Source organism: Shewanella zhuhaiensis (assembly GCF_022484835.1).
Lineage (GTDB): Bacteria > Pseudomonadota > Gammaproteobacteria > Enterobacterales > Shewanellaceae > Shewanella > Shewanella khirikhana.
On sequence record NZ_JAKUDL010000006.1, the window covers coordinates 57,672 to 115,342 of the forward strand.

Here is a 57,671-nt window from a genome sequence, read left to right on the forward strand (position 1 = left end):
CCGAAGCCGTGACTCAGGAATCCATGCCGGATGAACTGCCCATGGACACTACCTGGGATGAAGTCTTCACCGCCGCTCCGGTTGCCGGCCCCGGCATCAGTCGCGACGACGACATGCCATTTCAGGGCGAAACCAGCGAAGGCCTGTACGAACACCTCGAATGGCAGAAAAATCTCACCCCTTTTTCGGATACCGATTTGGCCATTGCCACCGCTATCATTGATGCCATTGACGAAAAGGGCTATCTGACCCAAAGCCTGGATGAAATCCTCGAGGCCGTGGGCGATGAAGAGGTTGAGCTGGACGAAGTCGAGGCTGTGCTCAAGCGCATTCAACACTTCGATCCCATTGGTGTTGCAGCAAGGGATTTGGCCGAGTGCCTGCTGATCCAGCTGGGGCAGTTTGCCGCTGATACGCCGCATCTGGATAACGCCAAGCTGCTTATCCGTGAGCATCTGGACCTGATTGCCAACCGCGACTTCCGCACCCTGATGCGGAAAACCCGCCTCAAGGAAGAAGAACTCAGAGACGCCATAGTGCTGATCCAGAGTCTGAATCCCCGTCCGGGCGAGAACGTCACCAGCACCAAGGAAGAGTACGTGATCCCTGACGTGTCGGTGAGCAAAAAGAATGGTCGCTGGGTGGTGGAGCTGAACCCGGATTGCATGCCTAAACTGAGTGTGAATCAGCAGTATGCAGCGCTGGCGCGCACCAGCCGCAATCAGTCAGACAGCCAGTTTATCCGAGGCCATCTGCAAGAGGCCAAGTGGTTTATCAAGAGTCTGGAGAGCCGCAACGACACCCTGCTCAAGGTGGCCAACTGCATAGTGCAATTCCAGCAGGGCTTTTTTGAGTACGGTGAAGAGGCCATGAAACCCATGGTGCTCAACGATATCGCCGAGGCGGTGGAAATGCACGAATCCACCATCTCCAGGGTCACCACTCAAAAGTACATGCATACCCCGCGGGGTATCTTTGAACTGAAATACTTTTTCTCCAGCCATGTCGGAACCGAAGATGGCGGAGAGTGCTCTTCTACTGCAATCCGCGCCTTTATCAAAAAGCTGGTTGCAGCGGAAAACCAGAAGAAGCCGTTAAGCGACAGCAAGATGGCAGAACTTCTGGCGGAACAAGGAATCAACGTTGCCCGACGCACCATCGCCAAATACCGAGAGGCGATGCTGATACCACCGTCGAATCAGCGTAAGAGTTTGTAACCCAACCGAGGTCATTGGAGGAAAGTGTCTATGCAAATCAACCTGACAGGGCATCACATCGAAATCACCGACTCACTGCGCGACTACGTAGAGAGTAAATTCTCCAAGCTTGAACGCCATTTCGAACAGATCAATAATGTGCACGTTGTTCTCAATGTTCAGAAATTGCAGCAAATCGCAGAAGCCAAGCTTCACCTCAACGGAGGCGAAGTATTCGCCACCTCAGAACATGAAGACATGTACGCCGCCATTGACGCCCTGATTGATAAACTGGACCGTCAGGTAATTAAACACAAAGAGAAACTGACCAAACATTAACGATGGAACTAAGTACCATCCTGGCGCCGGAGTGCACTAGCTGTGCCACTCCGGGCAGCAAGAAAAAGGTACTGGAACTGATTAGCGATCTCGCCGCAGCCCAGTACCCTTCCCTCTCTTCCCAAGAGATCTTTGAAAGCCTGCTGGCCCGTGAAAAAATGGGTAGCACCGGCATTGGTAATGGCATTGCCATTCCCCATGGTCGCCTGGGTAGTATCGACAAACCTCTCGCCGTACTCATCAAATGCGAAGAAGCCATTGGCTACGATGCCATCGACAAACAGCCGGTGGACATACTGTTCGCGCTGTTGGTGCCATCTGACCAATGCCAACAGCATCTGAGTACCCTGGCAGCCATGGCCGAAAAGCTCAACGACAAGCAAGTGTTGAAGCAACTGCGTAAAAGCCATGATGAAAAGGAACTCTACCAGGTAATCACAGGATGAAACTCGTCATCGTTTCCGGCCGCTCCGGCTCAGGGAAATCCGTTGCCCTGCGGGTACTGGAAGACCTCGGCTATTACTGCGTCGATAACTTGCCGCTGACCCTGATGGGCCCCTTACTGGAGCAGCTCAAAGGCAGCAGCGACAAGGTCGCCATCAGTATCGACATTCGCAATATGCCTGAGCAGGAAAAAGCGCTGGAACAGGAGCTTGCCAAACTGCCGCCAGGGGTTGAGCTCACCAGTTTCTTCCTCAACTCCAGCGATAAGGTGCTGCTGAAACGCTACAGCGAAACCCGTCGTCTGCATCCATTGTCACGCAGCAAAGTGTCACTTCAGGAAGCCATCAAACTCGAAGGCAAACTGCTTGAGCCTGTGTCGCAATTGGTGGACCACTACATAGACACCTCCAATCTGAACGTCTATGAGCTGGCCGATGCCGTCCGGCAAATTCTGCTGGGGCGCACCGACAAAGAGCTGGTGATCATCTTTGAATCCTTTGGCTTCAAGCATGGCATGCCCACCGAGGCCGACTTTATGTTCGACGCCCGTTTCTTGCCAAATCCGCACTGGGAGCCAGCCCTTCGGCCGATGACCGGATTGGATGAGCCAGTGAAGCAGTTTTTGGAGCGTCAGGTACTGGTCAACAAGTACATCTGGCAAATCGAAAACCTGCTGGAAACCTGGCTGCCGCATCTGGAGCGTAACAACCGCAGTTACCTGACCATCGCCATAGGTTGTACCGGTGGTCAGCACCGCTCGGTATACATTGCCGACCAGCTGGCCAAACGTTTTGCCAACTCGCACCATAAGGTCGAAGCACGCCACAGGGAACTCGATGCCAAGGCTTGAGCGCGATATCACCATAGTCAATAAACTCGGATTACATGCCCGTGCCGCCACCAAGCTGGCGGTACTGGCGTCTGAGTTCAAGGCCAGCGTCACCCTGGTACAGGGTGAAAAACAAGCCTCGGCCGCCAGCGTACTGGGGCTGCTGATGCTGGAATCCGGCATGGGCAAAACCATCCATATCATTGCCGAAGGCGATGAGGCCGAGCAGGCCATGGACGCCATCTGCAACCTTATCAACGCCTGCTTTGACGAAGAGTGCTAAAAGCCCTCACACGACAGCAGGCTATAGCGCCACTCCTCCCCTCAACTAAAGCCATCGCAGCATATTGCACTGCGCATTAGCGCCAATCTTCGTCTATCCCTCTATATTTGCTACCATATTGCCAATTCATCTCTTTGGGGAAAGGCGATGCCATTGGAACTTCTGGATAACGAACAGACCGAACTCAGACTGAGCCAGCTCAACGAGGCGCTCGGTAGCGGCATGTTTGTGCACGTGCGGCAAATGCTGCTCAATATGGCCGCCTCAGATATTGCGCTGGTGCTCGAATCCTCGCCGCCGCGCACCCGCCAGGTACTGTGGCAACTGATTGACCCCGAACTCGCCGGTGAAGTGCTTGAAGAGCTGGGCGAAGAGATGAAAGACAAGTTCATCCGCCAGATGAGTCCTGAGCGTCTGGCCCGGGCCGCCGCCGGTTTGGACACCGACGATCTGGCCTACATACTGCGATCGCTGCCGGACAGCCTCTATCGGCAAGTGCTGCAGTCCATGTCCAGCCAGGACCGGCTGCGTGCCGAGCAGGCGCTGTCTTACCCCGAAGAGACCGCCGGCGGCATCATGAACACAGATACTGTCACCATTCGTCCCGACGTGAATGTGGATGTGATACTGCGTTATCTGCGCCTGCGCGGCTCCCTGCCCGAGGCCACCGACATGCTGTATGTGGTCGACAAGCAGGACGTGCTGATGGGCGGGGTAACCCTGGCTTCACTTCTCACCTGCGACCCGGCCACCCCTATCCGCGAGCTGATAAATGAGAGCATCGATGGCATTCCGGTCAGCATGTCGGATACCGAGGCGGCTGCGCTGTTTGAGCGCCACGACTGGGTGTCAGCCCCTGTGGTTGATTCCGATGGCAAGCTGCTGGGGCGGATCACCATCGATGACGTGGTCGATGTGATCCGAGAAGACGCCGAACACTCGATGATGGGCATGGCAGGGATGGATGATGACGAAGACACTTTCGGCCCTGTGCTGAAAAGCAGCGCCCGCCGTTCGCTGTGGTTGACGGTGAATCTGTTCGCTGCCCTGCTGGCCGCCTCAGTAAGCAATATGTTTGAGTCTACTCTGGAGCAATTTGCCACCATCGCGATTCTGATGACCATAGTGCCCAGCATGGGCGGTGTGGCGGGTAATCAAACCCTGGCGCTGGTGATCCGCGGCATAGCCCTTGGCCACATTGGTCAGAGCAACTCGCGTTGGCTGATTGGCAAGGAGCTCGCCATCGGTTTTTTAAATGGCCTGCTGTGGGCAGTGCTGGTGAGCCTGGCGGTGTGGCTGTGGAAGGATGACATCCGCCTCGGCGCCCTGATTGGCGGCGCCATGTTGATCAATATGACCATTGCGGGCCTGGCCGGTGCCAGTATTCCACTGCTGCTGAAAAAGCTTAAGATTGACCCGGCGCTCGCCGGTGGCATGGTGTTGACCACGGTAACGGATGTGATTGGCCTGTTTGCCTTTTTAGGCTTGGCAACGGCCTTTTTGATGCGTTGAGCCTTGATTCAGGGAGCGGGCAGCCACTCAATGTCCGGCTGGTTTTCGCCGGACAACACCGACACACACTCTTTTTTGGTAACCACCAAAAACTCCCGTGGCGACAAATGGCTGCTGGCCATAAAGCCGCTGCGTTTACTCTCCTGCGCCAGCCAGCCGCCCTCAGACAACTGAAACAGCCAGCCATTGGATAGACTGAATTCGGCCCAGAACTCCAGCAAATCGCCTTCGTCCAACAGCCGTATGCCCATCACCTTATCGAAGCTCACCACACAGCGTTTGCCCTCGATAACCAGCGACAGTTTCAGCATTCCCATACCGTAATCCAAAGAGGAGAGGTGCACCTCTTCTCCCAGACGATCTACAGCCAAGGCAACACCACGGGGATGACTCATGCTTGCCAGACTCCTGACGAAAAGATACTTCTCATTAAAAAGACTTATCTCTCATCTTGCAAGCCCGCCGTCACAACGCCCTGGGCGGCGCAAAGCCATAACTGGCCAGAATCGCCTGTCCCTTGGGGCTTACAATAAAGTCGGCCAGACCCTGGGCCTTGTTATCGATAACCAACAGGCCGTAGTCGGCGCCAACCGCCAGCGCTTCCGGCAGTGCCAGTACCTGCAATTCTTCAAATTCCTTCTGGGCCAGGCGTCCATTGGTGCAATAGGTCAAAAACACGTCCGCCTGTTTCTCACGCATTACATGGGCGTAGTTGTTAACCCCCTTTGGTGGCTTGGGGCTGTCCGGGCCGCCGGTTAACTGGCGCGCCTTGGCTTTGAGTTTCTCGGCCGCGCCTACGACTTGCGCCTCGGCCAAATCGAAGGCGGCAAAAGCATAGTCTCCGGAGGGATCGGCCTTGGGCGTAGAGGTGCCCACCACCACATCGGCAGACAGCAAGGTATCGAGCAGGGTTTCTGTCGTTACCTTAAGCCCGGGCTGAGCGAGGGCACAGAGCTGATTGCGGGCAAAGGGGGTCACTTCCAGTCCAAAACCTGCCGCCTTGAGGGTTTGCGGGTGCTTCATATTGGCCGAGGCAAACAAGGCGACCGACTCGCCCTGCTCAATCTGCTGGCGCAGCAGCCCCGATGGACCGTACTTGGCAGCAACCTCTGCGCCGCCCCGCTGCGTGAAGGCGGCTACCACCTCGTTCATCGCAGTCTTCAGGCTGCCGGCGGCTCTGAGTTGCAACGGAGGCTTATCGGGCATTTGAGCTGAAATTGCCTGTGGCTGGGCTTCGGCCTGCACCTGAGCGGCCATTAACAGCGCCAGTGCAATCAGTGATTTTTTCATTGAATTCATCCATGTAACTTATTTTAAGGCCACAGAAAAACCCAAAGCCGAAACCAACTCAAGTGTGGGGATCACAGATACGCATTTATAGGTCAAAGGCATGAAGCGCCAAGACCCAGGCACAAAAAAGGAGGCCTTAGCCTCCTTTTTAATTGCATGACCGGCAAATCAGCCCAGCGGAGTCAGCACAATCTCAACACGGCGGTTCTGCGCGCGGCCTTCGGCAGTGGCGTTGGACGCGATAGGGCGTGCTTCGCCCATGCCCTGGGTCGATACGCGATTGGCTTTCAGGCCTTTGGCCAGCAGGTAGTTACCCACTTCGGAGGCACGCACCTGAGACAAACGCAGGTTGTAGCTTTCGGCGCCGCTGGAATCGGTGTAACCCAGCACATTCAGACGGGTTTTATCGTATTCCTTGGCCACCAGCGCCACTGAATCCAGCACCTGCATAGCACGTGGGCTCAGGTCGGTTTTATCCACCGCGAAGGTCACTTCGTTGGGCATGTTCAGGATGATGGTATCACCGCTGCGGGTTACGCTAACGCCGGTCGATTGCAGTTGCTGACGCAGTTTGGCTTCCTGCACATCCATGTAGTAGCCGATACCGCCACCCACGGCTGCGCCAGAGGCGGCACCAATCAGGGCGCCCTTACCGCGATCGCTCTTGCTGGACGAGGCGACACCCACGGCCGCACCGGCGACAGCACCGATAATGGCACCTGTGGTGGCGTTGGCAGTTTGCTGTTCGTTGGTGTAGGGGTTCACGGTGGCACAACCGCTGGTCAGGGTCGCCATCGCGATTACGGCACTCAGGCCAATCACATTGAACTTGTTCATCTATCTACCTCATCGTTATGTTGCGGCCAGTATATAGATGCCAAGATGACAAACAACTGAACGACTGCCGTTTGCTCAAGGGATGTGCGTACAGGCTTCTCAACCGCCTAAAGTTTGCGCGCCCCCAATTGGTGCACCTTGCCCAGCGGCGGAGCAAAATAGCTCGCCACCATCAACCGAAAACAATATAAATCACTGTATTTAAACAACATTAAAAGTTGACACCTTATTTGCATACTCATAAATAGGTATGAAAATAAGGAGCTCAACATGAAGTATTTGACCAAGCTCGTTAATCACCTAAAAGGTGAATGGCACGACATCAGCGCTGTGGGCGTCAGCCAATGGGAGCTGGGCCGGGAGACCCGCTACCGGAGGACAGGGCTATGATGATGCAAGCCATGTCACAACAGGCACGTCAGGAAGCCATCAATGCCGTGCTGGAGGGGGGCAGGATGCCCTCGGAAGTCGCCAGGGAACTCGGGGTCGCCGGTAAAACCCTGCTGCGCTGGATAAAAGAAGAGCGCCAGCCAATGGCAAAACGCGCCAGCCGTCTGGAGCAGGAAGCGCGCAGCATGGAAGTCCGGCTGGCCGAGCTCAGGCAGGAAATTTCCGCCATGAAGGACCAGCCGCTGCGCTGAGATTTTCGCCCCCGCAACCTCACTTGTGCACAGCTTTTCTCGCCAAGCGGCAATGCTGTTCTAGACTAAAAGGAAGTACACAAGACGCGGGGGCAATTGATGAAATCCGTTCAGACTCATTGGGATGGTGAGGCATGGAGCCCATGTGACCTGACCGGCTTCAACCTGGACACGACCCTGGTGCTGATTTTTGGCGACTTGCCGAATGCCATAGCACCGGTGCAGGCGCTCAGGGAGCAATTGCCACAAGCGCAGTTTGCCGGTTGTACCACCGCAGGGGAAATCAGCAGCCATGGCGCCACCGATGATGTGCTGGTTGCAACCATCATCGCCTTTGAACATTCGCAGATAAAGCTGGCATCGACTCAGGTTGCCCGCCGGGAAGATTCGCGGGTGGCAGGCAAGCGCCTTGCCGATGCCCTCAACGATGACGACCTGCAATACATCATGGTCATCAGCGATGGCTTGACTGTCAATGGCAGTGAACTTGCCCGTGAACTGGTAGCAGTGCACCCCGGCGTGCCTGTGACCGGCGGTCTTGCCGGTGACGGCGCCCGCTTCAACGAAACCTTCACTCTGGCCAACGATAAACTGGCCACCCATCAGGTGGTGGCCATTGGCTTTTATGGCGATGCCTTGTCGGTGAGCTACGGCTCCCGTGGCGGCTGGATCCCCTTTGGCCCCATCCGTGAGGTAACTGATGCCGAAGCCAACGTGCTTAAAGAGCTGGACCACGAAAGCGCTCTGACCGTGTATCGCCGCTATCTGGGTGAACAGGCAAACGAACTGCCTGCGGCGGGACTGCGCTACCCACTCGAAATCATGGAAGAAGGCAAAAACACCACAGTGGTTCGCACCTTGCTTTCCATCAACGAGCAGGACGGCAGTGTGGTGTTTGCCGGAGACATTCCCAAGGGCGCCAGCGCACGGCTGATGCGTGCCAATGCCGAATCACTGATTGACGGTGCCAACCAGGCGGCTACCGCCTGCCAGCAGGGCTGCAAGCAGGGCTGCGAAGTCGCCATTCTGGTCAGCTGCGTCGGCCGGCGCCTGCTGCTGCGTCAGCTCGCCGATGAAGAAATCGATGAAGTTACAGCCGTCCTTGGCGACGATGTTATGGTCTGCGGCTACTACTCATACGGCGAAATCGCCCCCTTTGAAATGGGCGACTGCGCCGAGCTGCACAATCAAACCATGACGGTCACCAGCCTGTCGGAGCGAAAAGGCGATGCACCGACTGCTTAAACGCCAGCTCAGACGCTATTTCCCCGATGGCTTACCCGAGTCAGAGGCGCTGGCGGCTTTTGTCAAATCGGTCAATGACTCCTACAAGAACTTCAGTCGCGATGAAGCGATTCTCGGGCACTCGCTGGACATCAGTTCCCAAGAGCTGAACGAGCGCAACGATACCCTCAACAGCCTGCTCGATGCGCTGCCGGACACCTGTATCTGGGTCGATGAATTTGAGGTGATCCGCGATATTCGCCTGGGGCAGCAGCTCGACGGCCTCTTCAGCGCCACCGACAAATTCAAATCCCTCGACGACATTGCCCTGTTAAAAGGCCAGCACAGATTCAGAAGCCATTTACTGAGTTGCCGCAAGAACAACCGCCCTGAACTGCACGAATGCCAGCTGACCCTCGGCGATGAGCAAATCTTTATCGAGACTCGTTTTTCCCCGCTGAAGAACAAGCAGGTGTTGGTGGTGTTTCGCGATATCACGGTGCGCAAAGTGGTTGAACGTCTGAAGAACTCAGCGCTGGAGGAATCCCAGCGTTCAGGCAAACAATTGCAGGAGCTGATTAACGGTGCACCAATTGGCATCATGCTGATAGACAACACCTTTAACGTCATCATGGTCAACAGCTACGCCTCGGCCCACCTGGGCATGGCAAGCAGCGAGTTGCTGGGGCAGCGCTGCGACACCTTTATTGAACCCGCCTTTCGTGAGCAGTATCTCAGCGCCATAGGTCAGTGCTTCAGCTGCGATGACAGCGCCTGCGACAGCCGCTTCGATGTAAGTATGTGCTCACCCCGGCATTCGCCCTTTGAGGCAGAGCTGGCCTTCAGCACCTTCAACCATGGCGGCCGACTGGTACTCACCCAGGCTTTCACTGACATTTCGGCCCGCAAGCAGATGGAAAAAGAACTCAGACGGCTGGCACAAACCGACCCCCTGACCGGGGTCGCCAACCGACGCTTTTTTATCACAAGAGGACAAGCCGCCTTCGATGGTTGCAGGCAAAGCGGTCAGTCACTCAGTCTGCTCGCCATGGATTTGGACCACTTTAAGTCCATCAATGATACCTACGGCCACGCCACCGGCGATGAAGTGCTCAAGTGCTTCTGCCGCACCCTGGAGGCAGTCGTGAGTCAGGATGCCTTGATTGGCCGCTTTGGCGGGGAGGAGTTCACCTTGCTGCTGCCGGGTACCGATAAGGCCGGGGCCGAAGCAATTGCATCGAATATTCTCTCCGGGGTGGCGCAGCAGCAGGTAGAAACGGCTCAGGGCAATCTTGGCTTTACCACCAGCATAGGTGTGGCGAGTCTTGACGAGGCCGACAGTCACCTCGAGGCGCTGCTCAATCTGGCCGATGCCCGCCTCTACCGCGCCAAGCACGGCGGCCGCAATCGTTACTGCAGCGGAGATTGACTCAAAAAGCAGCAAGCGTCGGCAAAGCCCTACTCGGGTGAACTATTTTTCATTAACATGGCTCTATAAATACACATAAAACAGCCTTGGCCTCTCCCATGTTGACCCTGGAACGGGTAAATTTTGATTTCGGCGCCTCTTTGCTTTTTCGGGACCTATCCATTGCCTTTCCCGGTTCGCGCCACCTGCTGCTTGGTCCCAACGGCAGCGGTAAAACCAGCCTTATGGCTATCATTGCCGGTTTATACCGGCCTCTCAGCGGCCAGATTTTGTGGCACAACATCCCCATGACAGACCCCACCCGCCGGGTGTCTTTGTGCAGCGCGCTCATGGTGCTGCCCGACTTTATCAGCGCCGGCAAACTGCTTAAATTCTGGGAACAGCAATGGCAGCCGCAGCAAGCCGATATGGCCCAGCGGATCCGCGAACTGACCCTGATGCTGGACTTCCTGCCGCAACTGGGTTGCCGGGTAGGCCACCTCTCCAGTGGCAACCTGCAAAAGCTCAAACTCATCATGGCACTGTCGAGGCCGAGCGACATCCTGCTGCTCGATGAAGCCCACTCCGCCATGGACAACCGCGCCCGCGACGCCTTCTGGCGTCTGGCGGATAACTATTCAGGCCTGATTATCGCCACCAGCCACGAAGGGGATGGCTTTGTCGCGCGTGGCTACGAGCCGCTGGCGCTGGATAAAGTCAAGGCTGGCAAATGACCTACTGGCAACTGCGCATGGCGCTGCTGCGCCATCCCATCTCCGCCGCGTTGGCGGCACTGAATCAAAGTGGCCTGTTCGTACTGACCATCATGGGCACGGCCCTGCCGGCGGTGTTTTTTCTGATTCTGCTGAATTTCGGTATCTTGCTTGACCACAATGTGGACGCCAGCGAGCGCCTGCCAATATTACTGCACCTAATTCTGCTGCAAATTCTGTGGATGGGGCTGATGCGGGACGCCATTTTGGGGATGAAGGCCAAGTTGCTGCTGCGCTCAGTGCCCGGACATCACGCCCACCAGCGGGTCAGCATGTTGCTGGCCTCCATGGTGAACCCCTTGCTGTGGCCGCCGCTGGTCATTTTGCTTGGCAGCGCCCCCAGCGCCTGGCCTGCACTGGCACCCCAGTGGTTGCTGCCGCTGCTATTGCTCGCGCTGCAATGGTGCTGCCTGTTTGCACCTGCCGGCGCCCTGCTGTATCTGCAATTGATTTTTGGCCTGAGCCTGCTGGACCTTACGCAACAGCAGGCCGATTGGCTGCTGTCGTTACCCGGGATGGTCAGCCTGCTGCTGTTGTTGCTGGTGTGTCAGCGCTTGCCTACCCGCTCGCTGACGCTGGCACTGCGGCGCCTGTTTGCCCGCCTGCCTGTGCCTGTATTTGCCTATCTGGCTCAGGCGATGATCACCGAGGCGCTGCACGGCTTGGTGCTGAGGCTCACGCTGGCGCTGCTGACCATTGCCGCCGGGCATTTGGTGCAATCCCAGGTGGCGGACTTTGCCGGCGCGGTGCAAACCGTGACTGTCTCCTTGCTCGGTGCCATAGCAGCCTCCTGGCAGTTTCCGTTGAATCGCTTTCTAAGCGACAAAGGCGTATTCCTGGCATCGCTGCCAAAACAATTTCAAACCAAGATGTTACTGCTCGGACAGCCACTGGCTCTGGGGCTATTGATGTTCCAGTTCTGGCAATATCATGGCGAACACTGCTGGCTGCAATTGGGACTGTTTTGCCTGCAGCTTGGCTTTATCCAATATGTCACCCTCAGGGCCGAACGTCAGTACGCCCTGGCGACCCTGCTGGCTATGTTTACCGCCATTGGTGGATTTCTCCTGCTAGCCAATTGATTGGCTTATTGTTTTAATAAGCAATCAGTGTTTCCCCACGATGAACTAGACTAAAAAGGAAACCTTGTCCTCGCACAAAGTCCTGTGGTTGTGATGTTGGTTCAATGGTCCATAATTTTCGGAAGCGGCCCCAAGAGGCTGCAACCAGCGGAAAAGGGACATGGCTCAAATAGACACCCGAACAATTTCAGTACCCGCCAGCATGCTGGAAGGCTGGCAGGAAATCGTGGATCTGGTGGCCGACATCACCGAGTGTCCGGCCGCGCTCATCATGCGTATCCACGCAAAAGAAATGGAAGTCTTTTCAACCAGTCGCAGCAGCGGCAATCCCTATGCCCCCCATGCCCGCGACGACCTGGGGCACGGCCTCTATTGTGAGACTGTGATCAAAGAGCGTCGACCACTGGTGGTCCCCAACGCTCTTAACGATCCCGAATGGGACCACAACCCCGATATCAAGCTGGGGATGATTTGCTATTGCGGTCTGCCCATCTTTTGGCCGGACGACACCCCCTTCGGCACCATCTGTATTCTCGACAGCAAAGAGCGCCACTTCAGCGACCGCACATACTCGCTGCTCGGGCGCTTTCAATCGGCCATCGAAGGTCACTTGCAGGTGCTGTATCACAAGGCCGAAGTACAGGCGCTGAATCAGGAACTGGAAGCCAAGGTGCGGGAGCGCACCCAAAGCCTGGCCGAACTCAGTGCCCGGCTGCTAAAAGAAATTGAGCAGCGCACCGCCGCCGAAGGTCATCTGGAGTTTCACCGCAGCTACGATGCACTGACGCACCTGCCCAACCGTGCCACCCTAACCCAGCGGCTGCAGGAAATGCTGCCGGTGATTAAGGACGACGAACAGCTCACCCTGATTTATTTCGGCCTGAAAAACTTCAAGTCGGTGAACGACAGCTACGGCTATCTGGCGGGGGATCAAATTCTGGTCAGCCTCGCCCAGCGGCTGAGTATGAAGTTACCCGATGACTGGATTTTATCGCGCATTGCCGGCGCCGAATTTGTGCTCGCGGCCAGGCACGACAGAAACCCGGACCTCGCCGAGCAGGTGATTGAACGCATTCTGCACGACTGTTCAATCCCGTTCAGCGTCAACGACAACAGCATCACAGTGAAAACCAACCTTGGTGTGGCACTGGCACCAATGGATGCCACGGATTCGGTAAGTTTGCTGCAACGGGCCAGCGCAGCCATGAGTATCAGCAAAAAGGAAGGCGCCGGGGTCTCTTACTTTGGTAAAGAGACCCAAAAGGCCGCCAATGAGCGGCTGCTGCTGGAGTCCCACCTGCTCGATGCGCTGCGCCTTGACGAGCTGCACGTCTATTTTCAGCCGCTGATGTGCCTGCGTCAGGGCGGCAAAATCATCGGCGCCGAGGCGCTGCTTCGCTGGCACAGCCCTGAGCTTGGCAATGTCGGACCTGACCGCTTTATTCCACTGGCCGAAAGCAACGGTCAGATCATTGAGATTGGTAATTATGTGCTGCATCAGGCGCTTAAGCAGGCGGCTCGCTGGCATTTGCTGACCGAGCAGCCATTCAAGGTCGCGATAAACATTTCACCGTTGCAGTTCCGCGAGCGCCATTTTGTGGAGCACATCGACGACCTGCTAAAACTGTATCAGCTGCCGCCGCAGAGTCTGGAGCTGGAAATCACCGAAGGCATACTGCTGCAGGATGAACATCACGCCAAAACCAGCCTCACCAGGCTGCGCCAGCTTGGGGTCAGCATCTCATTGGATGACTTTGGCACCGGCTACTCCTCCCTCAGTTATCTGCAAAAATACGCCTTCGACACCCTGAAAATCGATCGCAGCTTTGTCAGCCATCTGGAGTTCAACGAACAAAACCGCGAACTGACCCGTGCCATTATCGCCATGGCGCACAAACTGAATTTGGCGGTGATAGCAGAAGGGGTGGAAAACGCCTTTCAGGAAGCCTTTATCCGAGACGAAGGCTGTGATTATGCTCAGGGGTTTCTGTACGGCAAGGCGGTGGCCAGCGAGCATTTTGAAGCCATGTTACTGGAACAAAACGACCGCTATATAGGGAGTTAAAGCGCCTGGAATTAGTGCTCAGGAATTAGTGCTCTGGAATTAGCTATCCGGGAGTTTATGTTCACGCAAACCCGTGTTTAAATTCAGGCCGTTACTTAAAGGCCAAACCTTTCCAGGCGCGGGTCATATGGCGACGCCCCATGGGGCCAGGGTAGGCTTCTACCCCGAACCCGGCGGCTTTCAAGTCGCGCTTGAACTGACCGTTAGAGCAGTAAGACACCAACAATCCCTGCTCAGCCAGATAGCGATACAAGCGCTGGAAATGCTCTCCCGCCCACAGCTCAGGTTGTTTCCTGGGGGCGAAGGCATCGAAGTACACCAGATCGAAACTACCCTCGGCAAAGCTTTGCTGCTCAAGCTTGCCGTGGATCTTGGTGAGCTCCAGTCCGGCCACCTCGGTGGTGGCATCCCAGGGCGCCCGGTGCAGCGCCGCCAAACAAGCCTTCAGTTCATCGCGGCTGCCATAGTCACCGCGCTTTGCCAGACACTCGGCGTAATTCAGCTGCGCCACAATCTCGTTGCCAATAGGAAAAGGCTCCAGGGTAGTGAGGCTGACGTTAAGCCCGGCGGCTTTGGCCTTTTGCGCGGTTAACAGCACGTTCAGACCTGTGCCAAAACCCACTTCAAGGATCCGGATGCGGCCGCTCTCGGGCAGTCGTGAATGAAGCGACAGTAAACCGGCATCAATATACACATAGACAGATTCGGTCAGCGCCCCTTTGAACACATGGTAACTCTCATCCAGCTCGCTGTTGACCAGCGTGTGGGAGCCATCGGCGGTAAATTCTATCTGAACGCTCATCTGTCTTTCCTGAACTGCTTCGGACGTAAAACGCCGGGCATTTTACGCCACAGACCTGCCCTGCCCCAAATGCCCTTTCAGCTGGAAACACAGCTCAACATATTGAATGGCTTCGGCGCGGCCAACCTGAAAATCTTTGGCATGGGCGACCTTATTGCGTAGCCGACGCAGCTCAGTAAACAGCTTGCCTTTGGCGGTATCCAGATGACCGCCCATCACCAGCAGCTCCCCCATGTGTTTGTAGGGCGTCTCACTGTTAAGCTCAAGGGTAGGATTTTGCTTGCGAAGCAGCGCCTCGGCTTCATCCTCCACCTCGCCCCAGGCGCCCAAAATGGCAGAATTGGGCAGATTCTCAACCGAGGCAATCAGCTGGGCTTTTTTATCAGACACCAGTTCAGGGAACGCCTGACGCGCCTCACGGCTGGCGGCTTTCAGCTCTTCGCCAAACTCCATCTCAAAGTCTTTGTATTTGAGTTTTTTGGCCTGCGGCAGCAGCTGTGCCAGGGGGCGTCGAAGCAGCAAACTCAGGCCAACGATAACGGCGGGCCAAATCAGAATATCCAGCAGTGACAGGGTAAATTGCATCCAGTTCAAGGGGTGCTCCGTGCAGAGGAAAAACCAAATCGGCCTACATGATGCCAGCGCTTGCCCCGACCTGCAAAGCCCTGTGTTTTAAAGGGGCTAAATCCACACCTGGCGCGAGAAATGGCGCTTGAGTCTTGCATCACTTGCGCCCTCAAGCTTCCAGCGTTTCAGACCATTGAAGCGGCAAAACTCGCCGAAGGCCTCGGCCAGTGGCTCTAAAAATGCCTTGAAGTTGCCATCAACACCAACAGCAGCCGGTTCCAGAGTCAGGTATTTAAGCCGCAGCAGTCCCTTTTCACGGTCTGCTTTCACATCCACCCGGCCGATAAAGGTGTCCTGCCACAAAATGCCCAGACAATAGTAACCAAAGCGGCGCTTGGGCTCAGGCAGATACACCTCAATCTGGTAATCAAAATCGAACCATTGCTTCAGCCGTGCCCGCTGGATCAGCAGGTTATCGAACGGATTGAGCAGCCACACTTTGTCCGGCAATTTAGGCAGTTGCAGATTGGGCCGAAAATACCTGCGCTCGGGCCCCTGTTTGAACCACGAAAGTTCTCTTGCCTCCACCATGGCATCCAGTGCCGTGGTCACGCTCGCCTTAAGGCCACTTCTGAGGTAGGTCATCTCCTTCAGGCTGCCATGGCCCTGGGCATCAAGGTAGCGGCCAATCAGGTAACGGGCATATTCATCCTCGGTCGGCGGCCGTTGATCGACACCGGCAGGCAGCACCCGCTCACTGAGGTCATACACCTTTTGAAAACCATCACGGCGCACCACCATCAGCTCGCCTTCCATAAAGAGCTGCTCCAGCGCCTTTTTGGCGGGCTTCCAGTCCCACCAGGGGCCGGATGTATGGCCTTTATGTTCAAAATCAGAGGCTTTTAATGGTCCTTCCGCGCCGATACGCTCGCGCACCATACGCATCTCATCACCGTCTTTATCGAACCAGTGGCGGCCACCATTTTTCAGTGCCAGCTTCCGCGGCAGGCTGAAGCGATAGTCAGCCATGGGCAAAAGCGCCGCAGCGTGGGACCAATATTCAAAAATCTGTTTGTCTGCCAGCGCCTGCTCCAGAGCATCCGGCGCAAAATGGGGCATGCGACTGTGCAGTACATGTTGATGGGCGCGGGCCGCCACCTGTATCGAGTCAATCTGCACATAACCAAGTTGGCTGACACAGGCGGTCACATCCGCAGGCGGCGACAGCAACCCCTGGGCGGCAATATTAATGGCTCGCCATTCTTGCTGGGAAAAAGGAGATGCGGCTGGCGCAGCAGCCGGTTTGGTCGTTGCCTGCCGCCGGGCCAAAGGCTGCGCTGCGTTGGAAGACTGGGTCACTGTTGTTCCTGCAACAAATGCAAAAAACCATGATGCCGGTCGACAGGGCCTCACACAAGTGTCAGCTGCGCCCCAGGATCTGCTTTAACTTGGCTTTCACCGAGCGCCAGTGGGTCATAGGCACGCTGGGCGCCTGTTCCAATACCCGGTCAAGGTCAATCTCTTCCAGGCTTGCTTCGCCGCCGTGTGCCAGTAGCACCCGCGCGGGCGCCAGACACTTGAGCTTCATCAACGAGCTTTTGTAACGGTTGGGATAAAACAGCGGAAACGGCGGAATATAGCGGCCTTTCACCTTTACCAGCAGATCGGCCACGTAAATGCAGCCCTCCTCTTCGTGCAGCAGCGCCAGATCCCGGTCGGTATGCCCGGGACAATGAAACACCCGCCATTCGGGGAACCCCGGCAATCGGCTATCGTCGCCCAGCAGCACATCCGCCCTTAGCTTGCGGCTGTACCAAAACCACTTGAGCGGCCGCCCCATGCGTTTGGCGACCCAGGCGGCCAACGCCATATCGGTCAGGTGCATTGCGATACCATCGAGGCCGCGATACCAGTGTCCAGGCACATCGGCAGCGACGATTTTAGCACCGGTTTTACCCTTGAGCCGCGCGGCACCACCGGCATGGTCAGGGTGCATATGGGTGACGACCACCAGCTTAAGATCGGTCAGTGCCCGCTTGAGTTCTTCTCGGATAAAGCGGCAGACTTCGGTCACATCGGCGCGGCAACAACCATCCAGCAGCACCAGTCCCTGGGGGTGCTCGGCAAGATAAATGGTTTGGATATGACCCTGTAAGCGGTGAAGGCGGTACATAATCGTTCCCTGAAGCATGGTGTTCTGATTATGGCCAAACTCATCTGACCACTCAAGTTCTCTGATTGCCTCTTTAGTCGAAGCCCTTATCGCCCTCTGATAAGCAGCAGTTGGCAGAACCCCACAATTAAAAAGCCCCGCCGAGCGGGGCTTTTCGGGAGGCTGAACAGGTTCAGCGATTATCAGTGCATATGATGCAGCATGCCGGCACCTGCCATAGCAACCGCGGCCACCTTGGCGCATTTATCAGAACCTGCACAGCCGCTTGCGGCGGTGTGGGTGGCAGCCGCACGACTGTAGACGGTCACGCCGTCTTTGATGGTCTGTTCCACCTTGATATCGGCAATGGTTTCAGGCTTCACTTTCAGCGGGTTGGCTGACAGCACCACCAAATCGGCATTTTTACCCAACTCCAGCGAGCCCTTGGAGTTTTCTTCCTTGTATTGGGTAGCAGCCCAAAGCGTCAGCGCCTTAAGCCCTTCAAGCGGAGTCACCCGCTGATCCGGACCAATTGGCCGACCAGTACGGCTGATACGGTTCACTGTGGCATAGTACACCCGCATAGAGTCAGGCAGGGCTACCGGAGCATCGTGGTGCGAGGTGAAAATCATCCCCAGCTCACGCGCCCAACCGGTTGGTGAAATGTGCGAGGCACGCTCTTTACCCAGCACAGAGTCACTGTGCCAATCGCCCCAATAGAAGGTATGCATGGGGAAAAAGGATGGGAAAATGCCGAGTCGATTAAAGGACTCAACCTGATCCTTACGGGCGGTTTGGGCGTGGATAGCGACGAAGCCGCGATCGGTCTTGCCATGCTTTTTCTCACTGGCTTCCACTGCCTTAATCAGCTGGTCGATGGCTGCATCACCATTCACGTGGGTCAGCAGCTGCCAGCCATTGGCCTGGGCCAGTTCCACATATTTGGCAGCATCTTCATCACTCATGCTGGCATAACCCTTATAGCCGGGCTGCTGGCCTTCAGGCGGTACCAGATAGGGCTCGGTCAACCAGGCGGTTTTACCCTGAGGCGAGCCGTCCAGATTGAGCTTGGCACCGGCCACACGGAAACCATTCATATACACATCAGACAGATACGGCGGCGCAATCACGCTTTGCGCTACCTGAATATCTGGATACACAGCCACATCGAGCTTGAGCTTGCCGTCTTTGGCCACCTTGTACATGGTTTCCACTGCCGAAGGTGAAGCACGGCCTTCCTGGGCTGTGGTATAGCCATAGCTGGCGTACAGGTCCATACCCGCCTTGAAAATGACTTCATTTTCTTCTGGGTTGAGTTTGGCAAACATAGGCATCAGGGCGCCAAAGAAGGCAATCTCTTCCAATACACCATTGGGGGTTTTGCCATCGGCTTCACGACGGATTTTGCCGCCAGAAGGGTCTTTACTCTCGGGGGAAAAGCCAGCCAGTTCCAGCGCCTTGCTATTGAAAGTAGCCAGGTGTCCTGACTGATGGATAATCAGCACAGGCACATCTTTGGCAACCGCGTCCAGCTCCTGGCGGGTTGGATGACGTTTTTCCTTCAATTGCGAATCATCATAACCAAAGCCCAGAATAACGCCGTGCTGCTGATTTTCTGCTTTGGCATACCAGTCTTTGAGGGTTTGCTGCAATGAGGCTATATCAGTCACCTCACCATCGGGAGGGGCCAGCAGATTGGCAGACAGTGCTTGAATACCTGTGTTGAACACATGCCCATGGCCGTCCATAAAACCGGGGATCAGGGTTTTGCCGCCGAGGTCAACCACTTCAGTATCGGGAGATTGCAGCCGCATCACGTCATCTTTGGTGCCAAGGGCGAGGATTTTGCCGTTTTTCACCGCCAGTGCTTCAACTTCCGGCTGGGCATCATTCACGGTAACTATGTCACCACCGAAATAAATCAAGTCCGCCATGGGCTTGGTCGGACTGGTGGCCTGTGCCCCAAAGGCCGCAGCGGCCATGCTGAGTGCAATTACAGAGTGTTTCATTGTGGCTCCTTCGATTGCCCGGGAATCCGTCCCGCAGATAAATCTGAAGATACCAGCTCATAGGCAATAAATAACCTGACGACATTGGCAAATCCTTACTTTGCAAACAAAAGTTGCATTTGCCGCGGAGGATGTCACCAAATTGTATACAAACCTTGTTTCCTGCGACCTAAGCCGCTAAAGTATCGAGCAAATATTCTGAGTTTAAACTCAGGGTAATAACTATAAAGGCATCGGCCATACGCAATTCAGGGATGAAGCGCCATTCGGGCAAACCGGCCTCATCCCTGCCCCTTGGGGCATATTCAGGGAATACAGGATGCAACGCGGCACACTGATCAGATGGAACGCAGATCGGGGTTTTGGTTTTATCAAACCGGAACGGGCCGATGCAGAAGACATTTTTATTCATATCTCCTCTCTGAAACACATGATACGGCCGCCACAGGTAGGCGATATCATTCTGTTTCAAATAGAAATTCCAGCAGATGGCAAACCCAGGGCCGGTATCGCTCGCATCGAAGGCGTACCCATCAAAGCGCCCGCCACCAAGCAAAAACCTGCATCGACCTCAGGCCTGTCGGTTGGCAAGCTGCTTAAAGGGGCTGTATTGCTGGGGCTGATTGCCTTTGCCTTTCCCAAGATTGCCCCCATGGTCCATGCGCTGATCTCGCCAACAAACAAGCTGCAACCAGACAGCCAGCATGCGCTGCCGGACACAGATTTGGCGCCGCTGCGGCCAGTAGCCGAGGCCCCGAGTTTTCGCTGTGAAGGCAAAACCCATTGCCGTGAAATGCGCTCCTGTGAGGAAGCCACTTTCTATATCAACAACTGCCCCAACACCAAGATGGACGGTGACGGAGATGGCATCCCCTGTGAAAGACAGCTCTGTGGCCACTTCTAAAATGGGACACGAGCAGCTTTAAATCCTAACAACAAAAAAGGCGCCTCCGATGAGCGCCTTTTTTGTTGCTGTCATGCTGACTAGAAACACATACCTTTTCGAAGATACTGATAGCCCACACCATTGGCCAATGTCATGGTACTGCCGTTGAACGACACCACTTCCCAGTCACCCACCAGCTTATTTTTCGACTGAATACTCACCCCGTCGAGATGATATTCACTGAACATTTCCTGCCCCTGGCGGAACGCCGAACTTACTGTGTAGGACATCTGCTTGTAATCACGAAAGTTCCAGACGCCGGGGTCTTCATCATGATAGATATGTTCGCCATCGTTACTGAGGCCATAGGCGCACCAAACACCCAGAAGACCATCAGGGCTCACTCGCCCAGCGGCCCCCGGCGGCAATGACTGACTGGCAAGTGCCTGCTTCATTTTCAGCGACTTACGCCTGTTTCCCGGGTCAAGTTTTTGCTCGGCTTCCCCCGGCAGGCAAATATCATCCTGAAAACGAATTTTGCCATCGCCGTCCACGCAGCGATAAACCTGTGCCATGGCCTGTGACGGCCCAAGGCTTCCCCCCAGCAACAGCAGCAAAATGCCCATAATCGGCACACGCACCCTGAACTCCTTTTCGCTACTCATGTGATGTTCAACAGCATCTTAATTCAACAGAAAGTTATATCACCCGGCAACGGCTTTGGGTATGGCTTTATTGCTGCCCCAGGGCACGCCGCCAGCCCCACACCAATAGGTGCAGCGCCAGCAACAAACTCCAGGCCAGACAGAAAAACAGCAGCGCAATAGAACCGACACTGGCTGGAGTATCAGCAAACAGCCAATACCAAGCAGGCCAGCCCAGCAGACACAAGGCTGCGAGCATCAGCATGCAACGGCGGCAGCGGCCGATTTTTTGCCTGAAGACGGATGACGCGCATTGATTACAGGCCATGGCTCCCTCGGTATTGAATGCCAAGCTAAACAGCGCTCAGTGCGTTATCAGCGGGTCAGAAACATCACCAGTATGCCGGCTACAAAACCCGCACCCGCACCCTGCAGTAACCAGCGCCAACGATGTTCAGGCTGGTCGGTTTCCGGCTCGGTAAGCCGCACTAACTCAGGTTCGGGCTGCACCAAGCTGGCAGCATTCAGGTTTAAGGTTGCAGCCAGGGCGAGCAGTGTCTCCTGCGATGCCTGCCCATAGCGCTCGACTCTTTGAATGGTTCGCAGGCTCACACCGCAGGCATCGGCCAGATGTTGCTGGGTCCAGCCGCGGCTCCCCCGTTCGGTGCGGATTTTTTTCGCATCCACCTGCATGCTTATATCCCCCACCATTTGAGCACAAGCTGCATACCCACAAAACCAAACACGGCGCCGCAGACAAAATGCACCAGCAGGCGTTTTTTGGAAAAACGCTGCGAGGCCTGAAGCCGCTGCTTTTGGGTGGCATCGTGGGTGTCATCCACTATCAGCGTACAGTGCAGCTCGCCGGTCAGCATATTGGCCAGATGAAACTCCACGTCCAGCTTTTGTCCATCGAGGCTGAAACTGTGCACCGAGCGGCGCCGCCAATTCAGCCTGCGACTGACTTCCTCACCGTCCACCAGCACAGTTTCCACCCCAGACTTGGCACTGGCACGTGCCAAAATCCGGTGTTCGCGGTACTGAAATTCAAACTCATATCCCTTGCTGAAACTGGTTTCCCTGGCTTTAACATCCATGACTTCTCTCCGTTGTGGTTGATGTCGTCATTAGGCCAAATTCCCGGCCAGCGGTCGCCGACACTGGGCCGCCATGCCCTCTGACTGTCATATGACACTGGCTGTCATATCAACACAACGTGTTGTTTTTAAGTGATTAAAGCATAACAGCGTTGCCAGGCGCTGTCAGTCTGGCACTTGGGTATTTCGCAGGCGGCGCGAATGGAGCCCCGGCAACTATGTTACAGTAGCGCCATCTTTAACCTCGATTAGCCGACGATGAACGAGTCAATGCCGCTGCTCTACAGCTTTCGCCGCTGCCCCTATGCCATGCGCGCCCGTATGGCATTAATTCTGTGCCGGGTGCCAGTGCGGGTACAGGAAATCAGCCTCAAGGCCAAACCCGCCGGACTGCTGGCGGCCAATCCCAAAGGCACTGTGCCTGTACTGGTTAAGCCTGGGAACGAGGTGATAAGCGAAAGTCTGGATATCGTGCGCTGGGCCATTGAGATGAGCCAGAATAGTGCAATAAGAGCACAGCTCACCCATCAGCAGGAACAAGCACTTACGCTGATTACGGCCAACGATATCAACTTCAAGCCCTGGCTGGATAAGTACAAGTATTTCGACCGTTATCCCGAAGCCAGCCAGCAAGACTACCGTGACAGATGCTGCGAATTTTTGGATCTACTGGAGCAGCGCCTGTCCAGCGGCCCCTTTTTGCTTGGCGCAGCGCCAACGCTGGCCGACATTGCCATCTTTCCCTTTATCCGCCAGTTTGCGGCGGTCGACAGCCGCTGGTTTGCCAGCGCCCCCTATCCAGCGCTGCGACTCTGGCTCGATAACTGGCTGGCGCACCCGGCGTTTACCGCTTGTATGTACAAGTACCCCGAACTCGGCGAGCCTGTGATACTGAAACTTGCCGACTGAATCTGAGTTCAAATACAAAAAAGCCCGCTCAGTTGAGCGGGCTTTTATTTGGGTTTCCCCCTGGAGTAAAAAGAGCCCTTGCGGGCCCCGGGTTTGACTGACAATCGCCAGAGGCAAGCCTTGATCGACGTTCTGTCGGAGAAAGGCGACCGGGGGAGTGAACATAGTTGTTGAGTCGCTATGAACTGGACGCCTTCCCACGCCGGTCAATTGGCCCCGAAGGGCCTGGCACTACATCCGGTGACTTGTCAGCTCACCCTAAACTGAGGTGATTAAGGCGCTACCTGGATTTGCTTTTCGGCAGTCAGGGTCACAATCACACGGCGCTCCAGCTGACGTTCGTTGATGCTGTCGCCATGGGCCTGAGTTTCACCTTCGGCGCGCTGATCCATGGACTGCACGTCAACACCGTGGCTGGCCAGATAATCGGTCACTGTGGCAACACGCTTCTCAGACAGCATCTGGTTGTAGCTGGCATCGCCCTGGTTGTCGGCCTGACCGATAAGCACAATGGCATCTTTGTCGTTTTGCTTTGACAGGTCCACGATTTGGTCCAGCTTGGCCTGACCTTCACCGGTAAGGGCGGCTGAATCGAAGCCAAACAGTACCGCCACACTGGCGCTTTCAACTTTGGTTTCGTACTTGGGCTCAACCGGCTCTGGCTGAGGCGCTGGTTCCACCACTGGAGCCACCACGGCAACCGGGGTTGGCTTGGCGCCAAAGCGGTAGGTCAGCTGCACGCCAACGGTTTCGGCGTCCATATGGGCGGTTTCCCATGCCGTTTCATCGATATCGGTGAAACGGCGGTACTTGGCGGTCACGTCCATATTGTCGGTGATGCGATAACCGATACCGGCGCCCACATAGGGAGAGGTGTCAGTGGCACTCACGTACTTGCCCACGCCCATCTGGTGCTCGAGGTGGTACTGATAGGCTCCCGCCTCACCGGTCAAAAACCATTTCTCAGACAGTGGCAGGGTACCCACAATGCCGAGGGTGGCACCGCTCACGTCGATGTTCTGACCCTGAGCCGCTGCGCCGCGCATATCGGTGGCATCCAGGGTGCCCAGGTCTTGCCAGCCAGCTTCGACGGCAAAATATTTGTTCAGTTGATAACCTGCAACAGCATTCCAGGCGGTGTCGTCACCGTCTTTCAGGTGGCTGTCGGTGCTGACATTGTTGAAGTCAGTCTGGCCGGCGCCGGCGCCGAAGTAGAAGCCGCTCTCAGGTGCGGCGGCGTTGGCATAAGAGGTAGCAGCAATCAGGGCCAGTGCAATCATTGACTTTTTCATCGTTCACTCCTTGGTGTTGAAATACTTTGTTTTCGAAAGTGAGGCCATTGTAGGCAAGGCTGCGGCGATGAACGATAAGGCTAAGCTTATAGGGATTATTAGATTTGATTATGAATTGTGTACACGCAGAAGCGCGCCAATAAAAAAAGGGGCGAATGCCCCTTTTTTAAGGTGTGTCTGTGAACTGTAAAAACAGATTCAGCCTGTGACTGGCACTGATCAGACTGCGCCAGTTACGGTAGTCGACATTAATGCACGTGGTTGAGCACGCTCACCAGTTTGTCACTGATATCTTCCTGCAGCGCCAGCTTTTCGCCCGCAGTGCCAGTGCCTGCGCCTGCATCTGCTTTGGCTGCCCTTGGCTGCTTACCTACGGGCTGCAACCGCCCTTCCAGCATGGTGCCCCAGATACGGATATCTTTCAGCTCGGCGGGCGCCACGTCGAACGGGCTCTTTTCCATAATCGTCAGGTTGGCATCTTTACCCACTTCCAGCGAACCGACTCTGTGCTCCTGCTGAATGGCATAGGCCGCATCCAGGGTGATGGCCTTCAGGGCTGTCTCCAGTGGCACCTTGTGCTCTGGCCCAACAACATCGCCCTCGTAGGTCACACGGTTAACCGCCGCCCACACCAGCTGCATTGGCTTGGCCGGTGCCATTGGCATATCTGAGTGGAACGACAGCGAGCCGCCCCATTTAAGTACATCGCCATGGGGAACCATGTTGGGCATTTCGGACTCACGCATGCCCATGGTGCCGTAGCGGCCAGCCAGCGCAGTAACATAGTAAGGGTTGGACGACACTATGCCGCCAAGCTCAATCCAGCGTTTTACCTGCTCGGGGCGGGCAAAGCCGAAGTGCGACAACATGGCGCGGTGATCTTTGCGTGGATTGCGCTTCATCGCCTGTTCCAGCGACGCCAGCACCATATCAAACCCGGCATCGCCGTTATTGTGAATGGTAAGCTGATAACCTGCGTCCCAATAGGCATCGAATGCCTTGGCAAAGCGGGCCGGATCCATGATCCACTCGCCGTGGTGGCCATCGGAGTATCCGTCTTTCATCTGCATCAGCTGGCTGAAAATGGCGCCATCACTGAACAGTTTGACCTGCTTGGGCAAGTAGCGGGTACGGCCTTCGCCCCAGGACATCACACGTTCAGTTTCGGCCAGCATTTTGGCTGGGTCATCGCCAAAGCTGTTGGCCATGGCTTTCCCATCAACCACAAAGTAATGGTTAAAAGGCGTTGACTCGCCGCTGTAAACCGAATTCACCAACTGTTGCAATGGTTTGCTGACCACGCCGCCTGGCTCGGAGGCCGTGGTAATGCCGTTTTGGTGGTAATAGTTAACGCTGAACTCCAGCCCTTCCTTGAAGATCTCCGGGGTGGCCATCAGCGGTGCCAACTTATCAAGCGCACTGAAAAAGCCCTGCTCATATATGTGGCCGCGGTCAAGATCTATGGCCTTCTTGGCGCTGGCGCTTTGGCTATCCACAAAAGCGGTGTCGATACCTGCCAGTTTCAGGGCGGCGGAGTTCAGGAACACCTCATGGCAGGAACGGTGCCAGACCACCACCGGGAAGTCGGGCGCCAGCTTGTCGAGATAGCTGCGCGACAAATCCATTCCATGCATGTAATGGTGGTAGCCCCAGGTTACAAATGCCTTGCGCTTACCGTTATTGGTCTGGCGATATTCTTCAATCGCCTGGCTCAGACGCTTGGCATATTCCTTGGGTTCACGTACCGCAGGTGAAAAGCCGTCAATGGCATCCCAGTCTTCGATGGATATAACCTTGCTGTTCATGGTCAGCGCCGCCAGCACAGGGTGCACGTGCTCTTCTACAAAGCCCGGCATCACCACCATGCCGTTGAAGGACTTATCCAGCCTTGCATTACTGCCAGCCACCTTGCCCACATCGGCCTTGCTGCCAATGGCCAGAATACGGCCGTCCTGGACGGCAATGGCCTCGGCGCGGGGAGCCTTGGGGTTCATGGTGATAAATTCTTTGGCGGTATAAACAACCACCGGGGAGTCGGCCAGAACCAGTTTGGACAAGTCCTGCATGGAATTGGTTTCTGCATTGGCGGCAAAGCCCAGTGAAAGCAGTGCCGCAGACAGCGACAGGCTCAGTGACGATTTGATCATTGTCCTTCCTCCTTGGATGGCGTTGGTCCGGCGATCGCAGCCGGTGAATTATCCATCAAATCCTAACAAAACAATCGCGAAATCCGGATGTAACCAAGAGTAAACTATTGACTTACAATGGCTAAAATCCTACCTGGGTCGCATTTGTTATTGGCTTATGGCATACCTTCGTTGACCATGCATAACCACAGCAAATCAATCGACAGGCAGCCCAAGGATGACAGGCCCCAATCCTGCTGCTAGCTTTTTAAAAAAAATATTGCTTTGGAGCAGACCAATGAGCGCGAATGAGCAGGTGGAACTCGCCGCCGTAAAGCGGAGTATGGTGATGACCCAGGTTGTCGGTTTGCCTGGCACTATAATGATTGGTTTTGGTATTTACGGCCTCTGGGGATATGGCCGCGAATTACACAGCTTTTTGGCCGACCCGATAAACTGCTACGGCCTGTTGGCTGTGGGTGGACTTATCGCCCTGTGGGAGAGCATCAAGATCATCAAGCTCGCCAAACGCCGCAAACAGTTGGAAGATCAACTCGCCAAATAAGCCTCAGCGAAGGTTGGAGGACAGCGCCTCAAATTCCACCCCGTCAGCCCCGGTTTTCAAATGGTAGAGGGCGTCAAACCTGTCTTCCGAAATCTGCCGCTCAATGCCGCTTAACAGTTTCAGCAGCGCAGGGGTAGTGTTGCTGTGTCCGGCCACCACCACAGTGCCCTGCAACTGGCGAAGCTCCTCGGCAAATTCTGCCAATTGCCTTGGGTTATAAAGGGTAACTTTAGCGCCAGCCATCGCTGCCAGCGGCGCTATGGTTTGCCGGGTACGCTGATAATCGGTGGAAAACAGCCACAGCGGCGCATCCGCATCTCTGCCAGCCTGAATGATCGCCGCGATTCGCTGCGCCCTCTCATGCCCCGCCGGTGTCAGCTCAGGATCGCTGCCCTGCGCCTTCTCCCCATGGCGAAACAGCCAGATGTCGGCCGCAAACACCACTGAAGGTAATAAGCAGATCAACAAGACAAGCGACTTAACGACAGCGTGATTCATGGCAGGAAACTCTTTGGTAGGTTTTACAACGAAAGTGGCGGCCGTGGCAGATAAAGTCAACTGCCACGCCGTGACTTAAGTGGCCGACGGTTCCCTTGGCTTTCCTCGAGGATCACCTTCGAAACAACGGGGGGACTTCGCACTACTTTCCGGGTTCAAGCCAGGGTAAGGAAAATAGCTCAGCAGGTCGCTCTTTGCTCTGTCAATCTGGCATTCAGATTCAACCTCATGGGTATAAAATGCGATATCCACCCATTTGGGATTACCCTTATTGTCCAGCAGCACTGCCGTTGCCGATATAGCTGAACGCTCAACATAAGCACCAGCCCCCATAGTCAGCAGTGCAGTCACTATCGCCTTGGTATTGGCTGATACCTTATCAACTTTTAGGCCTGTCAACTGCACAAACAACAGCATGTCATTTTCTGACAGTCGCAAATCCTGAACTTCCTGATATTGCTTCCATTTCACGGAGCTGGCGTAGGCGACGCGCTGCTCGGGATTCATAATTTGTTGATGCAGACTCGCGGAAACAGCATTCAACGGCAACAGTTCCTGCTGCCCCGCAGTATTATTGACGGCATAAACAGGCAAGGTAACGTTTTCGCTATCTTCAATTGATGAGGCGATGTGCTTAAAGGGTCCTGCTTGCAAACCTGCGGTAACCAGTTTGGTTTTGACTTCAATTTGGGTTTGACGCGTTAATAAGTCAGACAGTTTTGAGGACAGTTGCTGACAAACCTCCAGATTATAAGCGGAGTCCAGCGTTTGTTGATCGCTGCCTTCATCCAGCATAAAGCAATCGGTTACCAGATAGAGGGTATCGATTCCCGTTCGTTGTAAATCAAAATCATAAAAGTCTGGCAGTTTAGTGCTTCTACAGCCTGTTGCCACGGCGATTATGGCTATTAAAAGTACGCGGCTTCTCCAGCCAATTATTCCCTTCACGCTTTACATTCCTTGGAGCTATATTTGTGACAACACTGCGTTATGACATCAATGCCAAATCAGTGTAAGACAGTTGAAATCGCCGCCATCTTAGCCAAAAACCAACGAGCAGTCACCAAAGAATAAATACCCTGGCATAAATACCCCTTGCCAAGCACAGGCATGGATAAGTGAATACAACTTAAGGCGATGAAAAAACCTTGAATAATTAAAAAATCAATAAAATACAATAGAGTCAGTTAACTACACCCAACCAAATAATACATGATGACGTTCTGTTTATTGTCTTCAAGTATCATTTTGCAAACCCTGACCTTGCCCGTAAAAACCTTCCCCATGCTCGCAAAAGCAAATACTGGCGGTTAGTTTACCGGAATCGATAGCGCAGCCTGACACCCACCCTCACTACGCCCGCAATAACTATTTTTTGATACTCGAGTGGCAAACAAGACACTGCCCATATACTGCTATATCGGGTTATTCAACGACATTACTGGCCATCTGGCCTCGAAATATAACTTTGACCCAAGACACATTATTTTATTGAGTGGCACCCTAAACTGGACAAATCCTCAAATGAGGGCAACTATATTGGCTGAGCTCAAAATTGTTTGTATTACTGGCTCAGAAGTAAACATGGATATGTGTGATTAATTCAATAAGGATATGACATGCTGATAATCGATAATCGTGAATCCGTATTCGATACGCTGATTGTTCTCACCGACAATTACTTATTTGTTGGCACTAAAACCGATGAAAAGCTTGATAAGGCGCTCGAAGGTTTACAATCAGCCAGCAGCGATAACGATATTGAGGCTCTGGTTGATGGCAAAGCCGTCGCTCTGGAGGACATTAAAAAGGTCTCCTGCAATATTCACTCAGAGCTGGTGTATGTAAAACATAAAACCCCCAAAGAAACCCGCGAGCAGTCGATCAGCTGTCAGGATCAAAAAACCACAGAGCAGTTACTGTCGGCACTGAAAGAAAAACTCAGCTTCAATGAGAAAAGGGTGCAATATGGCCCCACCCGCGCCGCAATCAAGCCTTCAATTTTCGTGGCCATCAGCGCTTTTATCACCTACATACTGTTTGGCGCCGCCCAGGCGGTTGCTGCCAATCCAGATGTTGAGCTCAGCGGCCGCCGCCAGGGACTCAAGGCCGCCTTTGTGTGGGTAATGGAGTTTTTGGGCCCTACCGGTGTAATGATTTTGGGTGGCCTTATCACCCTGCTTTGCGCCTATTGGCTGGTAAAACGGGTAAAAACGCCACCGCTGATGTGCGCACTGCAACCTGCCTAACAGCAACAAGAGCTCCCGGTGAGCTCTTTTTTTTGCCCTTTACGCCACTACCCCACCAGCGCGGCAGTCAATCCTGTAGATGACAGGCCACGGCAGTTATCGTAAGGTAACGGCGCTTTCTTTGCCGAAGCGAGAATTCGGCAAGGTCAGGGCGCGGGCGGCGACGGGGGAAGTCGACCAAGCCAAAGCAGATTTTCCCGGCTGCCGGATGGCTTAGGTTTTAATTGGCCATCCCGTTCGCCCGTGGGATTTTTGTTTCCTTTGGACACCGCATTCCGGAGCCTATTGCATGAAAAAATTCACTTTATTGGTGGCACTCTGTCTGCTGCCTTTGTTTGCCATGGCAAGCGAAGACAAGAGCCTCAGCGTCGAACGTCTGTGGCAAATGGAGCGAATCGGTTCGCCCGTGGTATCGCCCGACGGCAAACTGATTGTTGCCCCTGTTACCCGCTTTGATGTGAAAGAAGACAAGGGTTACACCCGCCTGTGGCTATTCGACGCAAGCGGCAAGCGTCAAAACCCCATTACCGCCGAAGGCCTTGGCGCCAGCGAGCCGGTATTCTCCCCGGACAGTAAGCAACTGGCCTTTGTCAGCAAGCGTGACAAAGACGATGCCGGTCAAATCTACCTGCTGCCGATGACAGGCCCGGGTGAGGCCAGCCGCCTGACCAAGGTGCCCACCGGTGTATATGGCATCAAGTGGCAAGGCGAGCACCTGTATTTTATCAGCCGTGTGTGGCCGCAAAAGAACTGGGAAGAAATGGCCGCCCAACTTAAGGCCGATAAAGACAAGAAGCTGTCAGCCCGTCAGTGGAACGCCCTGCCCTACTCACAGTTCGATCACTGGATTGAAGAAGACCGTCAGGCCCATGTATTTCGTATTCCCGCCAAGGGCGGCGATATTGAGGCCATCACCCAGCCGCTGGGCCGCGAACTGCCTCGCTCCAGCCAAAGTGCATCCAGCTACGATATCGACTCTAAAGGCAAGTACATAGCCTTTAATTCAAACGGCTCAGATAATCAGGTCGACCCCAAAATCGATATTTTCCTTGGCCGCATCGGTGGCAACAGCGCCGATAACCTGACCCCGGACAATAACGCACCGGACAGCAGCCCAAGCTTCAGCCCCGATGGTAAATCCCTGGCGTTCAGCCGCCAGAAAATAGCCGGTTTTTATGCCGACACCGCCCGGCTGATGGTCTATGACCTTGGCAGTAAACGCACCCGAGAGCTGACCGGCAACTGGGATCGCTCTATCAACAGCTTTGTATGGGCTGCCGATGGCAAGGGCTTTTATGCCAGCGTGGATGATGCCGCAACCCGCCGCATCTACCATATCGACGCCAAAAGCGGTAAGCACAGGGCCATCACCAAGGCCACCAGCTTCGGCAAGCCAGCCTTGGCCGGTAAGTACACCCTGATAGCCGGTAACGACAGCTTTATGTTCCCAACCCGGCTGGTTGCCATCGACACCAAGAGTGGCGACACCAACCGTCTGGACAGCTTTAACGACCAGCTGCTGGCGAGTACAGATCTGGGCAGCTACGAGTCAGTAACCTACAAGGGCGCCGACGGCAACGACATCCAGATGTGGGTGCACTACCCAGCCGGTTTCGACAAGAGCAAGAAATACCCGCTGTTTCTGCTTATCCATGGCGGCCCCCACAATGCCATTGGCGATTCCTTCAGTTTCCGCTGGAACGCCCAGACCTTCGCCTCCTGGGGCTATGTCACCGCCTGGCCGAACTTCCACGGCTCCAGCGGTTTTGGTCAGGACTTTGCCGATGCCATCAACCCCGATTGGCGCACCAAGCCACTGGCCGATATTCAGGCAGCAACCAGGTACTTTGAGTCGCAGCCCTGGATTGACACCGAGCGCATGGTGGCCGGTGGCGCCAGTTACGGCGGCTACCTGACCTCGGTACTGCTGGGCACTGAGCACCCGTTCAAGGCGCTGCTGATCCACGCTGCCGTGTACAACATGTACTCGCAAATGTCGGCCGACTTTGCCGTGCATGGCACCCGTTTTGGCGGCTACTGGGAAAACCCTGAGATCTACAAGAGCATCTCGCCCCATTACCACGCCGACAAGTTCAACACTCCGACCCTGGTGATCCACGGTCAGCTGGACTACCGGGTACCCGTGGGCCAGGGCTTCGAGCTGTTCCGCACCCTGCAAACCCGTGGGGTGGAATCGCGGATGATTTACTTCCCCGACGAGAACCACTGGATCCTCAAGCCCAACAATTCCATCTATTGGTATAACCAGGTTAAAGATTGGATGACCCGCTTCGCCGAGCCGGGCGCCCGCTAACCATCTACTGCCCCGCTTGCGGGGCAGTTTTTTATTGCAGGCCGCCATACGTTCGCCCCAGCGATATCAATGTTCTAGCTACCTTGTACGACCAGCAAGATTGCAGGTTGGCTCGGACGGCGTATCTCTATAAACTCCGTGACCAACATCACACGACTGCCAACCACAGGAATTTACGCCGTGCCGATTTTCAATGCCTTTGACTCCAAGTCCCGAGCCAACGACGTGATGGGTGGTGTAACCGCTGCAATTGTGTCTCTGCCACTGGCGCTGGCCTTTGGCGTAGCCTCAGGCGCAGGTGCCCAGGCGGGCATCTACGGCGCCCTGTTGGTCGGCCTGTTTGCTGCTATTTTTGGTGGCACCCGTACCCTGATTTCCGAACCCACAGGCCCCATGACTGTGGTGATGACCGCCGTTATTGCCAGTTTCACCGCCGCGCACCCGGACAAAGGCCTCGCCATGGCCTTCACCGTAGTGATGATTGCCGGCTTGATGCAGATTTTGTTGGGGGCACTTAAGTTTGGCCGCTACATCACCCTGATGCCCTACAGCGTGATTTCCGGCTTTATGTCGGGCATTGGTGTGCTGCTGATTATTCTGCAACTGCCTAATCTGGTAGGTGTTTCCGGTATTACTGGCGGCGCCGTGGGGGTAATTGAATCCCTGCCCGAAATCAGCGCCAACATCAAATGGCCCGAGCTGACTCTGGCAGTCTCGGCGCTGGCACTGATGCACTTTGTGCCCAAGCTGCTGCCCATGCGCCTGCCGCCACAACTGCTGGCACTGGTGTTCTGTACTTTGGCATCAGTACTGTTTTTCGATATTGACGATATCCGCCGTATCGGCGAACTCAGCATTGGCCTGCCATCGCTGGTCATGCCAACCTTCACCTACGGCGAACTGACTCACATGCTGATCAGCGGCGTGATGCTGGGGGCTCTGGGTTGTATCGACTCGCTGATCACGGCAGTGATCACCGACCGCCTGACCCGTGAAGAGCACGACTCAGACAAGGAACTCATAGGTCAGGGTATTGGCAATATCGCCTCTGGCCTATGCGGCGGCCTGCCGGGCGCAGGTTCCACCATGGGTACAGTGGTGAATATCCAGTCAGGCGCCACCAGCGCGCTCTCGGGCGTGGTGCGGGTGCTCGCCCTCTTGGTTGCCTTCTTTGCCGCCGCCGACATAGTGGAATACATCCCCATGGCGGTGCTGGCTGCAATAGCCTTTAAGGTGGGATTGAACATTCTCGACTGGGCGTTCGTAAAACGCGCCCACCAGTTGTCGCGCTCTGCCGCCTTCACCATGTACACAGTGCTGGTGCTGACGGTATTTGTGGATCTGATTGTGGCCGTGGGCGTGGGCATGTTTATCGCCAACCTTATCACCATCGACCGCCTGTCCAGGCTGCAAGAGCACAATATCAATGCCATCAACGATTCAGGCGATGCCTCCGATATGCGCCCCAATGAAAAGCGCCTGCTGGACGCCATCAACGAGAAGTCCAACACCCTGCTGCTTAGCCTCAGTGGCCCGATGATTTTCGGAGTTGCCAAGACACTGCAGCGGGAATCCATTGCGGTGAAGAATGCCGATACTCTGGTGCTGGATCTGTGCCGGGTGCCCTTTATGGACTCCACCACAGGCCTTGCCATCGAAAACGTGCTGCTGGACGCCAAAGACTGCGGCTGTAACGTCTATCTGGTGGTGCCGCAACGATACAAGTGGGAAGCCAACTTCGTTGAACGCCACAGCGACCTGCCGACCTTCCACAGCCGGGTTGATGCCCTCTCAAGCCTGGCCGGTTCGCTGGGGATTGAAGCTGACGCCCCGCAAGCCAAAACCGACAAAGCCGCCACAGCTTAATTAAGATGGCACACAACCAACAAACCCCGCCAAGTGCGGGGTTTGTATTTGGGCAATTCACACGACGTTTCCATAAGTGCGCATGCTCGGCTATGGCAGGTGGGATTTATGCAGCCTGCGAAATCTTGCCATTTTTAAGCAGGGGATGCTGACTCACGTAATCCACAACCTTCGATTTCATCAGCTTAAACAACAAAAAGCCATAAAATACAATTATTTGCTTATCTATGGGCGTGTGGCATTCTCGTTGGCCATGTTCCACCCAAAAGCGCTTCAATATAGGCCATACAACACTGATGTCGTTTTATTTGTATTCCGAATCAGAAAGGTCGGCCTTTCGAGATGAATAGCTATTAAGTCGAGCAGAGCATGCTCGGGGCTTATTCGCTGCCTCCCAACCGCAGGGCGCCGTCCATCTGCAGTGCATTCGCAAAGTCTGCCAGTTAATAAGGACTTTGAACTAACCCCGGTTGCGAGCTTTCACTGAAACCAGGTCGCGGCTCAGGACATCCTGATAAAGTGGGCGATTCTTTGATAGGTGCTTAAACACTCTTCGGCCACCAGGTCGTGAAGCAGCATATAGGCGTGGATCATGTCCTCCAGCCCATGATGCTCTACCTTTACGCCCGCACGCTGTAACGCCTCGGCATAGGTCCGGCCTTCATCGCGAAGCGGATCGCAGCCAGCAGTGAAGATCAGCGTTGCAGGCAATCCAGCCTCAATACGACCGTGCAGTGGCGATGCCGCCCTCACCTTTTCAGCATCCAGGGCCGCATCCTGAAAGTATTGCTCGAAATACCACTTCACCCTTGGGGTTTCCAGCAAGAAACCCGCGCCGTTGCTCTCGTAAGAGGCGCTCGCCATGGTGTAATCCACGCTGGGATAAATCAGAATTTGTTTGCGAATATCAAGGCTCGACTCAGCGAGACTGCGCTCGCTCAAACTGGTGCAGATGGCACCGCCAGCACTGTCACCCATGATGCAGGGACCGGTGATAAAAGCGACGTCCTCCAGCACTTCGGTGTAGTGGCGCAGGGCATGCTCGCAATCCTCAAGGCCCGCAGGATAAGGATGCTCGGGCGCCAAACGGTACTCCACGCTAATCACCACACAGTGAGCTGTGCTCGCCAACTGACGGCAGATGGGGTCGTATAGCTCCACACTGCCGCACATGTGGCCGCCACCGTGAAAGTGCACCACCACTGGCAAGGCACTATGTGGGTCGGGGCTGTAAACCCGGGCGGGAATGGCTCGGTCACCGAGTTGCCAGGCTCTATCGGCGATGTAGCTCACCTCGGGTTTACAGGTCATGAAGGCGGCGAGCTTATTCAGATTTTCCCTCAGCAGCGCCGGTGTGAACTGAATGTTTTGCTCCCTCGCAAGGGCAATATTTTGGTTGGCCTGGGACAGAAACTCCGCCAGCTTTGCTGACGCCGAACCACGTGGAGAGTCTCGCATGCTTATTCCTTGGGTTTTCCGGTTTCAGGGAGAAAATAGCTGCCAACAAATACGGTGGCGCTCAGCAGGGTAATAAGGACAAAAGAGGCGAAATAGCTGCCCTGATTCATATCCACCAACTTGCCAAAGAGCCACAGCACTATGGTGGAAATGAGATAACTGATGGACCAGAAGAGGCTGAAAATCACCGTGATTTTTTGCCCCGTCATCTTTGGCAACTCGTGGGGAATGCTGACAAGGGCAGTTACCGGCAGGAAGATACAAAAACCCAGTACGATGGCGCACAGGGTTTGCAGCCAGGGTTCGGTGCCAAAGGATAAGCCCAGCACAGTGATAAAAATCACCAGCCCGCTTATACGAATAATAGGCAGTCGCAGCGGCTGTTTTCGGCTGTAGAGGATACCGGCGACAGTGCCGAGAATACCAAAGCCAATCACCCACTTACTTTGGCTGATGCCCGCCTGGGGATAAAAGGTAAACAGGCAAATATAAAAAGACAGCAGACCCGAATAAGTTAAGGCGTACGCCCAGTTAAAGCCGTCCTTCAAACCATCGAGATAACTGTAATGGCTGGACTCTTGGGCTGGCACACCAGCACCTGGCTGCTCGCGGTCGAACTTCACCATCAGCCACAGCAGTGCCAGCGCCAGACTCGCCAATGAAAACACCAGCAAACTTTGCTGCCAACCGCCGGTAATGGCATTGATGACAGGCATGCCCCAAAGCACAATTGCGGTACCCACGTTAAAGGCCACCGCGTTTAAGCCGTTGATCACCGGGCGCTCTTCGGGGGCAAACCAGTGCATCACTATGGGGTTGAAATACACAATCATAAAGGCGCCGCCAAGCCCCATCAGAAAGCGGCTGACCAGGAGCACATCGTAGTTGGGGGCGTAAGGCGTGACTATGCCGGTCACTATCAACAAGGCCGCCACCAAAAAGGCGTATTTCACCCCGACTTTCAATGTGAGGTAGGCTGCGGCAAAGGTGCCGACAATCTTCGCCAGGGTCACGGCGCCGCTCAGTAAACTCGCCGAGGCGAAGCTCTCGATATGCATCGAGGCCATTATCTGGTCCATACTCGCGGTGCCGCCAACCCATGCCATGGCAAATAATACGTAACTGGTAAAAACCAGACCTTCCACCAGATATTTATGGGTTATTTTCATAGGCGTAATGGCTCAAAACCTGAGATGAATATTGGGGGCTAGGTTATCTGATGAAGTGGGATAAAGAAGTACTACCTTAGTGCACCGCAGAGGGATCAAGCCTTTAACAATCGGCCTGCCTGGTGTAGCTTGGCTGGGTATTGGAACATCATTCTGGGGTTTATTTTGCTGCCTTGGCTGTCTGTTGATACCTGGTGGATCAGCGTTATTTCAATCGCCTATTTGGCCGTGCTCTTTATTGTTGCTCAGTTGGGGCAAAACCAGCCCTTCGGCCAGTGGCGAAAAAGACCCTGGGTGTACAGCCTGTCTTTGGGTGTATGTTGTACCTCCTGGGCCTTTTACGGCACTGTCGGCCAGGCCGCCACCACAGGTGCCTGGCTGGCCCCCATTTACATCGGCTCCATTATCTGTCTGGTGCTGGCCTGGCCCATGTTGATGCGCACCCTGCACATAGTCAAAAGCCAGAACCTCACCTCCATCGCCGACTTCATTGCCTGCCGCTTCGACCGCTCGCCCAAAATTGCCGCCAGTGTGGCCATGGTATCTCTGCTTGGCACCATTCCTTACATCGCCCTGCAACTTCGAGCCATCAGCACCAGTTTTGATCTCCTGACAGGCACCTTCCAGTCGGGAATAAGCACGGCGTTTATCGTGACTATCGTGCTGATTATTTTCAGCATTCTGTTCGGTACCCGTCAGTTGTCGGCAAGCAAACAGAATCAGGGGCTGGTGCTGGCGATTGCCTTCAGCTCGGTGGTGAAACTGCTGGCGCTGACGACTGTGGGCATCTTTGCCACCTTTTATATTTTCGACGGCTTCAGCGATCTCCTCTCCCGGAGCCAAGCGCTCCCCACCAGCACAGAGGCCAACTCCCTCTATTTTGTGCTGTCGCAAATTCTGCTGGGGGCCATCACCATCTATGCCCTGCCCCAGGAGTTCCACATGATGATGATTGAGAATCATCATACCAAAGAGCTCAAATCTGCCCGTTGGATGGTGCCCCTGTACCTGCTGCTGATGAATGCCTTTATCCTGCCGATAGCCCTTGCAGGCCAGCTGAGTTTCCCTGGCGGCAGTGTGGATGCCGATACCTATGTGCTTACCCTGCCACTGTTTTACCAACAGGCTTGGCTGGGGGTACTGGTGTATCTCGGTGGTCTTGCCGCGGCAACCGCCATGGTGATTGTGGCGGCCATTGTACTGAGCACCATGATATCCACCGAGATCCTGACTCCGCTGCTGCTCCGTCTGCCCAGGTTCAGTTCTCAGCAAACACCGCAGCTTGCTGGAATTCTGCTGAACCTGCGCCGCGTCGCCATTGCCGCTATCCTGTTATCGGCCTTTGCCTTTGAGCGCTATATCGACCAGCAAAATCACCTCGCCAGCATAGGCCTTTTATCTTTTGTGCTACTGTCGCAATTTGCCCCCGCCGCCGTGGGAGCCCTGTACTGGCGCAGGGCCAACACCCAGGGTGCTTTCTGGGGCATGTTGCTGGGCAGCCTGGTCTGGCTCTACACCCTGCTACTACCCGCCACCTTCCCCGATGCCAACTGGGTTATCCATGGCCCCTGGCACATCGGTTGGTTAGCTCCCAATGCCCTCTTTGGCCTTAATGAATTGGATAACATCAGCCACGGCCTCTTCTTCAGCCTGCTGGTGAATATCGGCAGCTTAGTGCTTATTTCCCTCTTCCGGGAACAGAGTGTGGGCGAGCTCTTGCAGGCCGATGTGTTTGTAAACCGCAAGCAATTGCAGCTTGAGCGCCATCTGTCGGTGAGCGATTTGGCCAGCCTGCTGCACAGGTTTATCAACAAAGAAGAAGCCGATGCCCTGGTGGCAAAAGCCAAACTGCTGGGCTCTGAGCTGTCGTCCCGCCGCGAAGAACTGGTGGATTACACCCGGCTGAAACTCTCAGGCGTATTGGGGTCAGCCTCCACCCGCATGGTGATGAACGCCGCCTCCCGCGCCCAGCAAGTGCCGCTGGAGGATGTGGTCAGCATTGTCGATGAAGCCAACCAGATATTTGAATTCAACCGCGAACTGCTGCAATCGGGGGTGGAAAATATCGAGCAGGGGATAAGCGTGGTTGATGCCGACATGCGCCTGGTAGCCTGGAACAAGCGTTATATTGAGCTCCTTGATTATCCAAAAGATTATGTAAAAGCTGGCATCCCAATCGAGAAGCTGCTGCGCTACAACATAGCACGCGGCATCATAGTCGGTGACGAGGCCCACGAACTGGTGGAGAAGCGCCTCGCCCATATGCGCAGCGGCAGCCCCCATCATTTCCAGCGCACCATGCACGATGGCAGGGTACTGGAAATCCGCGGCCAGGCCATGCCGGGGGGCGGCTTTGTCAGTACCTTCAGCGACATCACCGCCCACATTCAGGCCGAAAAGGCACTGCAGCAAGCCAACGAGACGCTGGAGAAACGGGTCGAAAGCCGCACCCGGGAGCTCGCCAAGGCCAAGGCAGAAGCCGAAGCCGCCAACAGCAGCAAAACCCGCTTTTTGGCCGCGGCCAGCCACGACCTGATGCAACCCTTTAACGCGCTCACCCTGTTCACCGAAATGCTGAAGCAAAGGGTGACCTCCACCGAACTTCAGGATTTGGCGACCCATATCGAAGACTCCCTCAATGTGGTGGAAAGTCTGCTGTCTGACCTGGTGGAAATCTCCCGCCTCGACAGCAGCAGTCTGAAAACCGAACAGAGCCAATTTGCCCTCGATGACTTGCTCTCGACGCTGGTAAACGAATTCAAGGTGTTATCCAAAGAGCAGGGGATTGAGTTTGGCTATCAGTTTTCATCCTGCTTTGTGCAAAGCGACCAACGCCTGCTGCGGCGCATCATTCAAAATTTCCTCTCCAACGCCTTCCATTACTCCCCTGCCGGCGCCCTGGATCAGGTTCAGGCAGCATCGCGTTCGCGACTGGAGGGCGGAGAGTCGATGGCAAGCGGCGGCGAATTTGTCCCAAGAGTACTGCTTGGGGTTCGCAGGCGACAGGACAGCCTGCTTATTCAGGTATGGGATAATGGCCCGGGGATCCCTGCGGAAAAACAGCAGGCAATTTTTGGTGAATTTGAACGTCTGGAACAGACCCGGGAAATTCCCGGGCTCGGCCTTGGCCTGGCGATTTGTGACCGCATAGCCAAGCTGCTTGGCATCCGGATTTATCTGCATTCTGAGCTTGGCAAAGGCACTTGCTTCAGCGTGGAAGTACCAAGGATAAGGCAGCAAAAGCTGCCCGATAATGTGGTCAAACTGCGGCGCGACGACGAGACCATGGGCGACAGCTTCGATATTCAGGTGCTGGTTATCGACAACGACGAGCTGATGTTAAAAGCCATCTCCTCGCTGCTTATCGGCTGGGGTTGCAAGGTACTGACAGCCAGAGATAAAGCGAGTGCCCTGGCACAGCTTGAGGGGGCGGACACGCCCAGACTGATTCTTGCGGATTACCATCTGGATGATGACGAAAATGGGGTTTCGCTGGTGCAAAGCCTGCTTGAGCATCCAAGGCTTTTGCAAGCGCGCCCCACCTGCGTTATCTGCTCGGCAGACCCCTCAGAGGCCGTCCGGCAGCACACCAGCAGCGCCAATTTCAGCTTTGTGCGTAAACCGGTGAAAGCCACTGCACTTAAGCGCCTGATTAAGCAACTGTCATGAGTCATTGCATCGGCATGATACGGGATTGATTAACGCAACGCTGCCCGAGGGCACACCCCGGGCGCAAACAAAAACAGTGGCCATAGCCACTGTTTTTTTATTTGCGCTTTTTATGTGCGCTTTTTATGTTCTTAAGCGGTTTGCTCAGGCAGTCGCCGCCTGCTTGTCGCTGCTGGTGATCATCAATTGCTGGAACACCAGCCCAGCCTGGGTTCGATTGTAAACTTCCAGTTTAAGCAGTATGGCCGACACATGCTTTTTAACCGTGGTTTCCTTGATATTGAGATCGTAGGCAATTTGTTTGTTAAGGCGGCCATTGGCAATGCTGGCAAGCACCGTGTATTGCTGCGGCGTGAGCTGAGCGAGCTGCTTTGCCAGCCGCTGATGCTCTGCCGCCGTCTGTTGGTCGACATTGATGTCGGTGTTCTCCGGCAGCCACACCTCACCGTCCAGCACCGTGCCTATGGCATCGGCTATTTGGTTGAGATTAGCCGACTTGGGAATAAAGGCGCTGGCTCCCAAATTGATGGCCTTACGAATGATGTCAGGCTGATCGTCTGACGACACCATAATCACCACGATATCGGGGAAATGGTTCTGTAGCAGAGTTAATCCGGTAAACCCTTCATTGCCCGGCATATGCAGGTCAAGAAATACCAGCTCAATATCGGGATGACTTTCAATAACCGAGATGAGATCCTGAAAGTTTTCGGCCTCCAGAACCTCTGCTGTATTTACATTTTTGAGAACAGCCTGAGTTAATGCTGTCCGAAATAGTGGGTGGTCATCTGCAATAGCCACTTTTATCTGAGACATAATCTGTTCCCTTTATTTTTAACCCAGTTTAATCCCATAAAGTATGAATGCCAGCTAAACCTGTTACTCCGGAATAAATAACCGACTCAAGGGAGTCGGTTATTTATCAGTATCACTGGCATCAAACTCTAGAAACTGTAGCCCACAGTAAGAGAAATGGTTTCCGGATCGCCGTAATAGCCAATTAATGTATTGTCACCACCCAATCCTGGAATATAGCCACCGTTACCGTCAGGCGTCACAAAGGCATAGTTACCCACCAGGTATTCTTCATCGGTGATGTTTTTCCAGTGCAATCCGGCGGTCCAGTGGCCATCGTTGCTGTACCAGTTCAGCCCCAGGTTCAGCAGGCCATAACCGTCCTGGCTCAGGAGGTTATCCACTACAGCCAGGTCATAGTCGCTGCGGTAGTAGTAGTTTCCGCTGGCCACAAAGCTGCCAAAATCCGTGTCTATGTTGTAGCTGAAGCCCACGTTGGCCGTGGTATCCGGGGTGTTGGTGATGGTGTAGGTGTCACTGATATCGATTTGATTCCCATCCGCATCGTAAGAAATCACCTCATCAAAGTTGGCATCGATAAGACCCAGGCTGGCGAACAGATTCAATGATTCAGTGGCAGCATATTCCAGCTCAAGCTCCAAACCCGATGCAGTGGAGGTACCAATGTTCCCGAGACGCTGATTGAGGTCCGCAGCATCTTCGCCGGGCAAGACGGTTACGAACTGGCGATCTTTATGGTTCAGGTAGAAAGCCGTGGCGTTGATGCGCAGGTTATCGTTCCACTCGCTCTTTACACCAACCTCAAATGAATCAACCACTTCTGGGTCTACTGCCGGCTCAGGTCCGGTTGCCCTTGGGTTAAAGGTACCGGACTTGAAGCCCTGGGAGTAACTGGCATAGAGCATCATGTCGTCGTTCAGCTGGTACTCGACCCCGACTCTGGGGGTGAATCGGGACCAGGTCTCTTCATCGTCGAGCACCTTGGGAATACTGGCTTCAATCTGGGCCTCATCCCGCACATAACCCGGATACCAGCCGGTTTCAGGATAGATGCTGTCGAAAATCACCCCGTTGTAAACGGTGGCATCCTTGGTCTCGCGCGTGTAACGGGCACCCAGGGTCAGCGACAGCTTGTCGGTGATATCGTAAGAGCCCTGAGCATAGGCGGCATAGCTCTCGCTGTTGTTGCAACCCCGCACTTCACGGGTCAGGCCACCGTAAGCCTTGAAAGCCTCTTCAAGAATGGCGTCGAACAGGCCGCAGGAGTCACCTTGAAAGTAATAGAGGCCAGACACCAGCTTGAGATTTTCACCATCATAGTTTGCCTGAAACTCCTGACTGAACTGCTCATCATCGTAGATGGCAGGCACATCGAAGATACGCAGACTGGTATTGTCAAAGTCGATGTTGGTGGGCGAATAGCTCTCACGGGATGAGGTGACTGACTTAAGGGTCCAGTCATCATTCAGGCCGTATTCCAGCGTCAGCCCCCAACCTTCGGTTTCCACCTTGTTCCAGGTGGGCATGCTGGTATAGGAGTCGTACTTGCTGTCAGGCACGGGGGCATTGGAGAGGAGGCTTGGCAGAATACGATAACCACCTTTGGCGTTAGAATCGTCCTCTGTTTTGTCATAGGTCAGACGCATAAAGAGCGCATCTGTCGGGGTATATTCCAGGCTGATACGGCCTGCCATCAGGTCTTTATTATAGTTTTCAGTGTCTTGATCGTTCAGCGCCGAAGTAACAAAGTCACCGTAACCGTCACGGTTTAAACTGGCCACCGCAAAACCGAAATAGAGTTTATCGTCAACCAGGGGGTATTGACCTGCTACCTTGAAATCACGCTGTGCATAGCTGCCCACGGTGGCATTCAGGCTCAGCTCGGCATCGCCGCTCATCTTCCTGGTCACGTACTTAACCGCGCCACCTATGGTGTTTTTACCATAAAGGGTGCCCTGCGGGCCGCGCAGCACTTCGATGCGCTGTACATCCAGAATATCCAACACTGCGCCCTGCGGCCGGGCAACATAGACATCATCGATATAGATACCGACCCCGGGCTCATAACCCCAGAGCGGATCCTCCTGCCCTACACCACGGATAAAGGCGGTGAGCGTGGAGTTGGTACCCCGGCTCGCCTGCAGGGTGGTGTTGGGGGAAAACTGCTGAATTTCGGTCATGACATTGATGCCATTTTCAGCCAGATCCGTGGCGCTGACCGAGGTCACAGCAACGGGCACATTCTGCAGACTTTCCACCGTTTTGCGCGCCGAAACCTCAATGCGTTCCAAGGTGGCTTGCTTCTCCCCTGTGCTATTTTCATCTTCCGCAACAGCGTATTGTGCTGTCAGTGCAGATGAGATAGCTAAAGCAATGCAACTCATTTTAATAGTGTTCTGTTTCATACAGAGTTCCCGTTGTAGTATTTATTTTTAAAGGTTGGTACTTACTGCTATTTAAGTTCACATCGACTCTATAGCAGTTCCTTAAAAATTAAATCGGTACTATAGTAGTATGTGTTTTCAACCAGTTGTTTTTAAAATAATTCAGTAAAATAATACAGTCATTTAACCACTGATAAAATTCAGCATCATATCAATGTAGAACCGCCAAACAGTAATAACTTTCGTATAAAGCGGATAATTCAGATTCGTTAACACCCATTTATTTTAATAAGCCCTACAACCCCCAAGACCGAATAATTTCACCAACAGTACTGATGGGTGCCTTTAATAAAAAGTCCCCTTCTATACCACCATGCGCTATTGTGGGATCCACCGCAATACCATGGCCCATGTTGTGAATTTCTATTAAGGAGACAAGCTCCTGGCTGTTAGTATCGACCCAGCGGCTTACCCGATAATCGGTGAGTTGTTCTACCCTTGGCGCAGTCTCCACACCGGATAACTGCACCCACTGCGCCGCTAGGCTATGGGCATTTTGTGGATGTACCACCGCATCTGTTGTGCCCGTCCAGATGCTGAGGGTCGGCCACTGGGCTTGCTCGGGATGTAACTTGCGCACAAAGCTAACAAGCTCTTCGGTGGATTCTGCCGGCCCTTTTTTCATGCAGGAAATGGCTTTGGTAAGGTTATCGGCACAGGGATATGGCAGGCCGGCTATCACGGCCCCGGCGCTGAAAAGGTCCGGATAATTTACCAATGCCGCGCTGGCCATGGCACCACCGGCAGACAGGCCCACCAGATACACACGTTTGGTGCCGGTGCTGACCTGCGCCTGGGTAATTATGTTTTTCAGCGATAGCATTTCGCCGCTGTCAGCCTGAGTATCCTGCGCGGAAAACCAGTTGAAACAGCGTTTTACGTTATTATCAAAACTCTGTTGTGGCACCAGCACGGCAAATTGCTTCTCTTGGGCCAGGCCAGTTAACCCGCTGTTGTCAGCAAGCTCGATACCGTCCTGTACGCAGCCGTGCAGCAATACCACCAGGGCACTGCCGGGGTTGGTTGCTGGCGTGTAGATTGACGCCGTCAACGCCCCGGGATTGGCACCAAAGTCGTTAACCGGCTCAAAGGCCTGGGCTGAAGCATGGGCCGCAACACTCAGAGAGAGACTGCAGCTTAAGATGGCCACGGCCTTACGCGCTAACGAAGAGATTTTGAGCATAAAACAGGCTCCAACGGAGAAATACAGACACTGCAAACTTGCGTAATTTGCACCCGGCTGACAATGGCACTTTAGATCCAGAACGGTCCTGACCCACGCCACAGACACAAGCATTAGCTTCCGGACTTACCCCCGCTGAAAGCTCATTTCGGGCACATGCTCAGGCACCACCAACTCACCAGCCGTGAGTTTGATAATCTCTTCCACACTCACACCGGGGGCGCGCTCCAGCAGATGGAACTTCCCATCTTTAATTTCGATAAAGGCGAGATCGGTGAGCACCTTTTTGATACAGCCCTTACCTGTCAGCGGCAGGCTGCATTGGGTGAGCAGCTTGGATTCGCCCTGTTTAGACGCGTGGGTCATGGTCACTATGATGTTGTCGGCGCCCGCCACCAAATCCATGGCGCCGCCCATACCCTTGATGAGTTTTCCCGGGATCATGTAAGAGGCGATATTGCCCTGGGTATCCACCTCGAAGGCGCCGAGTACAGTCAGGTCCACGTGGCCACCACGGATCATGGCGAACGACTCAGCGGAGTCGAACAAGGCCGCGCCGGTCGCCATGGTCACGGTTTGTTTGCCCGCATTGATAAGGTCGGGGTCGACTTCATCCTCAGTGGGAAAAGGCCCCATGCCCAGCAGGCCGTTTTCCGATTGCAGCATGACTTCCATCCCATCGGGAATGTAGTTAGCCACCAGGGTAGGAATACCTATGCCGAGGTTAACGTAATAGCCGTCTTTGAGTTCCTGTGCGACACGCTGGGCGAGTTGTTCTCTGGAAAGTGCCATGGTGAACTCCTATTGGCCTTGTGAAGAGGGACGTATGGTGAGCTGCTCGATGCGCTTCTCGAAACTGCCCTGGATCAATCTGTCGACGTAAATGCCGGGAGTGTGGATTTCATCGGGGTCCAGCTCGCCTGGCGCGACAATTTGCTCCACCTCAACCACGGTTACCTTGCCCGCCATAGCCGCCAGGGGATTGAAATTACGTGCCGTTTTACGAAAGACCAGGTTGCCATAGGTATCGGCTTTCCAGGCTTTGACGAGGGCAAAGTCGCCCTTGATGGACTCTTCGAGAATGTATTGCCGGCCGTTGAACTCTTTCACTTCCTTGCCCACGGCCACCTCGGTACCAAAGCCCGTTGCAGTGTAAAAGGCCGGAATTCCGGCGCCGGCTGCACGCATTTTTTCCGCCAGCGTGCCCTGGGGGGTCAACTCCACCTCCAGCTCGCCCGACATCATTTGCGCTTCAAAGTTGGCGTTTTCCCCCACGTAGGAGGCCACCATCTTCCGGATTTGTTTATCCAGCAGCAGAATGCCCAAACCGTATTCGGTTGTGCCGCAGTTGTTGGACACCACGGTGAGGTTTCGCGTGCCCTTGCGTTTGATTTCCTTGATGAGATTTTCAGGTATGCCGCACAGGCCAAAACCTCCGGCAATCACCGTCATCCCGTTTTCGAGTCCAGCCAACGCCTGTGCGTAACTGGTAACGACCTTATTCAATCCCGCCACAATCTGCTCTCTTACTCTGGGTGATGTGTGGCGCCTACTATCAACCAATTTTCGGAGTCGGCCTATGGTACTAAGGTCCCAAATAAAAGCCGGGCTCGTTGCTCTATTCTGGGGGCATCAATCGCAAGCCTGTCGGCCAGGATGCACGCGCCTCGCGCGCGGAAAAATGTCGGTCTGGCAGCTTTGCATCACATGCACAGAGTAACGGGAGACACCAGTGATGTCGGGTGGACAAAGGAGTTTAGAAGGCAAGGTCGGGCTTATCACAGGCTCCACCAGTGGGATTGGCCTGGCCACGGCTCAGGTACTGGCCGAGCAGGGTTGCAACCTGATATTGCATGGGCTGTTACCAGAGGATGAAGGCCAATCCCTGGCGGCCGACTTTGCGGCCCAATACGGCATTCGCACCTTTTTCAGCAATGCAGACTTGCGCCAGCCAGAGAGCATCCACCGCTTTATGGCCCAAGGCAAAGAAGCCCTCGGCAGCATAGATATTCTTATCAACAATGCCGGAATTCAGCACACCGACTCAGTGGCCGATTTCCCGCTTGAAAAGTGGAACGATATCATTGCGATAAATCTGTCGTCGGCCTTTCACACCATACAACAGGCCGTACCCGCCATGGCACAAAAGCGCTGGGGCCGGATCATTAATATCGCCTCGGTACACGGCTTGGTGGCATCGGTAAATAAGGCCGCCTATTGCGCTGCCAAGCACGGCATTGTAGGCCTGACCAAGGTGGTTGCCATCGAGTGTGCCGAGCAGGGCATTACCGTTAATTCCATCTGCCCCGGCTGGGTTGACACTCCCCTTATCAACAAACAGATAGAGGCCGTCGCCAACAGCAAAGGGCTGGACTATCACGAAGCCAGATACCAATTGGTCACCGCCAAACAGCCGCTGCCAGAAATGCTCGACCCCAGGCAAATAGGTGAATTTGCGCTGTTTCTCTGCGGTGATGCTGCCCGCGGTATCACTGGTGCCTCACTCGCCATGGACGGGGGCTGGACGGCCCAGTAACCCGGGGCCAGTTCAGCAAGAGGCCCGGGCATTGGCACTGGATTGCCCAAAAACAAAAAGCTCCCTGATGGGAGCTTTTTTGATTCTGACCTTTTGATTCAGACCAAGAGTGAATGGACTGAATTAGAACGGGATATCGTCGTCCCAGCCGTCATCCAGATCAGGGGTATAGTTTTGCTGCTGAGGCTGTGGTGCCGGGCGCTGCTGCGGTGCCTGCTGTGGCTGGTAAGCTGGAGCAGATTGCTGAGGCTTGCTCTGGTAGCCGCCCTTCTGCTGTGGCGCCTGTTGGCCATAACCACCCTGCTGTGCTGGCTGAGCCTGTTGTGGCTGCTGATAACCGGCTTGCTGTGGCTGCTGCGCTGGAGCGCTGTAGCTTTGTTGAGCGGCTTGCGGAGCTGGTGCGTATTGGTTTTGAGCTGGTGCGCTGTAACCGCCCTGAGACTGGCCACCCTGAGACTGACCGCCCATTGGCGCGCCCTGACCCTGACCCTGGTTGCGACCACCGAGCATTTGCATGCTGCCGCCCTGATCCACAACCACTTCGGTGGTGTATCTGTCCTGACCGCTCTGATCTTTCCACTTACGGGTTTGCAGCTTACCTTCCAGATAAACCTGAGAACCCTTGCGCAGGTATTCACCGGCGATTTCAGCCAGTTTGCCGAACATCACTACGCGGTGCCATTCGGTACGTTCCTGCTGCTGACCTTGGTTGTCTTTCCAGGACTCACTGGTGGCGACCGTGATATTGGCTACCGCATTGCCGTTTGGCATGTAGCGCACCTCGGGGTCTTGCCCCAGGTTACCCACCAGAATCACCTTATTCACACCACGACTGGCCATTCAATCTCTCCTGAAATTCTACGTATAAAACCGAGTTAATTTGCTGAGCCTAACACAGCTCTGGCTTCTCTTAAATCGAAATGCTCATCCACTTTGAGGTAAGCAACTTTTTCTTCAAGCACCACAATGGCTTCGGCCACTCCGGCCAATTCCGATAGCTTGCTGGCCATCTCGCGGGCCTGTTCACGACCTTCCACCTGGGCCTCGAGGGTGTAGCTCTTGAGCAGCACCGGGTTCTTCATTCCAACGGTCAACACCAGCCACAGCGCCATCAAGATCAGCGCCGCCACAAACACGCCTACGGCGCCCAGCAGCTGGAAGGCACCGCCCCCAAGAATACCGCCGCAGAAAGCGCCGAGGAACTGACTGGTGGAGTAAACCCCCATGGCAGAGCCCTTTTCGCCCACCGGGCAGAACTTGGCAATCAGGCTGGGCAGCGAGGCTTCGAGGTAGTTAAAACCGGTGAAAAACAGCAGCACCGCAAAGGCCAGCAGCCACAGGTTATCGGCAAACAGCGCCATCACGGTAAGCGACAGCATCATGATCACCAGCGCCACCTGGAACATGCCCTTGGTGTTCTTACGTTTTACGCCGATGATGATCAGCGGCACCATCAAAAAGAAGGCGCCGATAAAGGCCGGGAAATAGAGCATCCAGTGCTTTTCTTTGGCAAGACCTGCGTCCACCAAGTCCAGCGGCAACGCCACAAACACCGCTGTCAGTACCAGGTGCAGAATAAAGATGCCGGCATCGAGGCGAAACAGCTGTGGATCTTTGAGCATCCGCATCAGCTTGGCAGGTGCCGCCAGGGTGTCGCCCTTGGGCGCCTGATGCACAGGGTTTGGTACCAAAAGCTGTACAATCGCCATGCCAAGCAGCGCCAGGCCAGCGGTCATAAAGAACAGGCCGGATAACCCCAGATGCTCGGCCACCACAGGGCCGACCAGCAGCGACAATGCAAAAGAAAACCCAATGCACATGCCGATAATGGCCATCACCTTGGTGCGCTGTTCATCGCGGGTCAAATCCGCCGCCAGCGCCAACACGGCGGCGGCAATCGCCCCCATGCCCTGCAGCGCACGGCCAAAGACCACGCCATAAATGCTCTCGGCCGACGCAGCCACCAGGCTGCCGAGGGCAAACACCAATAAACCGATAAGAATAATCGGCTTACGGCCAAATTTGTCGGACAAAATGCCCATGGGGATCTGCAGCAGCGCCTGGGTTAAACCATAGGCGCCAATGGCAATACCCACCCACAGGGGCGAGAAGCCTTCGAGGTGCTGCCCGTACAGAGCAAACACCGGCATGATCATAAACAGACCCATCATTCGCAGGCCGAACACGCTGGCCAGCGAAAAGGCGACTTTTTTCTCGGTGGCGGAAAGACCGCTTGTAGCCATGACTGAAAACCTTGATTCAAGAATGCACCGGGGGCGCGCATGGTAGCACAGCGGCCATACTCCCCCAAGTCGGCGTTCCGGCGAATGGGACGCCGGAGGTGAAAATTGTCACGATTGTAAATTTGATCCCCGCCGCTGGCAAAGGAGTATTGCTGATATCGGTAAATCCCTTGTCAGCAGACAAAGGCTGAGCTGTAGTTTCAGGCGCAAATTATGCGATACTGATGGTCTTTTTTCCGGCGTTTAGAAGTGGCAGATGGACAAGATTGAAATCCGCGGGGCCCGCACCCACAACCTCAAAAATATCAACCTGACTATCCCCCGTGACAAGCTGATTGTCATCACCGGGCTTTCGGGTTCGGGCAAATCGTCACTGGCGTTCGATACCCTCTATGCCGAGGGCCAGCGCCGTTATGTGGAATCCCTGTCTGCCTACGCCCGCCAGTTTTTGAGCCTGATGGAAAAGCCCGATGTGGACCACATCGAGGGCCTGAGCCCGGCGATTTCCATCGAACAGAAGTCCACCTCCCACAACCCACGTTCCACCGTGGGTACCATCACCGAGGTGTACGATTATTTGCGTCTGCTGTTTGCCCGGGTTGGTGAGCCGCGCTGCCCGACCCACGGCCAGCCGCTGGCGGCCCAGACCGTGAGCCAGATGGTCGACAAGGTACTTGAGCGCCCCGAAGGTGAAAAGCTGATGCTGCTGGCACCCGTGGTCAAGGCCCGTAAAGGCGAGCACGTCAAACTGCTCGACAGCCTCTCGGCCCAGGGCTATATCCGCGCCCGTATCGATGGCGAGGTGTGCGATCTGTCCGATCCGCCAGCCCTGGATCTGCATGTGAAGCACACCATCGAAGTGGTGGTGGACCGCTTCAAGGTCAAAGCGGATATGCAGCAGCGTCTGGCCGAGTCGTTCGAGACCACCCTTGAGCTGTCCGGCGGCCTCGCCGTGGTGGCCAGCATGGAAGAAGGCAGCACCGAAGAGCTGATTTTCTCCGCCAACTTCGCCTGCCCACACTGTGGTTATTCCATGGCTGAGCTGGAGCCGCGGATCTTCTCCTTCAACAACCCGGCCGGTGCCTGCCAAACCTGTGATGGTCTTGGCGTGCAGCAGTTTTTCGACCCCGAGCGGGTGATAGTCTCCGATGAGCTGTCACTGGCGGGCGGTGCCATCCGCGGCTGGGACAGACGCAATTTCTATTACTTCCAAATGCTCACTTCGCTGGCCGAGCAATACAACTTCGACGTGGAAGCCCCCTTCAGCGAGCTGCCTGCCAAGGTGAAGAAAATCGTGCTTTACGGCTCAGGCCGTGAAGATGTGGCTTTCCGCTACGTAAACGATCGCGGCGATGTGGTGGTGCGCAAGCACCCCTTCGAAGGCATTCTCAACAACATGGACCGCCGCTACCGCGAGACCGAGTCCAACACGGTGCGCGAAGAGCTGGCCAAGTACATCAGTAATCAGGCCTGCAGCAGCTGCGGCGGCTCACGGCTGCGTGAAGAAGCCCGCCATGTGTTTATTGAAGATCTGAACCTGCCGACCCTGACTCACTGGTCCATCGGCGAGGCCATGGATTACTTCAATCAGTTGGAATTTGATGGCCAAAAGGCGCAGATCGCCGAGAAGATCTTAAAAGAGGTTCGCGATCGTCTGGGCTTCTTGGTTAATGTCGGCCTTAACTATCTGAGCCTGGCGCGATCCGCCGAAACCCTCTCCGGCGGCGAGGCCCAGCGTATCCGTCTGGCAAGCCAGATTGGTGCCGGTCTGGTGGGGGTGATGTACGTGCTGGATGAGCCCTCCATCGGCCTGCATCAGCGGGACAACGAGCGGCTGCTCAATACCCTGACCCACCTGCGGGATCTGGGCAACACAGTGATAGTGGTGGAGCACGACGAAGACGCCATTCGCATGGCAGACCACATCATAGATATCGGCCCCGGCGCCGGTGTTCACGGCGGTGAAGTGATTTGCGACGGCGACCTTGCCGCCATTACCGGCTGCGAGCACTCGGTCACGGGTCAGTATCTGTCCGGCAAACGCAACATTCAGGTGCAAGGCGGCCGCACCGAGATGGACCCGAGCAAGGTCATCGAGCTTAAAGGTGCCCGAGGCAACAACCTCAAAAATGTCGATTTAACCGTGCCGGTTGGCCTCTTTACCTGTGTGACCGGCGTTTCCGGCTCAGGTAAATCGACCCTGATCAACGACACCTTCTTTAAGATTGCCCACCGTGAGCTTAACGGCGCCACCGTGGATGAGCCGGCGCCCTACGATGAAATTAAGGGGCTGGATCAGTGCGACAAAGTGGTGGATATCGACCAGAGCCCCATCGGCCGTACCCCGCGCTCCAACCCTGCCACCTACACAGGTATCTTTACGCCTATCCGCGAGCTGTTTGCCGGTACCCAGGAATCACGCTCACGGGGTTATCAGGTGGGCCGCTTCTCGTTCAACGTCAAGGGCGGCCGCTGCGAGGCCTGTCAGGGCGATGGCCTTATCAAGGTGGAAATGCACTTCCTGCCGGACGTGTATGTTCCCTGCGATTCCTGTAAGGGCAAGCGTTACAACCGCGAAACCCTGGAAGTGAAATACAAGGGTAAAAACATCCACGAAGTGCTGCAGATGACGGTGGAAGATGCCCGCGAATTTTTCGATGCGGTGCCCGCCATCGCCCGCAAGCTGCAAACCCTGATGGATGTGGGTCTGTCTTATATTCGCCTCGGTCAGAGTGCCACTACCCTTTCCGGCGGTGAAGCCCAGCGGGTCAAGCTCGCCAAAGAGCTGTCGAAGCGCGATACCGGCAAGACCCTGTACATTCTCGATGAGCCCACCACCGGCCTGCACTTTGCCGACATTCAGCTGCTGCTGGACGTGCTGCATCGCCTCAAATCCCACGGCAATACCATAGTGGTGATTGAGCACAACCTGGATGTGATTAAGACCGCAGACTGGATTGTGGATCTTGGGCCTGAAGGCGGCTCCGGCGGCGGCACCATTCTGGTGGCTGGCACCCCGGAGCAGGTGGCAGAGCATCCCGTGTCCCACACGGCGCGCTTCTTAAAACCGCTGCTCAAGAGGTAACAGACGATGGCACAGGGAGGTGGCATGTCATATATGAAATGGAGTTTGGTGCTGATTAGCGGCCTGCTGCTGGCAGGCTGCAACAGCACACCCCAGTGCCGCAAGGATTTAACCCCAAACTGGGTCAAGCTCGAACAGGTTCAGGCCGACGTCAGCTATCTGGCATCAAAGGAGCTGGAAGGCCGCAAGGCGGGCTCTGACGGCTCGCTGCTGGCGCGCCGCTATCTGGCAGGCCGCTTTGCCGACATAGGTCTGCAGCCACTGGCCGCAGATTTAACCCCATACCCTCTGCCCAGCACCGGCGCTGTAAAACAAAACCAATCACCCTTTTTTCACCCTTTCAGCTTTCAGCAGCTATTTTCCAGCGTTGAAGGGGTAAATGTCATCGGCATCTTACCCGCATCCGCACCCAGCAAGCGCTGGCGGGTGGTGCTTGCGCATTACGATCATCTCGGTAAGCAGGGCTCAAAACACTTTGCCGGCGCCGATGACAATGCTTCCGGGGTCGCGGCCTTGCTGGCACTGGCCGCCCAGGCGGCGAAAGATCCGGGTCGCCCCGTCGATCTGAATCTGCTGTTTGTAGCCACCGATGCCGAAGAGCTGGGGCTGTTTGGCGCCAGGGCGCTGGCCGAGAAAATGGCGGCTCTGGGGCTTAGCCCCGAACTGGCGCTAAATCTTGACATGGTCGGCCATCCGGGTCGCCCCTACGCCATCTACATGGAAGGTGGCCGCAATTTTGCCAATCCCGATGAAATCAAAGCTGTTATCGAACGAAATGGTCTTTGTGCCCGTTTAAGCCATTCACGGCTGGAGCGGGACGGCAGCGCCGGTCGCATCAACTATTTGAAAGCCTCCGATCATTACCCATTTCACAAGGCTGGCGTGCCCTGGCTCTACTTTGGCGTACCACCCCATCCCCAATACCACACGGTGGACGATACCCCCGACAGACTCGACTTTGGTTTTCTGGCTGCAACGGCCGAAGCCGTGTATCCCTTGCTGTGGCAAGCCCTGACTCTCAGCCCTGAATAAGGCCAATTGTTAAACATTTGTCATTTTGCCCTTTTGGATACAAAACACAGCTAAAAGGGGCAAAAATGATAATTTCGTGGCCAGAGTGCTGAAAGGCTGCTATACTCTGGCGTTTTCGGATTCGGAACGGGAAATCGACACGGGGTTGGTTTTCTGGTCTGTCTAGTGAATCAACAAGCGCTTCCATGCGCACCCAAAGGCGTTATCCATGTCATCCAATGAAAAAACTTTCCGTGAACTCGGTCTGACTGAGTCCGTTCTGCGTGCCCTTGACGAGCTGGGTTATGAAACCCCTACGCCGATCCAGGCCGCCAGTATTCAGCCACTGATGTCTGGCCAGGACATCCTGGGTCAGGCACAAACTGGTACCGGTAAAACCGGCGCCTTCGCCCTGCCACTGCTGTGCAGTGTCGACGCCGAGCTGAATGCCCCGCAAATTCTGGTTTTGGCCCCTACCCGCGAACTGGCGGTGCAGGTTGCCGAAGCCTTTACCAGCTATGCCAAGCACATGAAGGGTTTCCACGTACTGCCAATCTACGGCGGCCAGAGCATGTATCAGCAGCTCCAGGCCCTGCGCCGTGGTCCTCAGGTGGTTGTGGGTACCCCAGGCCGTGTTATGGACCATATGCGTCGTGGCACCCTGAAGCTCGACTCTCTGAAAGCCCTGGTGCTGGATGAAGCCGATGAAATGCTGAAAATGGGCTTTATCGACGATATCGAATGGATCCTCGAGCACACCCCAGAGAGCCGCCAGTTGGCACTGTTCTCGGCCACCATGCCTGAGCAGATCAAGCGCGTTGCCAACAAACACCTGCGCAACCCGGTGAACATCAGCATCGCCGCCAGCCACACCACAGTTGACTCTATCGAGCAGCGCTTTGTGCAGGTTTCACAGCACAACAAGCTTGAGTCTCTGGTGCGGGTACTGGAAGTGGAAAACACTGAAGGTATCATCATCTTCGTGCGTACCCGTAACTCCTGTGTGGAACTGGCTGAGAAGCTGGAAGCCCGTGGCTATGCCGCATCGCCTCTGCACGGTGATATGAACCAGCAGGCCCGTGAGCGCGCTGTTGATCAGCTGAAATCCGGCAAGCTGGATATTCTGATTGCTACCGACGTGGCCGCCCGTGGTCTGGACGTTGAGCGTATCGGCCACGTAGTTAACTACGATATTCCTTACGATACAGAAGCTTACGTACACCGTATTGGTCGTACTGGCCGCGCCGGTCGTACCGGTATGGCAATTCTGTTCGTGACCAGCCGTGAAATGCGCATGCTGCGCACCATCGAGCGCGCCACCAACAGCCGTATCTCCCCGATGAAGGTGCCAAGCCCTGAGTCTGTGGCCGAACGTCGTCTGTCTCGCCTGGGTGAGCAGGTTGCCGGCATTCTCGCCAACGAGCACCTGGACTTTATGAAAGGCGCCGTAGCTCAGCTGTGTCAGCAGCTGGAAGTGGATACCGAGCAGCTGGCAGCCGCTCTGCTGCATCAGGTGCAGCTGGAGCGTCCGCTGCAACTGCCTGCCATGCACGAGCGTCAGCGTGACAACTTCGACGAGCGCACCGGTCGTGGTGAGCGTGGCGATCGCGAAGGCCGTGGCGAACGTCGCCGCGACAACCGCCCTCTGCCAGGCAACCTCGGCAGCGCCGATCCGCTGAAAGACAATCCAGACATCAGCATGAAGCGCTACCTCATCGATGTGGGTCGTGACCACAACGTGGGCGTGGGCAACATCGTGGGCGCCATCGCCAACGAAGCCAACATCGACAGCCGCTACATCGGCCAGATCCAGCTGTACGATGCGGTGACTACCGTTGACCTGCCAGACGGCATGCCAAAAGAAGTACTGCAGCACCTGAGAAAAGTGCGCGTATGTGGCAAGCCACTGAACATCCGTGAAGTGAGCGCCGACGGCAACGACGAGATCCCACAAAGCAGCGGTCCTGTTCCCAAGCGTCCACGCAAGCCTGCCGGTGAGCGCGGCGATCGCAAGTTCAACGACCGTGGTGGCGACCGTGGCGATCGCGGTGGTGATCGTGGCGACCGCAAGTTTGGCGAACGTAAAAACTTCGACAAGAAGCCGGATCGCAAACCACGTCGTCCAAAGGAAGACTAATTTCCTGCTGACCTAATGAAAGCCACCTTCGGGTGGCTTTTTTGTTTCCAGGGTACGGATTTGGCGTATTTTGGCTGGTGTTCTACGTTTAAAGCATCAGAACCAGCAAGGATGCATGACAAGCGGAATACTGCATGCATCACGGCGTACTATCTTTTACTTTACTGTTTTTATTGCTGTTTCTCGGCGCCTGCACGGGTGGCGAGACAGCGACGCCACTGCTCATCAACGAAGCGCCCCCCGCCGCCCCCCAGGCAGCACCTGTCACCCTGAGCCTCACACCGCTGGTTGCCGACACCCAGGTTGGCCAAACCCTGACTGTCGATGTATCTGCCGCAGTACAAAGCAATGCCGACTGGCAGCTTATCCGGGCCGACGCCAAAGATAACCTCAGCCAGGTGCTGACCAGGCAGGAAAAAGGCTTCAGCATAAAGGCAACCGCTGCCGGGCTGTCTCAGGTGGAATTTCAGGTCAGCGCCGCAGGCATGGCCAGCAGCGCCATGCTGTATGTGGCCATCAGTGCCCCGGATAATCAAGCACCGGTGGCTGCCAACAAGGCCCTGACCACTGACAGCAACACCCCGGTCAGTGTCGATTTGGCCAGCCTGATAAGCGATCCCGAGAGCGATAGCCTAAGCATTCAGTCGCTGCTGCAAACAGCTGAGCGCTTCAGTCTCGACGGCTTTGTGCTCACCTTCACCCCGGCAGGATTTGTCGGCACAGATGCGGCCAGCTATGTGGTGGAAGATGCCAGGGGGGCCCTGGCGGTGGCCCAGGTGGTGGTATCCAGCAGCGATGCCACTGTGCAAATCAGCAATACAGCGCCAACGGCCAAAGACTATCAGCTTGCGATGGACAGCGCCGAGGTCCTGACCATCGACCTCGCAGCGCTTGGCCTGATTGCCGACACAGACGGCGACAGCCTCAGCTTAAGCCTTTATGGCGGTAATGCCCGCGCCGCTGTTGATGGTCTCAGTATTCGCTATACCCCCGCAGGCTTTGTGGGCACCGAAGAGCTGGTGTACGTAGTCAGCGACAACCAGGGCGGCAGCGCCATTGCGACCATTCGGCTGCTGGTGTCGGACAATACCCCGGCCAACACGCAGCCGCTGGCCGGCGATCTGAACCTGAATTTCTCGCTGGCACAGGTGCAGGCATCCGCAAGCCAGGCCATAGATATCAGCGCCATTGTCAGCGACGCCGACGGTGACGAGCTGACCCTCTCCAGCCTTTACGGCAACCTGAATCCGGCACTGATAAGCTCAGCGCTGACCATCGATTATCACGCCTCGGCCGATACCGCCAATGACAGCCTGGTGTATGTCATCAGTGATGGCCGCGGCGGCCTGGCGCAGGGCACGATAAACATTGCCATTGCCAATACAGCACCGACTGCACAGGCGATAAGCGCCAGCGTCGATCCCTACGCCGGTGGCAGTATCGGCATCGATTTAAGCCTCTACACCTCTGACTCCGATGGCGATACATTAACGCTGTCGCATCTGGACTCGCCAACAACGCCGTCCACCTTAAGCGCCTCGGGACTGATGCTCACCTTTACCCCCAATGGCTACGTAGGCACCCAGTCGCTGCGCTATGAAGTCAGCGATGGCCAGAAGTCGGCTACCAACCTTCTCACCCTGGTGTCCGCCTCCACTGCCAGTCTCAGTGCCAATGACATCAACCTTGCTGCCATTGCCATGGATGCCGGCCAGCAGAGCATCGATGTGTCTGCCTATGTGTCCAACAGCAGTGGTCGCAGCATGCGTCTGGTCTCGGTCAGTGGCGCCGGCTTTGGCACCACGGCCCTGTCGGCATCGCCGCTGACGTTCTACTACACCCCGAGCGATATCAGCTATGGCGATGAAACCCTGACTTACCGGATAACCGATGATGAGGGCCATTTTGCCGAGGCCGATATCAGTCTGACCCTGGATCCACCCGCTGATCCGCTGATATCTTCCCTGACGCTAAGTTACGCAGGCACCGTTACTGCCACTCTCAGCTGCAGCGACTGCGAT

50 protein-coding genes (2 of these 50 cut by a window edge) are annotated in these 57,671 nt (G+C 55.3%); 24 read left to right on the top strand and 26 right to left on the bottom strand.

What is annotated here, in order from left to right; translation table 11 throughout:
- The 6 genes from MJ923_RS15850 to mgtE form a co-directional block, all read left to right on the top strand.
- On the top strand, positions 1–1,217 hold the 3' portion of the coding sequence (locus MJ923_RS15850) for an RNA polymerase factor sigma-54 (protein ID WP_240591910.1). The gene continues 268 nt to the left of window position 1, outside the view; only the last 1,217 of its 1,485 coding nucleotides appear in the window; its start codon lies beyond the left edge, outside the window; its stop codon occupies positions 1,215–1,217.
- Between the two features lie 30 nt (positions 1,218–1,247).
- Positions 1,248–1,535, top strand: coding sequence for a ribosome hibernation promoting factor (gene hpf / locus MJ923_RS15855; protein WP_126168273.1), 288 nt, complete (start codon positions 1,248–1,250; stop codon positions 1,533–1,535).
- Positions 1,536–1,537: 2 nt separating this feature from the next.
- Positions 1,538–1,981, top strand: coding sequence for a PTS IIA-like nitrogen regulatory protein PtsN (gene ptsN / locus MJ923_RS15860; protein ID WP_240591911.1), 444 nt, complete (start codon positions 1,538–1,540; stop codon positions 1,979–1,981).
- Positions 1,978–2,829, top strand: coding sequence for an RNase adapter RapZ (gene rapZ / locus MJ923_RS15865; RefSeq protein WP_240591912.1), 852 nt, complete (start codon positions 1,978–1,980; stop codon positions 2,827–2,829). The genes ptsN and rapZ overlap by 4 nt, the downstream gene beginning before the upstream one ends.
- On the top strand, positions 2,816–3,091 hold the full coding sequence (locus tag MJ923_RS15870) for an HPr family phosphocarrier protein (RefSeq protein ID WP_126168276.1): 276 nt from the start codon (positions 2,816–2,818) through the stop codon (positions 3,089–3,091). Before rapZ ends, MJ923_RS15870 begins: the two co-directional genes overlap by 14 nt.
- A gap of 147 nt (positions 3,092–3,238) precedes the next feature.
- On the top strand, positions 3,239–4,603 hold the full coding sequence (gene mgtE, locus MJ923_RS15875; protein ID WP_240591913.1) for a magnesium transporter: 1,365 nt from the start codon (positions 3,239–3,241) through the stop codon (positions 4,601–4,603).
- Between the two features lie 8 nt (positions 4,604–4,611).
- On the opposite strand, the gene MJ923_RS15880 is transcribed toward mgtE, so the two are convergent.
- The 3 genes from MJ923_RS15880 to MJ923_RS15890 form a co-directional block, all read right to left on the bottom strand.
- Positions 4,612–4,998 (bottom strand): hypothetical protein, encoded by a 387-nt coding sequence (locus tag MJ923_RS15880; protein ID WP_126168278.1) that lies wholly within the window; start codon positions 4,996–4,998, stop codon positions 4,612–4,614.
- A 70-nt stretch (positions 4,999–5,068) separates the two neighbouring features.
- On the bottom strand, positions 5,069–5,893 hold the full coding sequence (locus MJ923_RS15885) for a molybdate ABC transporter substrate-binding protein (RefSeq protein ID WP_240591914.1): 825 nt from the start codon (positions 5,891–5,893) through the stop codon (positions 5,069–5,071).
- 168 nt (positions 5,894–6,061) lie between these two features.
- On the bottom strand, positions 6,062–6,730 hold the full coding sequence (locus tag MJ923_RS15890) for a YiaD family glycine zipper/OmpA-like lipoprotein (protein WP_240591915.1): 669 nt from the start codon (positions 6,728–6,730) through the stop codon (positions 6,062–6,064).
- Positions 6,731–7,116: 386 nt separating this feature from the next.
- Between MJ923_RS15890 and MJ923_RS15895 the strand changes: the two genes are divergently transcribed.
- From MJ923_RS15895 to MJ923_RS15920, 6 genes are all read left to right on the top strand, one after another.
- Positions 7,117–7,371, top strand: coding sequence for a transposase (locus tag MJ923_RS15895; protein WP_240591916.1), 255 nt, complete (start codon positions 7,117–7,119; stop codon positions 7,369–7,371).
- A 99-nt stretch (positions 7,372–7,470) separates the two neighbouring features.
- Positions 7,471–8,616, top strand: a complete 1,146-nt coding sequence (locus tag MJ923_RS15900; protein WP_240591917.1) for an FIST signal transduction protein — start codon at positions 7,471–7,473, stop codon at positions 8,614–8,616.
- On the top strand, positions 8,600–10,024 hold the full coding sequence (locus MJ923_RS15905; RefSeq protein WP_240591918.1) for a sensor domain-containing diguanylate cyclase: 1,425 nt from the start codon (positions 8,600–8,602) through the stop codon (positions 10,022–10,024). The genes MJ923_RS15900 and MJ923_RS15905 overlap by 17 nt, the downstream gene beginning before the upstream one ends.
- 98 nt (positions 10,025–10,122) lie before the next feature.
- On the top strand, positions 10,123–10,737 hold the full coding sequence (locus MJ923_RS15910) for an ABC transporter ATP-binding protein (RefSeq protein WP_240591919.1): 615 nt from the start codon (positions 10,123–10,125) through the stop codon (positions 10,735–10,737).
- Positions 10,734–11,858 carry a DUF6136 family protein gene (locus tag MJ923_RS15915; protein WP_240591920.1) on the top strand — a complete coding sequence of 375 codons (1,125 nt, stop codon included), beginning with the start codon at positions 10,734–10,736 and terminating at the stop codon, positions 11,856–11,858. The genes MJ923_RS15910 and MJ923_RS15915 overlap by 4 nt, the downstream gene beginning before the upstream one ends.
- 160 nt (positions 11,859–12,018) lie before the next feature.
- Positions 12,019–13,923, top strand: coding sequence for a sensor domain-containing phosphodiesterase (locus tag MJ923_RS15920; protein ID WP_240591921.1), 1,905 nt, complete (start codon positions 12,019–12,021; stop codon positions 13,921–13,923).
- A gap of 91 nt (positions 13,924–14,014) precedes the next feature.
- On the opposite strand, the gene mnmC2 is transcribed toward MJ923_RS15920, so the two are convergent.
- From mnmC2 to MJ923_RS15950, 6 genes are all read right to left on the bottom strand, one after another.
- Positions 14,015–14,725 (bottom strand): tRNA (5-methylaminomethyl-2-thiouridine)(34)-methyltransferase MnmC2, encoded by a 711-nt coding sequence (gene mnmC2 / locus MJ923_RS15925; RefSeq protein ID WP_240591922.1) that lies wholly within the window; start codon positions 14,723–14,725, stop codon positions 14,015–14,017.
- Between the two features lie 42 nt (positions 14,726–14,767).
- The gene (locus tag MJ923_RS15930) at positions 14,768–15,310 is read right to left on the bottom strand and encodes a hypothetical protein (RefSeq protein ID WP_237158877.1); all 543 of its coding nucleotides are present in this window, start codon (positions 15,308–15,310) and stop codon (positions 14,768–14,770) included.
- 96 nt (positions 15,311–15,406) lie between these two features.
- Complete coding sequence (locus tag MJ923_RS15935) at positions 15,407–16,621, bottom strand: winged helix-turn-helix domain-containing protein (RefSeq protein WP_240592061.1); 1,215 nt, start codon at positions 16,619–16,621, stop codon at positions 15,407–15,409.
- A 91-nt stretch (positions 16,622–16,712) separates the two neighbouring features.
- Complete coding sequence (locus MJ923_RS15940; RefSeq protein WP_240591923.1) at positions 16,713–17,465, bottom strand: MBL fold metallo-hydrolase; 753 nt, start codon at positions 17,463–17,465, stop codon at positions 16,713–16,715.
- Positions 17,466–17,647: 182 nt separating this feature from the next.
- Positions 17,648–19,453 carry an amidohydrolase gene (locus MJ923_RS15945; RefSeq protein WP_240591924.1) on the bottom strand — a complete coding sequence of 602 codons (1,806 nt, stop codon included), beginning with the start codon at positions 19,451–19,453 and terminating at the stop codon, positions 17,648–17,650.
- A 169-nt stretch (positions 19,454–19,622) separates the two neighbouring features.
- Positions 19,623–19,865 (bottom strand): hypothetical protein, encoded by a 243-nt coding sequence (locus MJ923_RS15950; protein WP_240592064.1) that lies wholly within the window; start codon positions 19,863–19,865, stop codon positions 19,623–19,625.
- Between MJ923_RS15950 and MJ923_RS15955 the strand changes: the two genes are divergently transcribed.
- Entirely contained in the window at positions 19,773–20,357 is a 585-nt protein-coding gene (locus MJ923_RS15955; RefSeq protein WP_240591925.1) for an excalibur calcium-binding domain-containing protein, read from the top strand. The genes MJ923_RS15950 and MJ923_RS15955 overlap by 93 nt on opposite strands.
- An 80-nt stretch (positions 20,358–20,437) precedes the next feature.
- On the opposite strand, the gene MJ923_RS15960 is transcribed toward MJ923_RS15955, so the two are convergent.
- The 4 genes from MJ923_RS15960 to MJ923_RS15975 all read right to left on the bottom strand — a co-directional run bounded on the left by MJ923_RS15960 (position 20,438) and on the right by MJ923_RS15975 (position 22,080).
- Complete coding sequence (locus MJ923_RS15960) at positions 20,438–21,004, bottom strand: DUF4124 domain-containing protein (protein ID WP_240591926.1); 567 nt, start codon at positions 21,002–21,004, stop codon at positions 20,438–20,440.
- A 67-nt stretch (positions 21,005–21,071) separates the two neighbouring features.
- On the bottom strand, positions 21,072–21,311 hold the full coding sequence (locus tag MJ923_RS15965) for a DUF3624 domain-containing protein (RefSeq protein ID WP_240591927.1): 240 nt from the start codon (positions 21,309–21,311) through the stop codon (positions 21,072–21,074).
- Positions 21,312–21,358: 47 nt separating this feature from the next.
- Positions 21,359–21,676: a helix-turn-helix domain-containing protein gene (locus tag MJ923_RS15970; RefSeq protein ID WP_240591928.1), complete on the bottom strand. Its 318-nt coding sequence runs from the start codon at positions 21,674–21,676 to the stop codon at positions 21,359–21,361.
- 2 nt (positions 21,677–21,678) lie between these two features.
- Positions 21,679–22,080: a hypothetical protein gene (locus tag MJ923_RS15975; protein WP_240591929.1), complete on the bottom strand. Its 402-nt coding sequence runs from the start codon at positions 22,078–22,080 to the stop codon at positions 21,679–21,681.
- Between the two features lie 258 nt (positions 22,081–22,338).
- On the opposite strand from MJ923_RS15975, the gene MJ923_RS15980 reads away from it, so the two are divergent.
- The gene (locus MJ923_RS15980; RefSeq protein ID WP_240591930.1) at positions 22,339–22,989 is read left to right on the top strand and encodes a glutathione S-transferase; all 651 of its coding nucleotides are present in this window, start codon (positions 22,339–22,341) and stop codon (positions 22,987–22,989) included.
- A gap of 272 nt (positions 22,990–23,261) precedes the next feature.
- On the opposite strand, the gene MJ923_RS15985 is transcribed toward MJ923_RS15980, so the two are convergent.
- Both MJ923_RS15985 and MJ923_RS15990 read right to left on the bottom strand, forming a co-directional pair.
- The gene (locus MJ923_RS15985; protein WP_126168295.1) at positions 23,262–24,281 is read right to left on the bottom strand and encodes an OmpA family protein; all 1,020 of its coding nucleotides are present in this window, start codon (positions 24,279–24,281) and stop codon (positions 23,262–23,264) included.
- A 248-nt stretch (positions 24,282–24,529) separates the two neighbouring features.
- Entirely contained in the window at positions 24,530–26,428 is a 1,899-nt protein-coding gene (locus MJ923_RS15990) for an amidohydrolase (protein WP_240591931.1), read from the bottom strand.
- 277 nt (positions 26,429–26,705) lie between these two features.
- Between MJ923_RS15990 and MJ923_RS15995 the strand changes: the two genes are divergently transcribed.
- A complete protein-coding gene (locus MJ923_RS15995; RefSeq protein WP_240591932.1) occupies positions 26,706–26,972 on the top strand; it encodes a hypothetical protein in 267 nt (88 codons plus the stop codon).
- A gap of 3 nt (positions 26,973–26,975) precedes the next feature.
- Here MJ923_RS15995 and MJ923_RS16000 read toward each other — a convergent pair whose 3' ends face one another.
- Both MJ923_RS16000 and MJ923_RS16005 read right to left on the bottom strand, forming a co-directional pair.
- Positions 26,976–27,470: a phosphoglycerate mutase family protein gene (locus tag MJ923_RS16000; protein WP_240591933.1), complete on the bottom strand. Its 495-nt coding sequence runs from the start codon at positions 27,468–27,470 to the stop codon at positions 26,976–26,978.
- Between the two features lie 75 nt (positions 27,471–27,545).
- The gene (locus MJ923_RS16005) at positions 27,546–28,418 is read right to left on the bottom strand and encodes a hypothetical protein (RefSeq protein WP_240591934.1); all 873 of its coding nucleotides are present in this window, start codon (positions 28,416–28,418) and stop codon (positions 27,546–27,548) included.
- Between the two features lie 671 nt (positions 28,419–29,089).
- On the opposite strand from MJ923_RS16005, the gene MJ923_RS16010 reads away from it, so the two are divergent.
- The 3 genes from MJ923_RS16010 to MJ923_RS16020 all read left to right on the top strand — a co-directional run bounded on the left by MJ923_RS16010 (position 29,090) and on the right by MJ923_RS16020 (position 33,899).
- Positions 29,090–29,719, top strand: a complete 630-nt coding sequence (locus MJ923_RS16010; protein WP_240591935.1) for a hypothetical protein — start codon at positions 29,090–29,092, stop codon at positions 29,717–29,719.
- A gap of 289 nt (positions 29,720–30,008) precedes the next feature.
- A complete protein-coding gene (locus MJ923_RS16015; protein WP_240591936.1) occupies positions 30,009–32,033 on the top strand; it encodes a S9 family peptidase in 2,025 nt (674 codons plus the stop codon).
- Between the two features lie 180 nt (positions 32,034–32,213).
- Positions 32,214–33,899, top strand: coding sequence for a SulP family inorganic anion transporter (locus MJ923_RS16020; RefSeq protein WP_240591937.1), 1,686 nt, complete (start codon positions 32,214–32,216; stop codon positions 33,897–33,899).
- Between the two features lie 501 nt (positions 33,900–34,400).
- Here the strand turns inward: MJ923_RS16020 and MJ923_RS16025 are convergent.
- Together MJ923_RS16025 and MJ923_RS16030 are read right to left on the bottom strand one after the other, a co-directional pair.
- Positions 34,401–35,357, bottom strand: a complete 957-nt coding sequence (locus MJ923_RS16025; RefSeq protein WP_240591938.1) for an alpha/beta hydrolase — start codon at positions 35,355–35,357, stop codon at positions 34,401–34,403.
- A 2-nt stretch (positions 35,358–35,359) separates the two neighbouring features.
- Positions 35,360–36,526, bottom strand: coding sequence for an MFS transporter (locus tag MJ923_RS16030; protein WP_240591939.1), 1,167 nt, complete (start codon positions 36,524–36,526; stop codon positions 35,360–35,362).
- 165 nt (positions 36,527–36,691) lie between these two features.
- Between MJ923_RS16030 and MJ923_RS16035 the strand changes: the two genes are divergently transcribed.
- Positions 36,692–40,195, top strand: a complete 3,504-nt coding sequence (locus tag MJ923_RS16035; protein ID WP_240591940.1) for a hybrid sensor histidine kinase/response regulator — start codon at positions 36,692–36,694, stop codon at positions 40,193–40,195.
- A 144-nt stretch (positions 40,196–40,339) separates the two neighbouring features.
- Here MJ923_RS16035 and MJ923_RS16040 read toward each other — a convergent pair whose 3' ends face one another.
- From MJ923_RS16040 to MJ923_RS16060, 5 genes are all read right to left on the bottom strand, one after another.
- Positions 40,340–41,011, bottom strand: coding sequence for a response regulator transcription factor (locus MJ923_RS16040; protein ID WP_126168305.1), 672 nt, complete (start codon positions 41,009–41,011; stop codon positions 40,340–40,342).
- A gap of 128 nt (positions 41,012–41,139) precedes the next feature.
- Entirely contained in the window at positions 41,140–43,416 is a 2,277-nt protein-coding gene (locus MJ923_RS16045; RefSeq protein WP_240591941.1) for a TonB-dependent receptor, read from the bottom strand.
- Positions 43,417–43,690: 274 nt separating this feature from the next.
- A complete protein-coding gene (locus MJ923_RS16050) occupies positions 43,691–44,638 on the bottom strand; it encodes an extracellular catalytic domain type 1 short-chain-length polyhydroxyalkanoate depolymerase (protein ID WP_240591942.1) in 948 nt (315 codons plus the stop codon).
- Between the two features lie 126 nt (positions 44,639–44,764).
- Complete coding sequence (locus tag MJ923_RS16055) at positions 44,765–45,430, bottom strand: CoA transferase subunit B (RefSeq protein ID WP_220077216.1); 666 nt, start codon at positions 45,428–45,430, stop codon at positions 44,765–44,767.
- Positions 45,431–45,439: 9 nt separating this feature from the next.
- Positions 45,440–46,153, bottom strand: coding sequence for a CoA transferase subunit A (locus MJ923_RS16060; protein WP_240591943.1), 714 nt, complete (start codon positions 46,151–46,153; stop codon positions 45,440–45,442).
- Positions 46,154–46,373: 220 nt separating this feature from the next.
- On the opposite strand from MJ923_RS16060, the gene MJ923_RS16065 reads away from it, so the two are divergent.
- A complete protein-coding gene (locus MJ923_RS16065; RefSeq protein ID WP_240591944.1) occupies positions 46,374–47,174 on the top strand; it encodes a 3-hydroxybutyrate dehydrogenase in 801 nt (266 codons plus the stop codon).
- Positions 47,175–47,297: 123 nt separating this feature from the next.
- Here MJ923_RS16065 and ssb read toward each other — a convergent pair whose 3' ends face one another.
- Both ssb and MJ923_RS16075 read right to left on the bottom strand, forming a co-directional pair.
- Entirely contained in the window at positions 47,298–48,014 is a 717-nt protein-coding gene (gene ssb, locus MJ923_RS16070; protein WP_240591945.1) for a single-stranded DNA-binding protein, read from the bottom strand.
- 35 nt (positions 48,015–48,049) lie between these two features.
- Positions 48,050–49,417 (bottom strand): MFS transporter, encoded by a 1,368-nt coding sequence (locus tag MJ923_RS16075; RefSeq protein ID WP_240591946.1) that lies wholly within the window; start codon positions 49,415–49,417, stop codon positions 48,050–48,052.
- Positions 49,418–49,673: 256 nt separating this feature from the next.
- Between MJ923_RS16075 and uvrA the strand changes: the two genes are divergently transcribed.
- The 4 genes from uvrA to MJ923_RS16095 form a co-directional block, all read left to right on the top strand.
- Positions 49,674–52,502: an excinuclease ABC subunit UvrA gene (gene uvrA / locus MJ923_RS16080; protein WP_240591947.1), complete on the top strand. Its 2,829-nt coding sequence runs from the start codon at positions 49,674–49,676 to the stop codon at positions 52,500–52,502.
- Positions 52,503–52,526: 24 nt separating this feature from the next.
- Entirely contained in the window at positions 52,527–53,534 is a 1,008-nt protein-coding gene (locus tag MJ923_RS16085; protein ID WP_240591948.1) for a M28 family peptidase, read from the top strand.
- Between the two features lie 208 nt (positions 53,535–53,742).
- Entirely contained in the window at positions 53,743–55,650 is a 1,908-nt protein-coding gene (locus tag MJ923_RS16090; protein WP_240591949.1) for a DEAD/DEAH box helicase, read from the top strand.
- Between the two features lie 134 nt (positions 55,651–55,784).
- On the top strand, positions 55,785–57,671 hold the 5' portion of the coding sequence (locus tag MJ923_RS16095; protein ID WP_240591950.1) for an Ig-like domain-containing protein. The gene runs 1,482 nt beyond the window's last position; 1,887 of the gene's 3,369 nt are visible here — the first part of the coding sequence; the start codon lies at positions 55,785–55,787; its stop codon lies beyond the right edge, outside the window.

What these genes read in the sequence shown, in the direction of transcription:
- MJ923_RS15945 (WP_240591924.1), bottom strand. Translation starts at nt 19,453, where the DNA reads ATGAAACACTCTGTAATTGCACTCAGCATGGCCGCTGCGGCCTTTGGG.
- MJ923_RS15930 (WP_237158877.1), bottom strand. Translation starts at nt 15,310, where the DNA reads ATGCAATTTACCCTGTCACTGCTGGATATTCTGATTTGGCCCGCCGTT.
- MJ923_RS15995 (WP_240591932.1), top strand. Translation starts at nt 26,706, where the DNA reads ATGAGCGCGAATGAGCAGGTGGAACTCGCCGCCGTAAAGCGGAGTATG.
- MJ923_RS16050 (WP_240591942.1), bottom strand. Translation starts at nt 44,638, where the DNA reads ATGCTCAAAATCTCTTCGTTAGCGCGTAAGGCCGTGGCCATCTTAAGC.
- MJ923_RS15895 (WP_240591916.1), top strand. Translation starts at nt 7,117, where the DNA reads ATGATGATGCAAGCCATGTCACAACAGGCACGTCAGGAAGCCATCAAT.
- MJ923_RS15910 (WP_240591919.1), top strand. Translation starts at nt 10,123, where the DNA reads ATGTTGACCCTGGAACGGGTAAATTTTGATTTCGGCGCCTCTTTGCTT.
- MJ923_RS15920 (WP_240591921.1), top strand. Translation starts at nt 12,019, where the DNA reads ATGGCTCAAATAGACACCCGAACAATTTCAGTACCCGCCAGCATGCTG.
- MJ923_RS16015 (WP_240591936.1), top strand. Translation starts at nt 30,009, where the DNA reads ATGAAAAAATTCACTTTATTGGTGGCACTCTGTCTGCTGCCTTTGTTT.
- MJ923_RS15900 (WP_240591917.1), top strand. Translation starts at nt 7,471, where the DNA reads ATGAAATCCGTTCAGACTCATTGGGATGGTGAGGCATGGAGCCCATGT.
- MJ923_RS15885 (WP_240591914.1), bottom strand. Translation starts at nt 5,893, where the DNA reads ATGAAAAAATCACTGATTGCACTGGCGCTGTTAATGGCCGCTCAGGTG.
- MJ923_RS15970 (WP_240591928.1), bottom strand. Translation starts at nt 21,676, where the DNA reads ATGCAGGTGGATGCGAAAAAAATCCGCACCGAACGGGGGAGCCGCGGC.
- MJ923_RS15980 (WP_240591930.1), top strand. Translation starts at nt 22,339, where the DNA reads ATGAACGAGTCAATGCCGCTGCTCTACAGCTTTCGCCGCTGCCCCTAT.
- MJ923_RS16025 (WP_240591938.1), bottom strand. Translation starts at nt 35,357, where the DNA reads ATGCGAGACTCTCCACGTGGTTCGGCGTCAGCAAAGCTGGCGGAGTTT.
- MJ923_RS15960 (WP_240591926.1), bottom strand. Translation starts at nt 21,004, where the DNA reads ATGAGTAGCGAAAAGGAGTTCAGGGTGCGTGTGCCGATTATGGGCATT.
- MJ923_RS15870 (WP_126168276.1), top strand. Translation starts at nt 2,816, where the DNA reads ATGCCAAGGCTTGAGCGCGATATCACCATAGTCAATAAACTCGGATTA.
- ssb (WP_240591945.1), bottom strand. Translation starts at nt 48,014, where the DNA reads ATGGCCAGTCGTGGTGTGAATAAGGTGATTCTGGTGGGTAACCTGGGG.
- MJ923_RS15975 (WP_240591929.1), bottom strand. Translation starts at nt 22,080, where the DNA reads ATGGATGTTAAAGCCAGGGAAACCAGTTTCAGCAAGGGATATGAGTTT.
- MJ923_RS16040 (WP_126168305.1), bottom strand. Translation starts at nt 41,011, where the DNA reads ATGTCTCAGATAAAAGTGGCTATTGCAGATGACCACCCACTATTTCGG.
- rapZ (WP_240591912.1), top strand. Translation starts at nt 1,978, where the DNA reads ATGAAACTCGTCATCGTTTCCGGCCGCTCCGGCTCAGGGAAATCCGTT.
- MJ923_RS16090 (WP_240591949.1), top strand. Translation starts at nt 53,743, where the DNA reads ATGTCATCCAATGAAAAAACTTTCCGTGAACTCGGTCTGACTGAGTCC.
- MJ923_RS16065 (WP_240591944.1), top strand. Translation starts at nt 46,374, where the DNA reads ATGTCGGGTGGACAAAGGAGTTTAGAAGGCAAGGTCGGGCTTATCACA.
- MJ923_RS15955 (WP_240591925.1), top strand. Translation starts at nt 19,773, where the DNA reads ATGCAACGCGGCACACTGATCAGATGGAACGCAGATCGGGGTTTTGGT.
- uvrA (WP_240591947.1), top strand. Translation starts at nt 49,674, where the DNA reads ATGGACAAGATTGAAATCCGCGGGGCCCGCACCCACAACCTCAAAAAT.
- MJ923_RS15965 (WP_240591927.1), bottom strand. Translation starts at nt 21,311, where the DNA reads ATGGCCTGTAATCAATGCGCGTCATCCGTCTTCAGGCAAAAAATCGGC.
- ptsN (WP_240591911.1), top strand. Translation starts at nt 1,538, where the DNA reads ATGGAACTAAGTACCATCCTGGCGCCGGAGTGCACTAGCTGTGCCACT.
- MJ923_RS16045 (WP_240591941.1), bottom strand. Translation starts at nt 43,416, where the DNA reads ATGAAACAGAACACTATTAAAATGAGTTGCATTGCTTTAGCTATCTCA.
- hpf (WP_126168273.1), top strand. Translation starts at nt 1,248, where the DNA reads ATGCAAATCAACCTGACAGGGCATCACATCGAAATCACCGACTCACTG.
- MJ923_RS15880 (WP_126168278.1), bottom strand. Translation starts at nt 4,998, where the DNA reads ATGAGTCATCCCCGTGGTGTTGCCTTGGCTGTAGATCGTCTGGGAGAA.
- MJ923_RS15915 (WP_240591920.1), top strand. Translation starts at nt 10,734, where the DNA reads ATGACCTACTGGCAACTGCGCATGGCGCTGCTGCGCCATCCCATCTCC.
- MJ923_RS15950 (WP_240592064.1), bottom strand. Translation starts at nt 19,865, where the DNA reads ATGAATAAAAATGTCTTCTGCATCGGCCCGTTCCGGTTTGATAAAACC.
- MJ923_RS15890 (WP_240591915.1), bottom strand. Translation starts at nt 6,730, where the DNA reads ATGAACAAGTTCAATGTGATTGGCCTGAGTGCCGTAATCGCGATGGCG.
- MJ923_RS15940 (WP_240591923.1), bottom strand. Translation starts at nt 17,465, where the DNA reads ATGTACCGCCTTCACCGCTTACAGGGTCATATCCAAACCATTTATCTT.
- mnmC2 (WP_240591922.1), bottom strand. Translation starts at nt 14,725, where the DNA reads ATGAGCGTTCAGATAGAATTTACCGCCGATGGCTCCCACACGCTGGTC.
- MJ923_RS16085 (WP_240591948.1), top strand. Translation starts at nt 52,527, where the DNA reads ATGTCATATATGAAATGGAGTTTGGTGCTGATTAGCGGCCTGCTGCTG.
- MJ923_RS15990 (WP_240591931.1), bottom strand. Translation starts at nt 26,428, where the DNA reads ATGATCAAATCGTCACTGAGCCTGTCGCTGTCTGCGGCACTGCTTTCA.
- MJ923_RS16010 (WP_240591935.1), top strand. Translation starts at nt 29,090, where the DNA reads ATGCTGATAATCGATAATCGTGAATCCGTATTCGATACGCTGATTGTT.
- MJ923_RS16000 (WP_240591933.1), bottom strand. Translation starts at nt 27,470, where the DNA reads ATGAATCACGCTGTCGTTAAGTCGCTTGTCTTGTTGATCTGCTTATTA.
- MJ923_RS15985 (WP_126168295.1), bottom strand. Translation starts at nt 24,281, where the DNA reads ATGAAAAAGTCAATGATTGCACTGGCCCTGATTGCTGCTACCTCTTAT.
- MJ923_RS15905 (WP_240591918.1), top strand. Translation starts at nt 8,600, where the DNA reads ATGCACCGACTGCTTAAACGCCAGCTCAGACGCTATTTCCCCGATGGC.
- MJ923_RS16030 (WP_240591939.1), bottom strand. Translation starts at nt 36,526, where the DNA reads ATGAAAATAACCCATAAATATCTGGTGGAAGGTCTGGTTTTTACCAGT.
- MJ923_RS16075 (WP_240591946.1), bottom strand. Translation starts at nt 49,417, where the DNA reads ATGGCTACAAGCGGTCTTTCCGCCACCGAGAAAAAAGTCGCCTTTTCG.
- MJ923_RS16055 (WP_220077216.1), bottom strand. Translation starts at nt 45,430, where the DNA reads ATGGCACTTTCCAGAGAACAACTCGCCCAGCGTGTCGCACAGGAACTC.
- mgtE (WP_240591913.1), top strand. Translation starts at nt 3,239, where the DNA reads ATGCCATTGGAACTTCTGGATAACGAACAGACCGAACTCAGACTGAGC.